Here is a 57,671-nt window from a genome sequence, read left to right on the forward strand (position 1 = left end):
ATACCTTCGCGGCGAGCAATCTGCGACAATTCTACAAACATGGGCAAAAGCTGCGATTTTTCCATAAGTTCCTGCTTTTGAAACAGCAGTTTCATGAGTTTCGGAAAATCCTTCAGTTTGTCCATCGTGAATGCATTACAAAGAGCTGCGGCCGTTCCGGCAAAAATAATCAAAAAAGCGGCTGGATTAATCAGCGCGCTGGCGCTGGCGCCTTTTAAAACCATGCCGACGCCTACGGCTAGAATTCCGCCAACCATACCTATTACTGTCGATATTTCCAAAGTTTCTTCCTCCAGTCCCACTATCAGCCGCGCTGACTCGCGTTTTTCCAAGTACATAAACTATTCCCTGTAAAGAGCCATAATCCTGTTATTCGACAAAAATCTTTTAATAAAATTAACAATAAAAAGATTCCAGTTTGATTGTAAGGTTTTATGACAAAAAAAGTCAAGCGTTAAAGGCAATAAGAATCTAGGCTATAGGTCTCAACCTTTGCCCATAATAAAAACAGCCTTCCTTAAGAAATTCAGAAAGGCTGTTTTACCTATTACAAATTTTTAGACTTTAGGAATATTGCGTCCTGAAAAAATTTCAAGCATTTCCTTTTTAATACGCTGCTTAATTTTTTTCTTTTCCCCTGGCAACAAATCTTTTTTTCCGGTGCCAAAGAGATAGTTATCCATATCGAATTCTTTTAAAATCATCTTAGTATGGAAAATGTTATCTTGATATACATTTGTATCAATCATTTGATACTGAGATTTTAAATCGCGGGAAATATAGTTTTGAATCGAATTGATCTTATGATCAATATAAAACTTCTTGCCATTCACATCACGAGTAAAGCCTCTGACGCGATAATCGACAATACAAATATCAGAACAAAAGCTGTTAATCAAATAATTTAAAGCCTTCAGCGGCGAAATCTGGCCGCAAGTCGATACATCAATATCCGCGCGAAATGTACTAATCCCTTGGTCGGGATGACTTTCAGGATAGGTATGGACCGTAATATGGCTCTTATCCAAGTGCGCCACGACACTATCACCGCTAAATTCTTCCCCATCGGGCCCTTTTTCTTCCGTCTTATCTTCGGCAATCAGCATCGTTACGCTAGCTCCCTGGGGATCATAATCTTGCTTAGCAATATTTAGAATTGTAGCACCAATAATATTGGCTACTTCGGTAAGAATACTCGTTAAACGTTCCGCCCGATACTCCTGATCAATATAGGCGATATAGGCCTGCTGATGCTCCGGTGTTTTAGCGTAGCAAATATCATACATGTTGAAGCTAAGCGTCTTTGTCAAATTATTAAACCCATACAATTTTAACTTCTTAATCCCCTTGATTTCCATTGTGCTTTTACTCTCCTTATATGGTTTACGAATGACAAAACACAGACCTATGAACTAAAAATTCAAATCTCATGAATCATTCTAATGATAAACCATAAGAAATGCAAGCAGAACTGAAAGTTAAATGCTGGCAGATATCAGCTTACTATTGTAAGACAGAGTCAATGACGCGCCAGGCATTTTTCCAAGCAATTTTTTCAATCTCCCTTTCCTTGAACCCAGCTTTTTCTAAGGCGTGCCACAATTTTCCCATTTGGCCGCTGTGAACAATTTCCACAGAACAGTCAATCCCATCAAAGTCAGTTCCTAAAGCAATCACATCAATACCGCCAACTTGTTTCATATGCTTGATATGATGCACCATATCAGTCACAAGGCTTGTCGCTGAATTCCCTAAAAAATGGTTGGAAAAATTTAGTCCCATGACACCGCCATTTTCCGCTAAACGACGAATCATCGGATCAGTAAGATTCCTGCTATGATTCGTCAAGGCCCTGCAGTTCGAATGAGACGCGACAAAAGGGCCGCTTAACGTTTCAGCAACATCATAAAAACCCTGATCTGACAAATGCGACACATCCACAAGCATGCCAAGTCGCTCCATTTCACCAACGACATCACGACCAAATTCCGTTAGACCAAGTCTCTGGCCCTCGTGATAAAGATGGGACCAGCCAATTTCGTTGGGATAATTCCAAGTCAAAGTCAAAAGACGAATTCCCTGCGAATAAAAATAATAAAGATTTTCCATGGATCCCGCTAACGCGGCGCCTTCTTCAATCGTCAAAAAAGCGCCGATCTTCCCTGCCTGCCGACATTCCCTGAGTTCTGTCCCGTTCCTTACGAGCCTAAGTTCGTCTGGTATAGCCGCCACTTCGTTTTGAAACCGCTCCAGCATAGATTGACAACGGGCAAAACAGTCAGGATGCTCTTGCTTATCCATAAACAAAGCAAAAAATTGACCATAGGTCCCAGCTTCCCGCAGTTTTCTTACATCAACGGCATAAGAATTCTCCCGCAACGAAGCTTCTTTATCAGCCATAAGCTTCCATAATGTATCACAATGCAAATCAATCATTTCTCACCGCTCCCTTATAGGAATTTCTTCGTGCTATTTTCCTAAAATCCCCCTGTCCTTCCAAAGTCTTGGTGTCAAGTAGAAAGATTTTCTGAACTTTGAAAAAATCTAAGAAAATATAAGGATTTTTTTCTAATAAAAAGAGGATTTTGACTATTTTTTCTGAACTTTATATTTTGTAGGAGAATTTTTGCAAGCCAAATGTCGCTACTTCTCCGAGCTTTCTTTTTACTTGCTTTTATATTGCTTGAAGCAATATAAAATAAATAAAAAATGACCACTAGGAAGGGAGTATGATTTATGCCAAAGATCATTACCTGCTACAAATGGGTGCTTGATGAACAGGATATCAAGGTCAACCCGACTACACTGGCCCTGGACACGAGCCGGGCTAAAAAGAAAATCAGCGATTATGACAAAAATGCCATTGAGGTAGCTACCCAGCTTTTCGAAGCCCACGGCGGCAGCTCGACTATCATTTCCTATGGCGGAACAGATTTAAAACAATCGCTGAAAGACGCCTTATCGCGCGGACCGGAAAAAGCCATCTGGGTAAGCGATGCCAATGCAGAGCAAGCTGACGGCTATGTAACAGCAAACGTCTTAGCGGAAGCAGTAAAACAAGCTGGCGAGTATGACATGATTCTGTGCGCCGACGGTTCCGCTGATGTCTGCAACCAGCAGCTACCCGCTCGTCTTGCTGCACTACTTGATGTTCCGGCTATTACTTCCGTTGTAAAATTTGAAGTAGAAGGCACTAAAGTCACAGCAACGCGCCGTGTTGGCGATTCGACGGAAACAATCATCGTGGAAGGCCCAGCCGTTTACAGCGTTTTGCCGGAAATTGCTCAGCCGCGCTTCCCCACCGTTAAACAACTCATGGGAGCCTCGAAAAAACCTCAGACAGAAATTAAAGTTGCCGATTTAGGATTGCCTGAAGCAAAACTGACCGCAAAAAGCAAAGTCAGAAGTATCACAGGGTATGTCATGTCTCGTAAGAATATGCTCTTTAAAGACGGCTCGCCGGAAGAACTGGCTTCTCAAGTCGTTGCGAACTTAACTAAAGAAGGCGTACTATAAGACGCTAGAATTGAAAGGGGTTGTATGATAACATGGCAGGAATTTGGGTATATAGTGAAGATGCCGTTTTGGCAAAAGAAATGGTAACCCTAGCCAAAGAACTGGCTAAAACGAACAATCAGCCGATTGGGGCTGTCACCTTATGTGAAGATACGGCAAAAGAACTGACTGCACTGGGCGTGCAGAAAGCGATTGTCTTAAAAGGCAATTCTACTTGGGCGGAAGCTTATGAACAAGCCCTAGCCGACACGCTTGCCGCAGAAGGCGCATCGATTGTGCTCATCGGCGGAACTGTGTCTGGAAAATATACAGCTGCAAAAGCAGCGGCCCGTCTTGACGCCGGTCTCGCTACGGACGCAACGAAAGTGTCCTTAGAAGGCGATGAAGTCGTCATTGAAAGAATTATTTACGGTGGTTTGGCCGTTTCTACGGAAGCGCTTTCCTATCCGGCTTTCGTAACCATCCCGCCACGTTCCTACGACATTAGTGCTGAAGCAGCTAGCAGCGGTGAAGTGATCGTTAAAGAAGTAACAGTCGATCCTAAAGTTACTGTAGGTGCAACAGCTAAAATAGAACGCCAAGGAGTTGACATCTCCAAAGCGGAAAAAGCCGTCGGCGTAGGCCGCGGTGTAGGCAACCAGGAAGACCTTGCTATGATTCAAGCGCTGGCTGACGCCATTGGCGCTGAAGTCGGCTGCACGCGGCCGATTGCCGAAGATGCCAAGTGGTTCCCTATCGACCGCTATATCGGCATTTCCGGTAAAATCTTTAAAGGCAGTCTCTATATCGGCGTAGGCACATCCGGTCAGATTCAGCATGTGTCAGGCATTCGCGACTCAAAAGTAGTTGTTGCAATTAACACTGACGAAAATGCGCCAATTTTTGCAGCAGCCGACTATGGTATTGTCGGAAATTATGCTGAAATCGTCCCGGCTCTGACTGCAGCCATCAAACAAGCAAAATAAGATTCGATAGGGGGCGAAGTTTGTGAGCGAAGAAGAAAAAGTTGACGCGATTATTGTCGGCGGCGGCGTAGCAGGGTTAGCCTGCGCCTATAAACTAGCTACCGAAGGCAAAGAAGTCGTTGTCATCGAACGGGGGTCCTCCTGTGGCGATAAGAATTTGACAGGTGGACGAATTTATACCTATTCGCTGCTCAACTTGCTTGGTGAAGAACTTATGGCCGAAGCACCACTGGAACGGCCCATTGTAAAAGAACAAATTGCCATGACCCATGCCAAAGGCGCCATGACAATTGATTATACCGACTACAGTTTTACCGAAGGCGTACCACAGTCTTATTCCATTTTACACGCTGTTTTTGATCCTTGGCTGGCGGAAAAAGCCGAAGAAGCCGGGGCAATGATCGCGCCAGGCATCTTAGTAGAAGAACTGATCGAACGGGACGGAAAAATTGTCGGCGTAAAAATGGGCGATGAAGAAATGTTCAGCGACATTGTCATTGCCGCTGACGGTGTAAACAGCTTTCTCGCCCAACAGGCTGGACTGCGTTCGGATTTAAACGATCACGAAGTGGCTGTAGGCGTAAAAGAAGTCATTGAATTGCCGGAAGAAACCATTACGGATCGCTTTGGTTTACAAGCTGGCGAGGGCGCTGCCCGACTATTTCTTGGCGTATCTGAGGGCATGGGCGGCGGCGGCTTCTTATACACCAATAAATCAAGTATATCACTAGGTCTTGTGGTCAGTCCTAAGGACTTAAGCAAACATAATAAACGGCTCCACGAAGTCATGCAGGATTTCAAAATGCATCCCGCCGTTTACCCGCTGATCGCTGGCGGTACAACGACAGAATACGGCGCCCATCTTGTCGGCGAAGCTGGTTATCACGGTCTCCCGAAACAGTTGTATCGTGAAGGCCTTGTCCTAATCGGCGACGCGGCTGGCCTATGTATTAACATGGGAAGTACGATTCGCGGCATGGATCTGGCAATTGCCAGCGGCGTCGCTGCGGCAGAAGCCATTTTAGGCGCGAAATCGCCCAGTGAAATCGGCCCCGCCTACACGGCAAAGCTGAATGAAGCCGTATTGCCAACGATGAAAGTCTATGCAGGGTATCCTGTCATGATGGAATTACCTCGTCTCTTTACGGAATATCCGCTTATGGCGAATGAAATGATGCACTTCTTATTCGCCGTCGATGGCAGCATCCCGGCAAAAATGCCAAAAGCAATGCTGGATATTGTGAAGAAAAACGTCGGTATCGGCGCAATCCTGTCCGACGGCTGGAAGGGGTTTAAAGCCTTATGACTGTAAAAAAACAGGCTGTAGAAGAATTACTTGGCTACAACAAGTTTAATGTGGACGAAGAAAATGCTCACATTGTCATCGACAAAGAAATTTGCGCCAAATGCAAAACCAAACCCTGCCTGGTAGCTTGTCCGGCTGTGCTGTATCGTCAGCAAGACGAAAAGAGCGATGTTACCTTTGATTATGCAGGTTGTTTGGAATGCGGCACTTGCCGCGTTGTCTGCTACAATCAAGGCAACAAGGGCATTGTCAAATGGGTTTACCCCAACGGAACCTTTGGCATTAGCTATCGTCACGGTTAAGACTATTTAAATAAGATCGCCACGGCCGAATCGGTATCGGCCGTGGTAACAAAAAGAAGCTATCTGTCATTAAGACCTACGTCAAAATGGCAGATAGCTTTTATTTATTTTCTCTGCTGCTTAAATCTGTTGGGCATCAGAAGGAACTGTCAAGAACTTCAGTTCGGGATTCCGTTCAATAACCCAATTTAAGGACCATTCATTGTTCACAAGGGCTACAGGCCGCTCTTTAATATCAAAAACAAGCATGCCGCTTTCCATGCTTTTTACTTTTTTCATATCGACAAGATCACCTGACTGACTATAAAGCCAGCGGGCCACGCCAAAGGGTAGACGATTCATGAGAATATCCACGCCATATTCATTCTTTAGCCGATATTCAAGCACTTCAAACTGAAGCGTACCAACAACACCGACAATAAAAGATTCGACGGCGCTATCATGTTGGCGGAAGACCTGTACGGCCCCCTCTTGGGTCAGTTCGGTCATCCCTTTTATAAACTGTTTACGACGCATCGTGTCTTTCGGTTGTACTCTGGCAAACTGTTCTGGCGGAAATACGGGGAAATCTTTAAACTCAATTCGTTTTCCCTCATCACAAATCGTATCGCCGATCCCAAAAACGCCAGGATCAAAGAGGCCCACAATATCACCAGGATAGGCTTCGTCAATTAAAGTCCGCTCCTGCGCTAAAAACTGTTGTGGCTGTGAAAGCTTGATCGCTTTGCCGCTACGACCATGGTACACGCTCATCCCTTTCGTAAATTTGCCGGAACAAATCCGCATAAAGGCAAGGCGATCGCGATGGGCCGGATTCATGTTCGCCTGAATTTTAAAAATAAAAGCAGAAAAAGCGGGATCTACTGGATCTACTGGACCTTCCTCTGTAAGACGAGGCGCTGGCGCTGGCGCTAAATCCAAAAAGGCCTCCAAAAAAGGTCTCACGCCAAAATTACTCATAGCACTCCCGAAAAACATAGGTGTCAGCTCGCCATTGCGTACTTTTTCAAAATCAAAAGCATCGCCAGCCATATCTAGTAGTTCAATATCATCAATGAGCGACTGATGAACTTCCTGACCTAACAGCTCCTGAAAAGCAGGATCATCAACACTTCCCTGCTTGGAAGGCAATACGGCCGAACCGTGACTGCCATCCTTCTCAAACAACTCAACCTGGGCCAGCTTACGGTTATAGACGCCAAGATAACTTCCGTCCACACCGATAGGCCAGTTCATGGGATACGCGCGAATTCCTAGCACCTGTTCTAGTTCTTCCATAAGGTCAAAGGGGTTTTTCCCAAAGCGGTCCAATTTATTGACAAAAGTAAAGACGGGAATGCCCCGCTGCTTACAAACATAAAACAGTTTTTTCGTTTGTTCTTCCACGCCTTTGGCCACATCAATAAGCATGACAGCGCTGTCAGCAGCCATCAGCGTGCGATACGTATCTTCACTAAAATCCTGATGGCCCGGTGTATCCAAAATATTAATACGGTAGCCTTGATAGTCAAATTGCAATACACTCGATGTAACCGAGATCCCTCTTTGTTTCTCTATTTCCATCCAGTCTGATACGGCATGCTTCTGCGCTTTACGGGCCTTTACAGAACCAGCTAAGCGAATTGCACCGCCATAGAGTAACAGCTTTTCCGTCAAAGTTGTTTTCCCGGCATCTGGATGGGAAATGATGGCGAAGGTTCGCCGTTTATTCGTTTCTTCTACTAGGGACGACATGTACAGCCTCCTACATATTTACAGACTCAAATTACTCCCCATTAAGGGCAACTCTCTTTGTACTATAGAGATCTTCCCGTGCTTTGTCAAGCGCCTTATAGTACATTCTTCAGTACTTCAATGACTTGATGGGGCACTGTCAAATTCGTTTGTAATTCCATCGCGCCTGCCTGATTTTTCACTCCGGAGATCACTAAATAATCAAGCAGTCGATAGCCCATCACTTCGATATCAGCTAAAGGAGAATGTAAAATAGCCTGATGGAAATCCACCGTTATATCATTCCCGCGAAAGGTAATATTCATATCAGGGTTGACCGCGCTTACACCAGCTAGCTTTGCGACCATAGCCATACTCATGAAAGATGCCATGAAGGAAAGGATCGGCCGATCGGGCATGCTCTTGGAAAGTACTTCTATTTTGAGGATTGAATGGTCTTTATCATGTTCCAATTGATGAATTTTGCAAACTAACTCTACTGTGCCAGACTCTTCACTGACAACGTGGAGTTTCATTTTATTATCGCCAAGCGAAGTCATCTGGAATTCTTTTATTTTAGGCGAGTCAGCGATAGCCTTACGTAAAATCTCATTGCTCCATTCATCGGCTACGACGATTTTCCCCGTTTCCAAGCCGTCCAAAGTCTGACGATCCCAAACTTCTCTGAGTTTCCCCATCATCTTTGCAATATCGGAGAATTTAGTGCTCATATCCCAAGCCTTAGCCGGCTGAGCAACTTCTACCATCATCACAGGCATATCCATCGTAATTCCTCCTTTTCTGCTTAGCAATTCTGCCGCAGATAGGTTGTAAAAAACTCTATATTTTCTTTTGCCACTAAATGGCGGTCCGTATCAACCGTAATCATATGATAGGACTCTTCTAAAATCACTTTGCGAATTGATGTAGATCCAACATGCTGCTCGACATACTCAGCATTCTTTAGACTAGCCGTATCATCTTCACGAGCATGAAGCAGTAATATCGGTGCAGTAACAGCTTGTAGATGGCTTTTCACGTGGTTAATAAGTCGAAAATTTTGGTCCATTGCCAAACCAGGTACTCGGTCATAAACCATTTCTGAAGCATTTTTTAGTACAATACTCCGCAGTCGATCATTTTTTATGCCATAAGGCGGCCGCTCTGTAAAAGAATAAAAATATTTTAAAGGCGTACAATAGACTAAAGGAATTAGAAAGGAATACCAAGGTATCGTCCAGCCATCATAAAAAAGCGTAGTCGACATCAACGAAACTGCTGGAATTTCGGGAAATTCCGCCGCAAGCTCCAAAGCTAGCACAGCTCCCATACAAAGGCCGGCAACGCCGACCTGTTCGTGTGTTTCTTTCAAATGCAAATAGGCTTCTCTCGCACCTCGATACCACTCTTGCCAGGGAGTCTGTTTTAACACTTCAATCGTTTCATTATGACCAGGCAAACAAGGCGCATAAACAGAAAATCCCTTCTTGTGGAGTTTTTCTGCTAAAAATTTCATTTCAAAGGGATTGCCTGTAAGCCCGTGAAGCAGCAATACCGCTTGATCGCCGCCAGTTAATTCAATTTCATATTTGCTCATGTTACTTCTTCCACCCTATTGATAAATTCCGTTTTTCCCTGTCCTTAAATATCAAGAAAACCGTTAGCTCCGAAGGTCGCTAACGGTATCCTGTGCCTCAGCCAAAAAGAGCACAAATTATAAATGCAAACGGTGCAAAATGGCTTCAAAGAGTTTAATAAAGAGATCAATTTCCTCAAAGGTAATCGTAAGCGACGGCGCCAGCGTGAATACATTCTTATAATGACCGCCCACGTCAAGAACGAGACCATACTGCTTGCCGTCTACTTCAATATCGCCTTTCATTGCTTCGTCGACAATGCGATCCGCCAAAGCCTTGTCAGGCGTAAAGCCGTCAGATGTAGTCATTTCAATGCGCAATGCCAGTCCCAGACCGTCGACATCGCCAATAACACTATGACGCTCTTTCATTTTCTTCAGTTCTTTTAAGAGATAAGCGCCTTTTTCGGCCACTTGTTTTTCCATATTCTGGTCCTTGCAGAATTGAAGCGTAGCTAAACCTGCCGCCGTTCCCAGTGGATTGCTGGCAAAAGTAGAGTGCGTCGATCCAGGCGGAAAAAGCTGTGGTGAAATCAGTTCTTCTTTGGCCCACATACCGGAAATCGGATTTAAGCCATTAGTAAGTGCTTTCCCGAAAACAATGACATCAGGATCTACATTAAAGTGCTCTGTCGACCAGAGTTTTCCTGTACGATAGAAGCCCATTTGAATTTCGTCACAAACAAGAAGAATGTTATGTTTCTTCAAGATTTTCTGTAGTTTATTAAAATAATCGCGCGGCGGAATAATATAGCCGCCTGTAGCTTGTACTGGTTCAATATAGAATGCAGCATATTCCGCTTCATTGACTTTCGGATCTAAAACACCATAGTATTCTGTTTCAAATAGTTTTTCAACCTGCTGAATACATTCATACCCGCAACTCCCAGCCTGTTTGCCGTAGAAACAACGATAGCAGTAAGGATAGGGGATGAAGTTCGCTCTGTTACCAAAATGGCCATAGCGACGACGATAGCGGTAGCTGCTCGTAATCTCCGATACAGCCAGAGTCCGGCCATGATAACCGCCCATAAACGCAAACATCAAGGACTTGCCATGCTTATAATTGCGTACCAGCTTTAAGCTATCTTCTACAGCCTGAGCGCCGCCTACGTTGAAATGAACGCGGCCCTTGGAGCCGAAACGATCTTGCGTCGCTTTCGATAATTCATAAGAAAGCATAATCTTTTCTTTATGGAGATACTGGCAGGCTAACTGCGGCAATTTTTCCAACTGCGCCTGATGCTTTGCACCAATTTCTTCATTCTTATAGCCAAAGTTTACTGCCGAATACCACATTTGCATATCCAGATAGGGTTTGTCCTGTCTGTCAAACAGCCAGGAGCCTTCACAGTGATCGAAAATTTTGGCCGGATCAATATAGTGAACCGTATCGCCAAAGGAACAATACTCCGCTTCTACTGCGAGCAGTTCTTCATCCGTCATTTCTTCCCATTTCATACATATAGCCTCACTTTATATAAATTAAGCCTGGTTAGGCAATACCTGCCTGGCTCTTTTGCCGCACGCGTAAATCCTGCTGAATTTCCTGAAAAGATCGGTAAACGCAATAATCCAGGCCTTCTTCCTCACAAAAATCAACAAGCTTGGCCTTAGCATAGACAAAATCAGCTTGCTTAGCTAAACAAAAATCGCTGCGTCCATCGCCGATCAAATACACGGGCAATCCCCCGGAAATTACTTCGGCTGTCTGGCATTTACACGTCCCTGAGGGGCAGTGCGGACTGTTATGAGGATAGGACGTCATAAAAGCCCCCTCATGCTCTTTTAAAGTATTAGCATAAACAGCAAGACCTTGTAGCCCGTTCTGCTCTAAAATCCGCTGAATAAACACTTCAAAACCATCGCTAATAATAGCCATAGGAATTTTTTCTCTTTGGGCAAACTGAACAAACGCTCTAAAGGATGGGTCAATGGATATGGTAGAAACAAACTCTAAGAGTTCTGTAAGCGGTCGTTTCACTAAGGCCATCTGACGGCGCAAACATTCCTGCGAACCAAAGATGCCAGCTTCCCACTGCTTTTCGATAAACTCCCATTCCGGTTCGGCAAATTGCTCCAATACCGCATCTGTTACATCTCTATCGGCTATCGTACCATCAAAATCGATAGCTAAAAAATAATCCATAAGACAAAAACTCCATTCTTTCTCATCTATTGCGATCACCAAAGAGATAGTTCTTGCTTGGCTTACACGTTTATAACTATACCACAAAATGACCCAGCACGAAAGGAAATCATAGTCTTTTTACCTAAAAAAGCCCTTTTTTTGTCACAGTCTGGCGATTTTTTTCTTTTCCCATAGCAGCAACCACTGGGTTAAAATTTGGTAAGCAATCGCCGTATCAGTTATTTCTCGCAGAGCAGCTCGAAACGCTGGATTTTGTAAATCCGGCGAAAGCTTTAGTGCCTGTAGGGAAAGCTGCAACGCCTCACAGACTGCTACTGGTCCAATCGATAAAGCCGGACAATTCGCCCTGTCATTATCAAGAACCAGCAAAAGACGATTCTTGGCTGAATAAATCAGCGAACAATCTGCTTGTCCCACTTGGGCTGACTGCGCAAGAAAACCGGCAAATACAGTTTCCATAAATAGCTTCATTTCTCTAAGGCAAAGCGCAGCGTTGGCGGTCTCTACTGGCGGCAACTGCCAACGCCAGCCTAGACACAATATTTTTTCGCATAAGTGCAGCGGCGGCGCGAGAGCAATGACGCCAACTTCCCGTCCGGCTAAAGTCAAGCGACGGTAAGACTTTACCGTCGTAAGCTTCTCCCAAAAACCATACACTAAATCCGCACTGTTTTGATCATATTGATAAGAGCTATCGATAGGATCCGCTAAGGGCCGTACAAACCGGACCTGGCCATGGACAATGCCTGCCGTAATATAAGCGCGCTCAGCGAGCGGCGCCAGTAGCAGCCGATCCACCAAAGCACTAGCGAAAGGATAACTGCCTGTTGCTCCTTCCGCTCTTTGTTGAAACGAAGCAGGCAGCACTTGCCAGAAATGACTTAGTTCATCAATATAGATAGCGCCAGCATGACCTCTAGCTAACAGGCAATGCCGCGCCATGAAAGCAATTGGCTCTTTCGTGCCATTTGCAATCAGTTCTACTTTACGCTCCTGCGGACCGCGAAATCCATCGTATAACCGCCGACTCATTCTGGCAGTCTTTTCCTGGGCCTCACGCTCCGCAGGTTCGCAGCCATAAATTCTCTGACAAGCCGCCCGCCACCGCTGCGGCTTCACCCGAACAGTAAAAGCTGCACTTTGCAGGTCTTTTTCGCTACCAGCCAAGAGCAAGCTACGCTCTTTTAAAACAGGCAGCGCAAGCGGCAGAGGCAACGGCGCTTGCCGTGGCAAAAATAAAGCAGTGAGATGCTGTTTTAAAGCCGCCTCCCATGGTGAAACACCGAGACCTGCAATAACAAGCCCAGGCCGCGTCACAGCTCTTCCTACTCGTCCCAGCCGCTGCTGAAACGCCGCCTGCCCAAGTGTTAGATTAGGCAGCAAACATACGTCAAGCCCACCAATATCAACGCCCAGTTCCAGCGCATTTGTGGCAATAAGCAAAAGAGGCCGATCTACGTGGTGACGGAAAGTCTGTTCTAACTCTCGTCGCTCCTCAGGCAACAGATCCGCGTCATAGAGTAAGATGGGCTGCGCCAAGTGCGGTTTTAGCAAAAATCGCAGCCTACGGCTCATGGCCTTACTTTGACAAAAGTACAGTGCCCGGCTATGCCGCAAGGGTTTCGCTGTTAATAACGACGTCAATTCCGGCCGTCCTGGCTGTCGATCATAAAACAACACGAGTCGTTTTAACGCGGCTTCACGTTGCTTTAAAAAGGATTTTGCCGCCGCCAGTGAAATAAACTCAACAGTTTCGGCGGCGCTCCCATCTATATGAATGATCGCAGACTTCGGTACTGACAACAGACGAGAAGCAAAATCAAGGGGCTGCGGCAGCGTCGCTGAAGCCAGAAAAAACCGTACTGGCGAAAGCGAAAAGACTTCCTTGAGCACAGCAATCCGTTTCATCAGATAGGCTGTTTGCGCCCCAAAAATCCCCTGATACTGGTGGGCTTCATCAAGTACCATCACGGCAAGCTGGCGAAAAAAAGCCCCTTCCCTGAGCAAGGAAAAATGGACTTTATCAATCGTAGCCAAACGCAGCCTAGCTCGGCCAAAGGCCGAAGTGCCTTGATGTCGCTGCATCTGGGTATCGTCTTGACTTCCCTTCCAAATGGTCCAGCAAATGGGATGACCAGCAACGACAAGTCTTCCAGCCATAGCTTGCCCCGCGTGATTATAGGAACAGTCCGTTGAAAGTGCTGCCAGTCTTTCAGCCTGTCCCCACAACAGCGCCTGCGTCGGCAGGCAAATAAGCGCAGTTGCCTGAAGTGAGCGACTCAAAGCCTCCAGAACAAACGATAAAAAACACAGACTCTTGCCAGATCCAGTCCCGCTTGTCAAAATCAGATGAGCCGTCGTCTGGCAGGCAGCTACTAAAATCTGTGCCTGATGCTCATAAATTCCGCTTTTGGCCTTCGGTTCGTAGCGAAGAATGAAGTCGTTCATAGCTTGTGGCAAAGAAAGTTCCGCCAGGGGACGACTATGCGGCAGCAAGGTCCGACAAGCGGCAGCTTGCGGCAACCAAACTCCAGGAAACCGCTGCACTAGATCCGCTAATATCCGCCAAGTCGCCCAAATTTCGCTTTCGCTGTTTTCGTGCCGCTTTATCCAGGAAAACATGCTTGTCGCCTCTTTTTCTCTTTCTTAGTGTTTCGCGAAAAACAAGGCCCTTCCTGTCATAAAGTAAAAAAAAGCCCCCGACACAAGGCCGAAGGCAGATGGGGCAATTTATTTGGGATCGATGATGGCTGCGTCCCCTTCTTCGCCAGTTCGAATCCGAACGGCATTTTCTAAAGGATAGACGAAAATTTTCCCATCACCGACTTCACCGGTGTGACAAATCCGTTTCGCTGTTTCCACAACAAGCTCCACAGGCACTTCGCAAACAACTGTTTCCAGCTTTATTTTAGGAAGCAGACTAATATTATATTCTTTGCCGCGATAGACTTCTTTATGGCCTTTCGTCAGACCGCACCCAAATACTTGAGTAACAGTCATTCCGGCAACACCGATTTCATTTAGAGCATCTTTTAATTCTTCCAATTTAGCAGGACGAGTAATAATTTCCACTTTCGTAATCTTTCTCATAGGCAACCTCCTCGAATGATATAAACTGTCGGTCTTCTCTTATGAGTTTACGCTAAAGTTGTTTTGGTAACAACCTTTTCTGACGGGGACTCGCTTACCGCGAAGGAAATCTGTGAACCGATAGCAATATCCTGATGAGCATAGCCGCGTTCGCCATGTTCTGAAAGATCGAGACCTTGGCTTTCTTCATCTTCACTAGAACGAAGGGTAAAGACTACCCCTACGGCTTTTAAGATAATGAAAGTCATTATAGCCGCAAAAGCCCAGCTTGTAGCTACGCCGATACATTGTGTTGTAAACTGCGCAGCATTGCCATAGAACAGACCATCCGCACCAGCGGGATTGACTGAGGTTGTAGCAAAAAGGCCTGTAGCCAAGGCACCCCAGGTACCGCCTACGCCATGAACGCCAAAGGCGTCAAGCGAATCATCATAGCCTAATTTAGCTTTCGCTACACTAACCGAGAAGAAGCATATAACACCTGCCACTAAACCAATTACGATAGAGGCAAGAGGAGTTACAAAACCGGAAGCTGGTGTAATCGCTACAAGGCCAGCCACACAACCGCTTGCGGCGCCAAGAACAGTCGGTTTACCATGAACCAGCCATTCAGTAAATACCCAAGATAAAGCAGCAGCGCCAGCCGCTGTATTCGTAACAAGGAAAGCAAGACCAGCCAAACCGTTAGCGCTTAACGCACTGCCAGCATTAAACCCAAACCAGCCAAACCAGAGAAGAGCTGCACCAAGTACCGTCATGGGTAGATGATGGGGCAACATAATTTCATGGCCGTAGCCGCGCCGTTTACCAAGCACGAGAGCAATGACTAACCCAGATACGCCAGACAAAATATGAACGACTGTACCACCAGCAAAATCAAGAACACCTAAGTCCTTGAGCCAGCCGCCTGTGCCCCACACCCAGTGAGCTACAGGGTCATAAACAAAAGTGGCCCAGATCAAAGTAAAAGCTACGAACGCCGGGAATTTCATCCGTTCTGCAAATGAACCCGTAATAAGCGCCGGAGTAATGATCGCAAACATCGCTTGGAACATTACAAAAACATACTGAGGAATCGTTGCTGCATAGTCGCTGTTGGGATCCATGCCAACACCATTTAAACCAAACCATTCCAAACTGCCGAATAAATGATTAATATCAGGTCCAAAGGCAATACTATAACCCCAAAGTACCCACTGTACCGAGATAAGCGCTACAATAAAGAAGCTCTGCATAATTGTGCTGAGTGCATTCTTAGTTCGCACCATACCACCGTAGAAAAAGGCAAGACCTGGCGTCATAAGCATAACAAGCGCCGCGCTTACAAGCACAAAGGCTGTGTCGCCGCTATCAATTTTTGCCGCATCAGCCGCGTCAGCTGCCGCTGCCGTTGCTGTTCCATCATCGGCAAAAGCCACAGGTAAGATGACCATTGTAAAGAGTAAACATAAAAGTATAATAGCCCAACTTCTTTTCATCCCAAATCCCTTCCTTTGCCTAAAATTCCCTCAAAAAACTACAAAACGCCCAGGAAAATAAAATTCCTGAACGTCATTGTTCAAAAGAAACACAAAAAGCCTCCGCACGTATTGACTACGCTGCGAAGGCTTCATTGCCTGTAGGTTATGAGGTTATTTATAATAATAACAGCGAGCTTCTCGTCTGTCAAGAGGCTCCTTAAAACAATTTACAACTTTACAATTTTTATTGTTTATTGCCTCAGTCAACTACAACAGTTACCTTATTCATTCTGTCGCCCTGTTCAATGAGATCGACAACATCCATATCGCTAATGACTTTACCGAAAACCGTATGCATGCCATCAAGATGGGGTTGCGGTTCATAGACGATAAAGAATTGGCTGCCACCTGTATTCGGACCACGATGAGCCATCGATAACGAGCCGCGTTCATGTTTGTGAGGATTTCCTTTGGTTTCACAAGGAATCGTATAGCCAGGACCGCCAGTGCCGTCGCCGCGCGGGCAGCCGCCTTGTGCTACAAAGCCGGGAATCACACGGTGGAAAGTCAATCCGTCATAAAAACCTTCCGTGATTAATTTTTCAAAATTAGCTACAGTGCCAGGTGCTTCCTGTTCGAAAAGTTCAATTTCAATAATACCTTTATCCATTTCAATTACAGCTTTTTTCATAGTGGAATTACCCCTCTTTTCTACTAGTACTTCTCTTATTATGCCATAATATTGCCATTTCTACTAGAGCTGCCTCTAAGCTTTACCTTGGCTTAAGAATTCACTCTTTCAGTCGATTCTCGACCTTGCTCATACTGGTTCAGCAATTCATCGAGATATTGGCTCATATCCAGCACCTCAGGGTGACGCAAGCCCTTTAGGCTGACTAGCTTATATAGGCCTGACCGCACTTCCTCTATACTTGCCACTACTTGCTCACCCCTCATCTTTAGTCATATTTTACATTATATGTTATTTATTACACAAATTTCAACTTATATTTTAAAAACAAATTTATGACTTTCTTGGTATACAAAAGGATATCATCATTAAATAGCGAAAATTTACAATAGATTAAATCTTTCGCCATTACCAATCAGTGTTTGAGCGATTTTAAAGGAGGATTTATATGACCACAGTTAAAATTCCTTATGCCAAAAAACATCTAGAGCTTTCAATTCCCGCTGATCGACTGCAGGGTATTCTTCAATCCAAAGCAGAAAGTTTTACTGCTGAAGCTGACGAAGCGACACTTGTAAAAACAGCTTTAGCCAATCCGATCGGTTCGCCGCGTCTCGCTGAACTGGCCAAAGGAAAAAAACACATTGTGATTATCACGAGCGATCACACCCGCCCCGTTCCCAGCCGCATTATTTCGCCGCTCTTAGTAGAAGAAATCCGCAGTACCAATCCTGACGGAAAAATCACATTCCTTGTTGCTACAGGCTTTCACAGAGCCACAACAGAAGCAGAACTAAATGCCAAGTTTGGCGAAGCCTTCCGTAAAACCATTGATATTGTAATTCATGACAGCCAAGATGACAGCGCCATGGTGAAAATTGGTGAACTTCCTTCCGGCGGCTCTACGATTGTCAATAAGCTCGCTATGGAAGCAGATTTACTCGTCGGCGAAGGCTTTATTGAACCGCATTTTTTTGCCGGTTTTTCTGGCGGCCGCAAGAGTGTTCTACCAGGAATCGCCAGCCAAGTCACCGTTCTTTACAATCACTGCTCACAGTTCATTGACAGTGAAAAAGCCCGGACTGGTAATTTAGCGGAAAACCCAATCCATAAAGATATGCTAGCCGCTGCCGAACAGGCTAAGCTGGCCTTTATCCTCAATGTGGTCATTGATGCTGAGAAAAAAATCATTAAGGCTTTTGCCGGCCATTCGGTCAAAGCCCATGAAGAAGGCTGCCAATTTGTCGGCGAGTTGGCTTCTGTCAAAGCTTGTCCTGCTGATATTGTCGTCACCTCCAACGGCGGCTATCCCCTTGATCAAAACCTCTATCAATCAGTAAAAGGCATGTCCGCGGCTGAAGCTACAGTGAAACCAGGCGGCGTTATTATCATCTGCAGCGCCTGCAACGACGGTCATGGCGGCGAAGCTTTTTACGATTGGTTTGCCAAAGCTCCCGGCGGTGCTTCGGAAGTCATGGAAAAAATCATGCAGATACCTGCTGAAAAAACGATTGCCGATCAGTGGGAGGCACAAATTTTAGCTCGTATCCAGCTAAAAGCCCATGTTATCGTAGTCACAGATTTGTGCGATCACCAAATGTTTAAAGATATGCAAGTTGCTGTGACTAGCACCCTCGAAGAAGCCATGGCCGAAGCAGAAAAGATTGTCGGCGCAAAAGCTTCCATAACCGTAATTCCTGATGGCGTCTCCGTCATTGTCCGTCCTTAAAAACGCAGTTTCTCTTACATAGAGAAAAACGATGCCAAGTGCCTCCGTGGCGCTTGCATCGTTTTTTTTTGCCATTTTTCGCTGATAGACTCAGCTATTTTAAAAATTCCCCATATCAGTGATTCGCAGAAATATTTCAATGAAGTTTCTTGATTTCTTTGAGCTTGTTATAAAGTGTAGCTAGAGAAATTCCCATTTTGTCAGCAATTTGCCGCTTTGCCGCCAAACTCGTCCCATGAGTCGCTAGCAATCGTTGCAACGTACGCCGCTCAAAGTCTTTCACGAGTACAGCCAACGATTCGGTATAATTAAACTCGTCTAAATTTCCTGGCGCCAATCGCTTCGGCAGATGACTTAACGTTAGAGTCGTTTCATCGCACATATTGACAGCATATTCGGCCATATTTTTTAGTTCCCGTACATTGCCTGGCCAATCATAGTTGAGCAAGGCGCTGTACACGCTAGTATCAATCAGAACAGAGCGGCCTGCTTTTTTCATAGCAGCAGAAAAAAAGTATTTTGCTAATAAAGCAATATCTTCTTGCCGTTCTTTCAAGGACGGTACCGTAAAGTTCATAACATTTAACCGATAATACACATCAGAGCGAAACTTATTTTCGGAAGTTAACTGATACAGATCTTGATGTGTCGCAGCAATAATCCGTAAATCCAGAGAGATTTCAGCCATTTCACCAATACGTCGAATCGTTCGTTCCTGAAGTACCCTTAGCAGCTTCGCCTGAGTTTCTAAAGGAAGTTCCGCAATCTCATCAAGAAATAAGGTCCCGCCACTAGCCATTTCGAACAGGCCAATGCGCCCGCCCTTTTTTGCTCCCGTAAAAGAGCCCTCCTCATAGCCGAAGAGCTCGCTTTCTACTAAATTCGGCGCAATGGCGGCACAATTGATCGCCACAAAAGGACCGGACCGTCTAGCACTCGCATGATGAATCGCCTGCGCAAACAACTCTTTACCAGTACCGCTAGCGCCATAAATCAAGATATCGGCATCACACTGCGCCGCCTTTTGGGCAATGTGAATCGTTTCCTGTAACGCTTTACTCTGACCTAAAATATCGTCAAAAGTATACTTTACCTGATATAGTCGGTCCACTAAGTTTTTTAGCTGACGACTCCGCTTCGTTACTCGCTCCACTTCAGCAGTAAGACGCCGCACTTCCGTAATATCTTTAACAACTGACACCCCGCCGCAGATAGCGCCGTTTACACGAATCGGGGCCATATCAGCTACGTATTCGATGTCGCCTTCGCGACGATAGGCGCCATAAACAGCCTTACCTGTAGCAATCACTTTCGGTAACATCGCTCCTGGTCGAACATCCGATAAAATCCTGCCTAAAATCTGTTCCTTTTTTACACCAGTAATTCGCGTATATTCATCATTAATGTATTGGACAATCTGTTTATGATCAATAACTAAAATGCCGTTATTTAACGAATCAAGAATTTGACCGTACCACGTTTCCATAACGTCTCTCTGCCGCGGCTGCCCCATCGAAAAACCTCCTGCAACAGTGTCGCTTTAACTAGCTTCTGTCTTTGACGTATTATTTCCGCAAATTGAGCCCTTTTTCCTGTCACATTGCATGAAAATTTGCAAAAAAACAACAGCTCTCATAAAATGAGCTGTTGTTTTTTATCAGTCGCTATCTTTTTGCTGAGTCGCTGTAATGTTGCTACGCTTCGGGAATCTCTAGATTCATCAGCGCTGAGCTAAGCGATTTTCCGTGAGCGTCAAGTGCTAAGGACCTTGTTACACCACCGCCAAGAGCATCATAGAGCACAAAATTCAAGGCGCCAATATTGGGCAAAGTATAACGGACTACGTTTCCTTTTACAATCTGAGAAAAATGCTTTTGAACCGCTTCTGCTGTAACATACTTTTCTAAACGAGAATAATCTTTTGAATCGTAGGCAATGAGCGATATGTTAGAAATATTGCCTTTATCGCCTGTTCTGGAATGAGCAATTTCTCTTAATTTCATCTTATATCACCTCATAATGCAAAGTAGCTTTCACAAGGTCCCGCGGCAATAATACCGATAAAACAGCAACAACCTCTTTGGCGCTTTTTGTGGCACCGCCACCGCCCGCTGGACCATTCGTGTACAAGCTTTCGACCTCATTGCCAATACGCGTCGCTTCCTTCAGCGTCTTTGTCCGTGCGGCAACGCGAAGGCGTACTTCATAGGGAGAATAAGAACCAGTGGAAAGAGCCTCGCCATGAAGCGAATTCATGCCAATAAGATCGAATTTAATTTCATCATAAGAAACGCCAGTCAGTATCAACCGTTCTTTAACAATTTCCAAGGCCAGTTGAGCCCGCTCAGCTGCCCCCGGTCCGGCATAGCTGATTTGCCCTTCCCCAATATAGCTATCGCGATACCCTACCGATACCTTGAAGGAATCCGTACGAGATCGTCCCGTCGCACCACTGACAGAAACTGCATCAGGTCGCTGCTCTTTAAACGAAACCGCGGAAAAATCAGCCACTACATCAGGCGTCAAGTAGGTTTTCGGGTCATGAATTTCATAAATAAGCTGTTCCTGGCAGGTCGCTGGTGTGACTCTGCCGCCTGCTTCTGCGACTTTCGTAATAATAAAGGAACCATCTTCTGCCGCTTCCGCAATCGGGAAACCAAGACGAGCTAAATCAGCTACATCTTTGTAACCGGGATCAGCAAAATAACCGCCAGTTACTTGCCCAGCACATTCCATAAGGTGACCAAGAACGGTGCCCTTACCTAAGAGATCCCAATTGTCTAAAGACCAATTAAATTCATAGACAAGCGGTGCTAAAAACAGCGCCGGGTCGGCTACACGGCCAGTAATAATTACATCAGCCCCTTCACGAAGTGCGGCCACCATAGGAGCGCAGCCAAGATAGGCATTGGCAGAAACAATTTTATCTTTGATCGTTGCCAATGGCTGACCTGTTTCTAAAATTTCATAATCATGAGCCAATACATGCTCAAGGACATCATCGCCTAGCACTGCCGCAATTTTCAAATCCTTAAGACCAAGCTCCTGTGCAATTTCCTTGATTTTTTTAGCGCCTGCCGCCGGATTTGCCGCCCCCATATTTGTGATAATTTTGATACCTTTTTCTTTACAAATCGCCAAAACGGCATGCATCCGATCAGCCAAAAGCGCGTCATAGCCGGCATTCGGATCGGCTAATTTTGCCTTTTGGGCCAAAGCGATTGTTCTTTCTGCTAAGCATTCAAAAATTAAATATTGAATGTTTCCCTTTTGGGCCACTTCAACAGCTGGCTCAATTCTGTCACCAGCATAACCAGCGCCAGAACCAATGCGAATTTTTTTCATTGCTTATCACCTCATCCAGTTTTTACATTTATTATTAGAAGGGGAAAACGCCGATACAGGCTGCAGCAACTGTCATAACAATCGAAGCGCCCCATAAATAAGGAATTGCAAATTTTTGGTGTTCCCCGAGTTCTACACCAGTCAAGCCAACAATCAAGAAAGTAGCTGGCGTCAAGGGACTAACAGGAAAACCTGTCGTCATTTGTCCCATAAGCGACGCCTGAGCAACTTGAATCGGCGCTACGCCAAGCATTTCAGCGACCCCGGCCGCTACTGGCATTACACCGAAATAAAAGGAGTCAGGGTCAAACAACAAGCTCAGCGGCATGGCCACTAGGCCCATCGCAAACGGAATATGGGAAGCCAATGCCGGCGGAACAAAGGAAACTGTCACCTTCGCCATTTCCTTGATCATACCGGTTCCGCCCATAATTCCCGTAAAGGAACCAGCCGCCAATAAAATCCCAGCCATCATCAAGGCTGCTTTCGCATGAGCGTCAACGCGTTTTTTTTGCATATCCACATTTGGATAATTGATCATTAATGCGATTACCGTACCAATCATAAACATAACGGCTGGATCGACTTTACCGCTAATCATAGTTGCCATGACACCGAGAGTTAAAACTACATTAACCCAGAAAACGTTAGGCCGTCTAAGTTCAATTTCCTCTGCCTTAAGTTCTCGCTTCAGAACTACATCGACAGACTGACTGCCGTCAATACCGAGCCGACGAGCTTCCTTTTTTCCCAGGATATAGGCGATAGTAAATACAAAGACAAGTCCGATGATCTGAACCCAGACAAGGGGAGTAAAAATCTCTGATACAGGAATATTCAACGCCGCTGATGAACGAAGCGTCGGCCCAGTCCAGGGAAGGAAATTCACACCGGCTGCCAAAGAAACCATAAGACATAAAATCCGTTTATCCATCTTAAGTCGTTCATAAATTGGGAGCATCGCCGGAATCGTAATGAGGAAACAAACTGCCCCTGATCCGTCTAAGTGAATCAATAGCGCTAGTAGCGCTGTTCCTACAGTAATGCGCGCCGGATTACTGCCTACGGCCTTTAACACCGCATTAATAATCGGATCAAACAAGCCTGCATCGCTCATCACGCCAAAAAATAAGATAGCGAAAACGAACATTGTTGCTACAGGCGCAATCCCCTGAATTCCTTTAATCATAAATTTACCTGTCGCTAGACCAAAACCGCCGATTAGTGAAGCGGCAATCGGCACAGCGATGAGTGCCACAAGGGGAGACATACGCTTTGTAATAATAACGCCAAGCAGAGTGACTATGGTAACCAAACCCAGAAGTGCCAGCATATTCTTTCCTCCAATACAATAATTGTTTGTTAAATATATCACAAATAATAATTGCAAGTTACATGCCAATTTGCAATATAGCCAATAAACTGAAAAATCAAGGTTTTTGCCATTGATAATTATTTATAATTCCAGAATATTAGAGGTCAACTATTAACAAACGCGCTGCTTCGCGCAATAACAGCATTTTTTCTTTCTATTATTTTAGAAATACCTTATAAAACTTTAGAACTTTGCATCATCTCGCTTTCATGAATCGACAAAAAATATGTTTTTAGCGTATAATTTAAGAGAATAAGAATTTTTCGCTAATACCAACAGCATAATCAGATCGAATTGGCTTCAGATAAGGAGAAAGTACGATGAATCAAAAATTCTCATGGTGTCTCTTATTCGTACTGCTGTTTTTCTTCGCACTCCCTATAGGTGCGTTACATTCAGAAAAGACGGCAAAGAAAGTTCTGATTCTCTACTCCTATGGCGCTGATCTTCCCGTGCAAACTTTCTTTACCCAGGGACTGCGGGAAACGTTGAAAGAAACAGGCGGCAATACAGAATATATTTACGAATATCTCGATATGGCGCGCTACGCCTCCGAGGAAAATTATGAAACGCTGCTAGCCGAATTTCTTCAACAAAAATACAGTCAAAATCAGCCAGATCTTATTGTCACCCATTTCGTCCCAGCCTGCAATTTTATGATTCATTACGGCCCCAAAATATTTCCTAAAGTCCCGACTATCCTCAGCTTTTACGAAGGCGAAGGGGAACAACATGGCGCTTTGCCGCCGAACTACTATGATGTCATCGGCACTTACGGGATTGATACAGCCGTAAATCTTATTTTGAAGACACGGCCGCAAACAAAAAACATTTACGTCATTGCTGGCGACTCGCCGCGAGAACGTCAAGCCATAGCGGTAGTAAAGCGAGAAGTAGAAGAGTTTACGAACCAAGTTACTTTTACCTATTTAAATAAGCAGCCTTTTGCTCAGATGACGGAAACAGTCGCTACGGCTGAGCCAAATTCAGCCGTATTGTTTCTCTTTCTCTTCAAAGATGCGGCAGGACAAGCCTTTATTCCTGGTACAGCCTTACAAAAACTCCATGCGGTGTCGCCTGTGCCAATCTACGGGTCTGTATCCATTTATTTGGGCCAAGGCACCGTTGGCGGCTACATGGAAAGTCAAGAAGTGTTAGGAGCCCGTTCCGGCAAAATTGCCGCCCAGCTTCTCAGCAAAACAGCTCCTGTTCCCGAAACGCTGCAACGAGGCTCTGCCGCTGAATATCTCTTTGACGCGCGCGAACTAAAACGTTGGCAAATTTCTGAAGACACACTACCAGTTGGCAGCAAGATCTTATTTAAAACGCCATCATTTTGGGAAACTTACCGCTGGTACGTCCTAGCGGCCTTGTTGCTATTACTAGTTGAATCTATCCTTATCATTGCCTTGCTATTAAATCGCCATTATCGTAAAAAGGCGGAAGCCAGAGCCCATGATGAAGCAGAAAAACAAGCAAAACTACAAGAACAAATGGAAAAACAACTAAAACTGGCAGAAGAAGTACAACGTTCCCTACTGCCGCAAGATTGTATTAACAGAAAATTTCTTCTGAAAACTCTATTTCGTCCACTTTCCATTGTCAGCGGTGATTTCTACGGCTATCGCTTGAGTGACGACGAGCAGCACCTGCATGGCTTTTTACTTGACGTGACGGGCCACGGCGTCTCTGCCAGTCTTCATACCGCCGCAATTAACAATATGATCAGCTTTTATTTAAATCAAACAAATCCTTGGACGTTGGAAAATCTCACTAAATTGAACGAGCAACTCCTCAACTATTTTCAAGACAGCAGCCTTGCGGCGCTTCTCGTCTTTACGGCTGACTTTAACCAGCACACCCTTACTTGTCTTTCCTGCGGCATCAATACCTTCCTTGTTTCTACCCAAAATAAAACGGGCCTTATTTCGCTTCCCGGCATGTATCTGGGAATCAGTCAAAAAGCCCAGTTTAATACACTTCACCTTCCCTTGCAATATGGCGACACTTTCTATTTTATGACTGACGGGATTTATGACAATTTACCAAGCAACATGAGTGAACAAGCTGGTAATTTTGAAAAATCCTTTACGAATTTAGCACAAATGCCGCTTGGTCAATTAAATCCTGATGACCGAACCGCTTTATGTCTTAAGATTCTTGACGGTAAAAAGCGGCCGCTCTATTTCGATTATTCAAATAAGGCCGAGCGGCGGAACGTTCTTTATCGCATGAATCAATTCCTTTGCGAATGTACCGGTACTGAGTCATCACAGCTCTCTATTCTGTTAGGCGAATCTCTGACAAATGCAGTAAAACAGGGGAGCCGCGTTCGCGTAAAAATCAATGTAATCGGCGCCCGTCTAATATTACGCGTCAGCGACAACGGCCCCGGCTTTGCCGGTAATGCGGCAATCAAGGAACTACAAAAGCTCCCCGCCGAAAATATCTTTATTCACTTGCTTGAAGCTGAACAAGGCCGAGGCTTGGCCATTATGCTGCTTTGGAGTGAAAAATTCCTGTATAATCGACAAGGAAATGAATTGCTACTTGTATATGCCTTACCGCAAAAAAACAATTAAAAAGTAAAGGGCCTGCCCTCGTAATGAGAGCAGGCCCTTACTGATTCGATTTGCCTTGCAATCAACTCATAGTCCCTGTGAATTGCTGTTGGCGTGTTTTTTCGCAAACAAACCTTTGATTTTATTCCAGTAAAAAGAAACTGGGTGATCTTCTACATAGAGGAAGATAATCGGAATAATAATCAAAGTAAACACCGTCGAGGAAAGGAGCCCGCCAATGACAACCCAGGCCATGCTGACTCTTGTTTCCGAGCCTGCTGTCATCGCTAAAGCAGTTGGCAGCATCCCCACAATCATCGTAAGAGTCGTCATAAAAATCGGTTTGAGTCTGGCTTTACCTGATGCAACAATCGCTTCACGAGCTGACATGCCTTCGCCCATGAGGGTCAGAGTATAGTCAAGGAGTAGTGTCCCATTTTTAGCGACAACACCGTCCATAACGAGAATTCCGATCAGCGAATACAAGTTAATCGTATTGCCAGTCACTGCTAAAAAGATTAGGGAACCGATCATCCCCAAGGGTAGTGAAAACATACGAATCACTGGTGTTGCCACTGATTCATAGAGAATCGCCAGCAGCATATATACGAGGATGAGCGATAAGATCAAAGCCTGCGCCATTTCGCTGAAGGTACTCATCATATTATCAGCTTGCCCGGTAAAGCGGTAGGAAACATTATTCCCTAAAAGCTCCGGCGTCATTTGCGCACCAATATCTTTGAGCACATCCTGCAGCGATCGATCCGTAATATTCGCCGCAATATTAACAGATTCTTGCTTATCGACCCGTCGCAGCATGACTGGCCCGACACCATCTTCTACTCGGGCAACATCGCCAAGTCGAACAAGATTATTGCCAGCTTGCAGCGGAATTGACCGCACATCTGAGGCTTTAAAGCCATCACTGCCTTTTAAGCGGACATAAATTTTCGTATCTTGTCCGTCATTCTTAGGATCGTTAGCAAAATAGCCCGCCTGGGAGCCAGCGATAGCGCCACTAAAGACATCATTAATTTCATTGGCTGTCGTATTATAAAACTTTAATTTTTCCCGATCTACATTGAGTCGTAGCTCTGGTGTTCCTTCCGTATAAGAACTGCGAACATCTTTTACTCCCTTGACTTGCCCCAAAGCTTCTTGGACCCGATAGGAAGCTTTGACAATTGCATCAAGATTGGTACCACGCAATTCAATTTGTACCGGCGAATTATTGGGACCGCCACCGCCAGTACCTGTGCCGCCCGATACGCCGGCAATAGAAGACTGAGTCTCGCTAACCTGAGCCGTAGCGCCAGGCACTTCCTGGCGTAGATATTGTCTGACTTCATCAGTTACTTGCCAAACGCTGCGGCTGCGCTCGCGCCGATCTACAAGTTGCACGCTGATGCCGCCATAATTTCCCGCTGGGGACCCGACACTAGACAAATAGTTTGTCACTTCTGGTATCGTCGCAATAAAATCTTCCACTTTGCGAATTTCTCGGTTTGTCTTATCAATATTCTGTCCTACAGGCCATTGCAGCATAACACGGAAGCTGCCTTCATCGGTCTTCGGCATATATTCCGAGCCAATAACCCCTAACGGAATCAATGCGGCGGCGCCAAAAAAGACGAGTAAAATCATGGCAATCAGTTTGCGTTTATGACCGAAGCTCCAAGTCAGAGCTTGTTCATAGCGGCGAATGGCCCCTGTTTCTAGACGATTCATGAAATCCCATACTTTCCCTTTGGGCTCATGATCGGCACTTTTAAAAAAGCGAGAGGCCAGCATTGGCGTCAGTGTAAACGAAACAAAGAGTGAGCAAAGCGTAGCAAAGACGATTGTCAAACCAAACTGGCGGAAAAACTGGCCAGTCATTCCATTCATAAAGGCAATAGGCAGAAAAACAACCACGTCGCAGAGCGTAATCGCAATGGCCGCCATGCCAATTTCATTTCGACCCTCTTCAGCGGCAATCTCGGGATCTTTGCCTAGTCGCAAATGGCGATGAATATTTTCCAGTACAACAATCGAGTCGTCAACAAGAATCCCTATACATAGCGACATCCCCATCAGCGACATCATATTGAAGGTAAATCCCGCTATATACATGACAAAGAACGTAGAAATCAATGAAGTAGGTATGGCAATTAAGACGGCTGCTGTAGAACGCCAACCCCGCAGAAAGAGGAACAGCACCAGACCAGTCGTAAAGAGGCCTTCAATCAAAGCCTCTAAGGTGTTATGCAGCGAGTCCTCAACATACTGCGAAGAGTCTGTAATCGTAATAAACTGGAAATCAGGATACTCCGCCTTTAAAGTAGCAAGCTGTTCTTTGACGGCTTTGGCTGTATCAACAATATTGGCATTACTGTTTTTGTAGACCGTCATGGAAATAACGTCCTGCCCATTCGTTCGGGCATAGCGAGTCACGCGGGCGTCCTGCTCCTTTACGGTAGCTAAGCTAGTTAAAGGAATATTAATCCCTTTATTGTTTGTTACATGAATAGATGCTAGTTCTTCCGGCGATGCGAACTGAGCCGTAAGCCGCACATTCGTTTCCTTATTATTGGTGTAGACAGAACCTGCGGGAGTCAGCACATTTTCTTGGGTAATCCTGTTTACAATCTGGCTTAAGGACATATTATAATAAGACAACTTATCCTTATCTACCTCAACAGCCACTTCTTTGTCACGACCGCCATAAAGCTGCACATCAGAAACGCCGCTGGCGCGCTGCAGCCGTTCAATAAAAATATCATTGGCCAGACTGTAGACATCACTTAACGGCTTATCGGCAATGACGGAGATCTCCATAATCGGCGAAGCATTTACATCACGCTTAATGACGGAAGGCGTCTGCACTCCTGTCGGCAGTCGCTTAGTCACTGAGTTCACATATTGAGTCGCATCAATCGCTGATGTATCCACATTGGCCCAAAACTCAAACTCTAAAGTAATCTGGGCTTTTTCCGGTCTGGCTACTGAAGTCATGTGCTTTAAATTGGATAAAGATGATAAAGCATTTTCTAGTGGCTTAATAACATCTTCCTCAACTTGCGTTGTGCCAGCACCAGGATAATTGACCGTAACTGTCACATAGGGCACATTGATAGCAGGCAAAAGCTCTACGCCGATCCGGTAAAAGCTAAACAAACCGAGAACGACGAAAAACAGTACAATCATAGAAATGCCTACAGGCTTTTTAATGGCATAACGAGTGATATTCATGGCTGATCACCTGATTTTATCGTGTCAACAAGCTGAGGATTGATAACAAGCCCCGCCCGCAAACGAGCCAAGTTCGTCAAGGCGATTTTTTCACCTTCATTAAGACCTGTAAGAATTTCGATAGCATCAGCGCCGCGAGCGCCTAACTGCACAGTTCGTTGTTCCAGCGTATTATTCGCGCCGACAACAAACACATAGGCCGAGCCGTTTTTCTCCACTATAGCGTCTTTCGGTACAGTCACAGCCTGGGGCCGCAGCACGGAATTAATAATCGTCCGCGTAAACATGCCGCTTCGCACCGAACTATCAGGATTATCTAAGGCAATCCTGAGCATAAAGGTCAGCGTCGTCGCATCACTAGCAGGACTAATATAAGTAATTTTTCCCGGATAGGTTCTACCAAGTGACTCTACGCCTACACTGACAGGCATTCCGAGCGATAACGCCGGTAAATCCTGTTCCGAGACTTGACAGTCCACATAAATATGGCTGTTATCAAAAATACTGAGAAGTTTTTGCCCTGCTTGCGCAATGTCGCCTGCTTCAATCTGGCGATAACCAATCACGCCGCCGCGTGGCGCAGTAAGGACAAGATCATTGCGTTGTTTTTCCGCCGCACTGATACTATGTTGCGCTTTGAGGGCTGCTGACTGGGAGGATTGAATCGCCGCAGCCATGCCCTGATTCATCTGATTCGCTAACGTGTCGACTGATGCTTTAGCATCAGCCACTTGCTGCAAACTTGTATCAAGGGCCTCTTTGGAAATAGCGCCTGCTGCATATAAGGCTTTATTGCGCTGATAGCTTGCTAGATTTTTTTCATAGTCCGCTCTGGCGCGATCATAATTGGCATTAAAAGTGGCCTCAGTCGTTACAGCATCAGCAGCAGCCTGATTATAGGCCGCCCGGTTCTGCGAAATAGAAATATCAGCATCACCCGTATCTTGAACAATAAGCACCTGCCCCGGCTGAACAGCTTGACCAAGACTTACATTCACTGCTGTAACGCGCCCTTGATATTTCGCAGCAATATCCACTTGAGCTTCCGGTACGGTCTGCCCAGTTAGCGAAATTCGTTTCACTAAATCACGATGCGTAACCGTACCGACATCTACCGTCGTAGCAAGGCGACCGCCGGCTTTGTCTGCACTCGCTTTATGGGTGCTCCAGTAGCGAAAAGCAAATAAAAGTCCGAAACCAATACAAATTACAAGTCCCATATACAGCAACCGCTGCTTGCGGCTTGCCCCCCGCCAAAACATCTTTGTCATTGTCGCTCCCCTTTTCCTCGCTAGTGAATATCGGCTCATTCCGTTGCCTTGCAGCCAAGATTTTCTTTTACTGTACCATGAACCTATGACAATCCGATGACAAATGCCTTAAAAGGAACGGCTCGCCGCAAAGTCAATAAAAGCTTTTGCCGCTTTTGATAAATAGCGTCCTTCATACCAAGCTACACCAGCTTCTATATAGAGAGGTTCAGATAACTTTCTCGTAACGATATTCCCATGTTTAGCCGCAATGGCGTCAAGCACAAAAGAAATACCAACGCCTTGCTCCACCAGTCCTAACACCGTCTCAATCTGTCGCGACGCAAAAACGATTCTCGGTGTAAAGTGATGTTTTGCCGCCTCTTCCATAATGACTTTACGAAAATAAGTATCTTCACGAAACAAGATAAAAGGATATTTCGCGAGTTCGCTAAAGGGAACCTGCTTGGCCTGAGATAAAGGATGATCGAGGGGCAGACAAAGCAGAATTTCGCCTGATGCGACAGGCACCGAGCTAAGCTCTGGCGGCGCATTTGATAGAATCATAATCCCAATATCCAGTTCCCCCTGCTCCAAGCGACGACGAATCGACAATGATCCCTCTTCCACAAAGTGCAATTCAAACTGCGGAAATTCCCTGGCAAATTCAGCAAATAATAACGGAAAAAAGAAGGCGCCCACAATGGGCGTTACGCCGATTTTAATCGAGCCTTTCTGCAATAAGCGATAGTCATGCATTTCCTTAATAGATTCAGCCAGCTTTCCTAAAATCTCATCGACTCGCCCCAGAAAAATCTTACCCTCTACCGTCAAATCAATCTGACGCTGCCCCCGGTCAAGAAGCTGCACGCCTAGCTCCTCTTCCAGTTTTTGAATAGCCACAGAAACAGACGGCTGGGCAATATGAAATTGCTGCGCCGCCTTCGTAATGCTTTTGACTTTTCCCACAACCTGAAAATATTCTAACTGGCGTAAATCCATAGGCGCCTCCCTAGCTAAAACATAGTTTATAACTATTCTAACATAGTTAGTTAATATTTTTCATGTATAAAAAACGTGACTATACTTAGAGTATAGAACTCATTACGGTACTATATAAAGGAGGATTTTCCCATGCTTATTTTGTCTTATCTGGCTTTAGGCCTCTTTATTGGCGCATTCGGCACGTTAGTTGGCGTTGGCGGCGGCTTTCTGCTTGTCCCGCTGTTTATCATGGTTTTTCACTGGTCGCCAGCCCATGCGGTCGGCACATCTTTGGCCATCGTCTTTTTGAATGCTTTATCAGGTTCTATTGCCTATGTAAAGCAAAAAAAGGTTTACTACGATGCAGCCATCCGCTTTAGTCTTGCCACTTTGCCTGGCGCCTTCCTTGGCAGTTATCTTGTTCAGTACTTTACCGGAGCAACTTTCCGCACCGCTTTTGGCACACTCCTGCTTATCATTGCCGTGCTCATGTTTTTCCGGCCATCCGCCAAAGGTCAGCAACCTGCTTTTGATCCAAAAACATTTCAATACAACCGAATCTTCGGTATTTTGCTAAGCCTCGTAGTCGGCTTTCTTTCGAGTATTCTTGGCATTGGCGGCGGCGTGATTCATGTACCGGCCATGGTATATCTCTTGTCTTTCCCGCCCCATATTGCTACAGCGACATCGCACTTTGTCCTATGCATTTCTAGTTTTGTCGGCGTTATTTCCCACTTCTTGCTTGGCAATATCTTGCTCATGCCAGCTGCTACCATCGGCATCGGCGCTGTCATCGGCGCTCAGGCTGGCGCCAAACTCTCGACCAAAACAAAATCGCGGGTCATCATGATTCTATTGGCAGTGGCTCTCTTCGGTCTCGGTCTAAGGCTGATTTTCACAGCCCACGCGTTTGCTTAAGAAGTTTCCCTATTTCAAACCATCAAACACAGACTGATTCTGTTCTTGCTAGCACAAGGGGCTGCCGCATACTGCGTCAGCCCCTTTAACTTATTTATTGAACTGGATTTTTGAGCAAAGTCAATACTTCGGTTACAGCTGTTCCCACCATGCTCGATAACGCCTCTACGGTAGATAAAGCGCCGTCCGTATCGGAGCGGGAAATGCTTTTATCAATCATAAACGCGCCGGAGGACGCCGAATACACTTTTAAATCCACAGCCGCATCAAGCGGATGCACCGCAAAAAGCACAACATAATTCACATGGCGTTGCGCACTATAGGCGGCAAGCGAATCAGGTGTAGCTTCTGTTACACTATGAATATTATAGTCGGTCAGATCACGCAATACCTCGCTGCCTGACTGTACTTCACTGCCAAGCATTAGCAAATTGACTTTCAAGCGAATGACTTCATTCAGCGCCTTGTTCATCAAATCGGTTCCTGGCACATAATGACCTGATGTATCGATATACAAAGCAACAGCAGCCAAAGAATTATCACTTGCTGCCGCAAAAACCCTAGATCCTAAAGCAGGTTGCAAAACAAGCAGTCCCAAACACAAAACGATCATAATTTTTAATCGCAAAAAACTCACTCCTTTTTAAAAAAGCTAAAAAAATCTTACCTTAGTATTATAGCGCGTCCTTCCCGGAGCGGCAATTACAGTAAAAAAGAAAGTATCTAGCGCAGGAATTCTCCCGTCCCAAGCGAAAACATTGGTAACATTGTCTTGCGAAAGGGGTTTTGGTTATGTCTCTGTCTTACTCAAAAAAAACGATCCAATGGCACTGTCTATTATTTCTTCTATTCTTTGGGCTGCTGACGGTTCTGTATCCGACGATCTCGCAAGCAGCTGAACTGGAAACAGATCTTGTCAAAATCCCGTTGAAATTGCCTGATGCCAATTACGATCTAGATGGGAAAATCTATAAACCAGAAGGAGATGGGCCTTTCCCCCTTATTGTTTTAACCCATGGCACGCCGCGTACCGCCACCGATCGATTACTTACTAATGTCAATACTTACTTTAGACATCAAGCAGCGTATTTTGTCAAACAAGGCTACGTCGTTTTATTTGTTGTAAGGCGCGGGTTTGGCGAATCAAGTGCGCCTTATGCCGAAGCAACGACTTTAACAGCAGGTAGGCGAAACTATACCCACGCAGGCCTCGAAGCGGCAAAAGACCTCTCGGCGGCCATTAGCTTCGGCAAAACGCTTCCTTATGTCAATCCCAGCAAGATTATCCTGGTAGGTCAATCGACTGGCGGACATTCTGTGATTGCTACTGGCTCGCTGCAAATCCCCGGCGTGATTGGTATCGTTAATTTCGCTGGCGGCCGCGGCTCTTACGCGCCTGACCAAGTCTATAATAAAGATGATTTGATCGCCTCGATGGAGTTCTTTGGCAAAACCTCGCGAATCCCCACACTCTGGCTTTACGCTACGAATGACCATTATTTTAATCCTGATTTAGCGCAAGCCATGGTGAAAGCCTATCAAAGTGCCGGCGGCAACGCTGCTTTTGTCACCCTACCGGATTTTAGCGACGACGGTCATCGGTCTTTTGTGGGAAACCAAAAGGCCTGGTCCCCGGCCGTAACGGCTTTTCTCGCAACACTTTTACAACAGAAATAGAAGTAGATACATTATAAGACAAAAGCTTCGGCGATGTAACGCCGAAGCTTTTGTCTTATTTTTCGTCTTCCTTTTCCTTCATACGGCATCCCTGACAACCTTTAGAGCAAGCGCAAGCGTCACTGCCCTTGACCTGCCGATAAGCAAGACGGCCAAGATAGAAGACCGCGCCCAAACCAATCAATCCTAAAAGAATATTTTCCATATTCCCTCCTCCTAACGCACTCCGAATAGCAGCCCGCCATGATATACGAGAAAAGCCATCACCCAGGCGACAGCCGTCGTATAGATTGAGGCAAACAGGGCCCATTTCGTTGAGTTTGTTTCGCGCCGGATGGCGGCGATTGTCGCCACACAGGGCGAATAAATTAAAATGAAGACCATCATAGTATAAGCGACTAGAGGATTCATCGCCGGATCAGCCGCTAAGGCTTTAGCCAGCTCACTACCTGTTTTCCCGCTATCACCTACGCTGTAAATTGTTGCCATAGTACTTACAATCACTTCTTTTGCTGAAAAGCCAGCAAATAAGCTAACAGCTTGTTTCCAAGTAAACCCAAGCGGCGCCACAAACGGCTCTAAGGTCTTACCGATTTGCCCAGCATAGCTTTGCGCCAGTTTTTCGCTGGCCTGCGCCTGCTTTAACTCTGCCATCTGGTCGTCTAACTCTTGGGACAGTTCCTCAAGTTCGTCTGAATTATAAGAATGGCTGTTAACTTGCTTCTCATAATTTTGCACAAGCTGAGCTTGCAGGGCATCATAGTCGGCACTATAAGAAACTTCCGCCGGATAATTCGTTAAAAACCAGATCAGAATGGATACTGCCAAAATAATCGTGCCAGCTTTGCGGACATAAAGAATCGTTCTTTCCCACATATGCAGCAAAATACTTTTCAGCGAAGGGCAGCGATAGGGTGGCATTTCCATTACAAAAGGTTCGGTATCACCCTTTAATAAAAAAGTTCGCAGTAAGCGGGCCATAAACACAGCTAAGAAAATGCCTAAAATATAAATTGAAAACAGCACGGTTCCCGCCATATTCTCGGGGAAAAAGGCGGCGCAAAGCAGTGTATAGACAGGCAGCCTGGCACTGCAGCTCATAAAGGGCGTAACCAAGATCGTCACAAGACGGTCGCGGGGGTTTTCCAAGGTCCGCGTTCCCATAATTGCCGGAACACTGCAGCCAAATCCCAGTAATAATGGAATAAAGGATTTGCCATGAAGCCCCACTTTATGCATGATCCGATCCATAATAAAAGCGGCTCGCGCCATATAACCGGAGTCTTCCAACACAGCAATCGCCGCAAAGAGGAGCAGAATAATCGGGACAAAAGACAAGACGCTGCCAACGCCGCCAATCACACCATCAATCAGCAGATCTTTCAGCCCGCTCTCCGGTAACATCTCACCAGCATATTGGGCCAACAACGAAAGACCTGCCTGAATCGTCTTCTGCGGACCCGATCCAATCGTAAAAACGAGATTAAAAACCAACCACATCATAGCTAAAAAAAGCGGTATCCCGAGCAGTCGATTCGTTAGAACCGAGTCAATCCGATCTGATAAAGTCTTTGCTGACGGCGCCTCGCATAAAACAATGCGGCGATACAATTCACCCACGTACTGATAACGTTTATCAGCTACAATGCTGGCCACATCATCATCAAATTGAGCAGCAAGATCTTTGCTTAAGACCGCAGCTCGCGCTAAAAGTCGTTCACTGCCAGGTAAGTCTTTTATCTGACGAATCACATCGCGATCCTCTTCCAGCAACTTTAGCAAAAGCCAACGTTGCGGGTACTTCAGGGCTACCACGTTTTCCGGCATTAAGGAACTTAGCGCTTGAATCGCTGCCTCGATTTCCCGTCCATAATCTAGTAAAAAGCCGCTTTGCGGCTCCTTTGCAGCCGCTACAGCCCGTTGCAGCAGATCTTCCAACCCACGTTTTTTATTTCCCACAGTAGTCACAACAGGCACGGAAAGGATTTCGCCTAGCTTCTCCAGACTAAACTGGAGTCCTCTAGCTGCCGCCACATCAACCATATTTACCGCTAACACCAGTGGTCGATTGAGTTCCAATAACTGCACAGCTAAATAGAGATTCCGCTCCAAATTGGAACCGTCTAAAACATCAATAACAACATGAGGCTGTTCTAACACAATAAAATCTCTCGTAACAACTTCTTCAATAGAATAAGCAGTCAAACTATAGGTCCCTGGCAAATCAACAATTGTCAGTTCTGTGTCCTGAAACAGCTTGCGTCCGGCCTTTTTTTCCACCGTAACGCCTGAATAATTACCGACATGCTGATTCGAGCCTGTCAAATGGTTAAAAATCGTTGTTTTGCCGCAATTCGGATTCCCGGCAAGAGCAATCGTAAGGGATGACCTAGACATTCTATTCTCCTTAACTAAGCCTTGCTGTTAGGCAAGACAACATACTTCATCTGTTACAATTTCTACTTCAATATATTCAGCTTCCTGCTTACGCAGCGACAAATTAAAAGCTTTCACTTTAATTTCCATAGGATCGCCAAGGGGAGCAAATTTCTGCACTTCAATCAAGGCGCCCGGCACAATCCCAATATCAAAAATCCGCCGTTTAATCGGCCCCTTACCAACAATGCGCACTACGCGGGCTTTTTGTCCAGCTGTAAGTTCGCTAAGCGCTTGCGCCATGCCATCGCCTCCATTCACCATACCATAAAGGTATTGATTATCATTTTCATTGTAACGAAATTAGCGCTGCCTTGTCAATACCATCAGAACGTCCAAGGGTTCGCCACAGTGTAATCTTTCTAACTATTTTTAAAGTGCAGCCATTTTTCACCTTGACAAAAAAAATGTTACCTTGTATACTTAATTTAAGTTTTACAAGATTACACTATTTAAAACAACTTCATTATGCTCCATAAAAGTAATGACGGAGACACCCCTTTATGATTCTTTTGTTTCAGAGAGCCGATGGTTGGTGCGAATCGGTAACAAGCTCTTAAAGGACATCACTCCTGAACTGCAACGCTGAATAATAGTAAGCCGCGCCGGAATCAACTCTATTATAGAGTGCAACCGTTACCTTGCTAGGGTTGTTAGACCTAATGAGAGGCAGTTCTTTTTTTATGATAAAAAGAACTGTGAAAAAGGGTGGTACCGCGAGATAGCCTCTTGCCCCTTGAATGACGATTCAAGGAGTCAAGCGGTTTTTTTATTTTCAGCGTTCGGTTCGATGTCGACGCGAAACGCCGCTGTTACTCAACAAATTTATCTATCAGGAGGATCGTGTTATGAATCTCTTAGAAAAAATAGCTACGTTTATCTGTAAAAAGTTCACCTTATGGGTCATTCTGTTTTCCTGCATCGCCTTTTGGCAGCCAACGCCATTCAAGCCGATTGTTCCGGCCATTTCTTATCTGCTTGGCTTTATTATGCTCGGCATGGGCCTTACCATGTCGCTCGATGATTTCAAGCTTGTTTTAAAACATCCCCGCGAAGTCTTCTATGGCGTATCTTTCCGGTATCTGCTCATGCCCCTCATTGGCTATGGCGTTGCCAAAGTACTGGGATTGCCACCGGCCCTAGCTGCTGGCGTTGTACTCATCGGCGCTTGCCCCAGCGGTACCGCTTCCAATGTTATGTCCTTTATCGCCAAAGGTGATACGGCGCTTTCCGTTACCGTATCCAGCGTAAATACCATTTTAGCGCCGCTGCTTACTCCCTATATTTTCTTAGTCTTAGCCGGATCGTTTATCCCCATCGATGTAACTGCACTCTTTATTGAAATCGTAAAAATTGTCCTACTACCTGTAGCGACAGGCGTAGCCTGCCGGATGGTCTTTAAAGAAAAATTGGATCAAATCGTTCACATTGTGCCTGCCTTTTCTGTCATCTGCATTATTACGATTCTGTCCTGCGTCGTTGCCGTAAACGCTGCTAAACTAGCTACAGTCGGCCTGATTATTGTAGCCGCCGTTTTTCTCCACAACAGTCTTGGTCTCCTGCTTGGCTATGGTTCCGCTCATGCTGTTAAAATGGGTGAAAAGAAAGCGCGGGCCATTACCTTTGAAATTGGCATGGAGAATTCTGGACTTGCTGTAGCCCTCGCCATGGCCCATCTTGATCCCATGGCCGCCCTCCCCGCCGCCGTATGCAGTATCTGGCAGAATATCAGTGGCAGTATTCTGGCTAGCTATTGGGGCTCCAAAACAGAAAAATCGGCGATGGTCTCTGACCTTGTGGATTCCAAAGCCTAACTTTCCCTAAGAACTCGCCCCCAAAAAACATCTTCTTGCAATCAAAAAAAGAAGACTGCCTCCCAGCTCATATGCGAGCTTATGGGAGGCAGTCTTCTTTATATCATGCAGTAAAACTTACCGAATCACATCTGTCTTCATGTAAGACCGCAAGACTTCCGGTACAATAACCGAACCATCTTCCTGCTGATAATTTTCTAAAATCGCCGCAACCGTACGGCCAATCGCTACGCCGGATCCATTCAAAGTATGAACGAATTCTGGTTTTGCTTTAGGCTGGCGTCTAAATTTGATATCAGCCCGTCTAGCTTGGAAATCTTCAAAGTTTGAACAAGAGGAAATTTCACGATATTTATTAAAGCTTGGCAGCCAGACTTCCAGATCGTAGGTCTTAGCTGACGAGAAGCCCACATCGCCAGTACACAATAGAATTACACGGTAAGGCAAACCTAAAAGCTGCAGTACTTTTTCCGCATCTAGTGTCAGTTTTTCTAATTCATCATAAGAATCTTCGGGGCGACAGAATTTTACCATTTCTACTTTATTAAACTGATGCTGACGAATGAGGCCTCGCGTATCACGGCCAGCGGCGCCAGCTTCCGCCCGGAAACAAGCGCTATAAGCGGTATACTTGAGTGGTAAGTCAGCGTCATCAAGAATCTCGCTGCGATGATAGTTGGTAATTGGCACTTCCGCTGTAGGAATTAAATAATAATCAAGACCTTCCAGCTTAAACATATCTTCAGCAAACTTGGGCAATTGGCCCGTACCCATCATACTATCTTTATTGACAATAAAGGGTGGGAAAAATTCGGTATAGCCATGGTCGCCAGTATGCAGATCAAGCATGAAATTAATCAACGCCCGTTCTAAACGAGAACCAAGACCTTTACAGAAAGTAAAGCGAGCTCCAGTAACCTTGCCGCCACGTTCAAAATCGAGAATTCCTAGTTTTTCGCCGACTTCCCAATGGGGCTTTGGCTCAAAAGAAAATTCGCGGGGCGCGCCCCATTTGCGGACTTCCGGATTATCATTCTCATCTTTCCCCACTGGAACCGATGCATGCGGCACATTGGGAATGCTTTTAATAATGTCGTCAAGTTTTGCTTCCACTTCTTTGACTTGGCTGTCAAGCGAACTAATGGCTTCACCAACACCGCGCATCTCGATGATGAGCGACTCAGCGTCTTCGCCGCTTTTCTTACGGCGACTGACTTCTGCTGATACGCTGTTGCGTTTACTTTTCAAGGCTTCTACTTCAGCCAGCAGCGCACGGCGCTGCTTTTCCAGCGCTAAAAAATCTTCTAGACTCATTGCTGCGCCGCGATTTTTTAAAGCTTGTTCCACTACTTCAGGATTTTCCCGTACAAATTTAATATCTAACACGAAGAATACCTCCTTCATAAAATAAAAAACATACAAAAAACTCTCGCCCAAAAAACAGGGACGAGAGTTTTCCCGCGTTGCCACCCTTATTGACTCTATGAGTCCACTTTCATCAACGGATAACGGTCGCAAGCCGTGCAGTTTCCCGCAAGCTCCAGGGGGGATAGATATGGACTGCTGCTGGCTCGCACCTACCGCCAGTTCTCTGAAAACTGCCTCATAATCGTAGTCCTGTCATCGCCAAATTCATCTATATTATAAGAGAAATTTTCTAGTATGTTCCTATTTTACTATATCTTACGCCTTGGCGCAAAGTTTTTTACCTATTTCCGTTCTTGCTTTTGTCCATCTAGGTATGAAACCGCACTCAAGGCCGCGACTAAACCTTCCCCTACAGCTTTAGCAATTTGCCAAGGTTTACCAGTGCAATCACCGGCGGCAAAAACGCCAGGCACATTTGTAGCCATTTGCCTGTCCACAAGAACAACTTTATCGTCTAATTCTAATTCCGGTAACAGTGATTCCACCGGATCAGATTCACGCATAATAAATAAACCGTCAATCGGTAAAGCAGCCTGGTCGGTCATGAGCTTTGAGACCTGATCTTCCCCACAAACCTTTTGCGGTTTCGCGGCAAAAACCGCAATGGCCTTATCGAGTCTCTCGTAGTTTCCTTTGTATTGCGGCAAATAAGTAACGCTTTGGCAAATTTCAGCTAAGAAGTTGCTCTCCTCTTCCGCTTCTTCGGTGTAAGATACTACCGCTACATTTTTCCCGCGATAAAACATGCCGTCGCAAGTGACGCAATAACTTACGCCGCGCCCTAATAGCTCTTTCTCTCCATCAAAGAGGTTTGCCATCATCAGGCCTGTTGCTAAAATTACACTTTTAGCCTGATAAGTTTCTTTCCCTGTGACTAACATAAAATTAGGATTTGTTGCAAAAATATTAACAACCTTCTCTTTGACGAGAACAGGCTCGCGACTTAGGGCATGCTGCGAAAAAACATCCATCATCGCCGACCCGGTAACATTGGGAAGACCTAGATAGTTATCAATCTGATGGGCCTTTTGCAACTTAGGGCTAAAGGCCAAATGCTCAAATAGTAACACACTCTTATTACGATTTTTTGCTGTTAAAACAGCTGATAATCCGGCAGGACCGCCGCCAATCACGGCAATATCAAAGACATCGGCCATAACACGACCTCCTTTTCTTAAGGGTTTCCTCTTTTTTAAGAATTAACCGCTCAAGCAAAAAAGTCCTGCAAGATAATTTTTAAAGAAGTGGACTTATAATCCCTTTTGTTCAATTCCGCTAAACAAAAAGCCTAAGTGAGCTGTCGAATTCATCAATACCAACCGCCACTTGCCTTCGCTATATTCTACCACATTAATACAGGTATTATCCTGTTTCACCTGCCAAAAATGATCGAGGCCAATATCGAGCATATCGCACAAAACGGCTTTGTTTACAGCATCATGGGCCACAACTAAAATCGTCTTGCCGTCATGCTTTGCTGCATAATCACGGAAGGCGGCCATGGCTCGGTCACGAACTGTGGTAATGCTCTCGCCCTCTGGCATCGTTACACCGACGACTTTGGTGCGCCACTCTTGCAGCATTTCAGGGTACTCAGTGCCAATTTCTACGGCCAGCTTTCCTTCCCATAGACCGTGATTAATCTCTAGCAACCGTTCGTCTTCATAAACAGGCCCGTCATGATAGGCCATACAGAAACCCGCCGTATCTTTGGCCCTTGATAAAGTGCTGACATAGCACAAATCAATGGGAATCTCTTTCAGCGCTTCAGCCACAGCCTTGCCTTGCGCCAAGCCGCGCTCACTGAGTGGCGTATCAATCTGCCCTTGATAGCGCCCTTCCTTATTCCAAGTCGTTTCGCCGTGACGCACTAAAATAATTCGTACCAAAATAATTCCTCCCTTAATCGTGGTGACAGTTAATGATCCATTACTAACAAGCCATCAGCAAGCAGCGACAGCTGCGCAGCCTTTACTCCTTCGCCAAGGCTGCAAGGTACTTTGAGTGCTGTCAGCGTCATCTCTAGTGCGGCGATTACAAGCAATACGTCCGTCGGCGCCACATAGCCTAAATGACCGATACGAAAAATTTTATTTTCCAACTGTTTTTGACCGCCCGATAAGGTAATTCCGAAAAATTCGCGCATATGGCTTTGAATCGCCTTGCCGCCAATTCCCTCTGGCGCTTTTACTGCCGTAACTACATTAGATGCTCCGGCTCCTTGCGCAAACAGCTCTAATCCTAATGCTGTGACGCCAGCGCGAACGGCCCGTGCGAGAATTTCATGACGCCGAAAAATAGCGTAAAGGCCTTCTTCCGCAATCATGGTAAGAGATTCTTGCAAGCCAAAGAGCAGGCTTACAGGCGGTGTATAAGGATTCTGCCATTTCGCTAAAGATTTTTTAAGCAAAGCCACATCCCAATAGTATTTTGGCAAAGTGCTCGTTTCATAAGCGATCATAGCTTTACTACTTAGCGCCATAAAACCAAGCCCAGGCGGCAACATAAGCGCCTTCTGGGCGCCTGTAAATACAACATCAAGTCCCCATTCATCCATTTTTAGCTCAATAGCGCCCAGGGAGCTTACAGCATCAATAATCACCAGCGCTGGATGAAAAGCCGCCGCTGCCGCTAATTGCTGCAAAGGATTCGTTATCCCTGTAGATGTTTCATTATGGGTAATAAACACGGCTTTAATTTCGCGGTTCACATCTTGTTCTAACCGTTCTTTCAAGGCTTGCGGCTCAGCAGCGCAGCCCCATTCTACGGCAAGCTTTTCCACCTTTAAGCCAAAGCGCGTAGCAATATCGGCAATGCGGTCGCCAAAAACGCCGATTGATACAACAAGCACCGTATCGCCAGGCGATAAGACGTTGACGATCGCTGCTTCCATCATACCAGTACCAGCCGCTGGATAAATCAATACAGGCTCTTGCGTTTGAAAGATCCCCTGCATCTCAGTACTGACTTTCCTAAACATCCCTTCATAAGCTGGACCCCGATGATTAATTACAGGCCTATCCATAGCTTGCAGCACTCGTTCAGGCACATTCGTCGGGCCAGGCATAAATAAAGTAGGTTTTTTTAACATTTTGATCGTCTCCTTATCGCTAAATTCACCAAAAAGCTGCTCATAAAAAAATAAAAAGCCCTCATCCCTGATAGGGACGAGAGCTTTTCCCGCGTTGCCACCCTTGTTGCTATTACGCCAACTCACTTCGCGATAACGGGCGACTCCGTCTTGCTTTATCACTAGAAGCTCCCAGGCGGAACATCGGCACTATCCAACCGGCTTGCACCAACCGCCGGCTCTCTGTATGTATACTGTCCAATGGGTCCTGCTCATTGCTAAGTCTTTATAATTTTATTATAACAATTCCGATTATAATAGATCTCCATTATAGAGTCAAGTGTCTTTTCTATAAACGCAACCTTTGCAATAAAAAGCTATTTTGCCAGACAAACGCCTTTTGTTCCGGCGTGAACGGCCACAATTCCGCCTGTTAGTTCATAGCAACAGGCGTCAGCAAGCCCTGCGGCGATAAAGCTTTCCTTTACAATCTGCTGATGCGGATACAGTTTCAGCGATTCCGGTAACCAGCGATAAGGCCCCTCTTGACCGATTCCCAGTTTCCCCAGGAAAGGCAAAACCTGTTCAAAGTAGAAATAGTAAAGCTGTTTAAAGCCGGGCATACTAGGCTTAGCGAGCTCTAACGAAACGACTCTCCCGCCAGGCTTCACGACTCGAACCATTTCGGCAATCACCTGCTTATAATCAGGCATATTGCGTAAGCCAAAACCAATCGTAACTGCTTTAAAGGTATTGTCAGGAAACGGAAGTTCCATGGCGTTACCCTGTAACAACTTAATCATCGGGGCATAATCGGTTGCGGCAATATTTTCTGCTGCTTTGTCCAGCATGTTCTGACAAAAGTCAAAGCCAACAATTTGACCTGTTCCCATGGTCTTCGCCTGTTCTAGCGCCAACATTCCGGTACCGCAGGCCACATCCAAAGTCAAATCGCCTGGGCAAAGCTGGGCTTTTTCTACAGCAAAACGGCGCCAATACTTATCCTGATTAAAACTTAACGCCGAATTTAACAAATCATACTTTGATGCAATCGTTGTAAAAACTTCATGCACATATTCTTGTTTACTGACACCGTCAAACTGCTCCAAGGCAACTCGCTCCTTTTTATTTAGACTGCATCGACAGCTTTCTTTATAATAAATAAAACTCTTTATTCTTATTTATTATACTCTCTTTGGAAAAGCTTTTTCAATCTTTCCTGGTGCAGACGACAGGGAAAATTTATCCAGTGGAGAATTTTATAGATGAACTTTCGTATAAAAGGAGTGTTGTAACATGTGCGATAAAGGCTATCAGCAAGAAACAGGCAAAGTACTTAAGCAATTAGAGAAAGGCGCTTTTCTAACGACAAGCGATGGCTCAAAGGTTAATACTATGACAATTGCCTGGGGTAATATTGGCTTTCTGTGGGGAAAACCGGTGTTTACCATTCTTGTCCGCCAGTCCCGCTATAGTAAAGAACTACTCGATCAGCACGGCGAATTTACTGTAAGCTTTCCCTATGGCGATCTCAAAGAAGCACTAGCGCTTTGCGGCAGTAAATCCGGCCGCGATCTTGATAAACTTGAAGCTGCTAAACTCACAGCTGTGCCAGGAAAAAAAGTTGCCGTCCCGGTAATCGGCGAATGTGACCGTTTTTATGAATGTAAAGTCTTATATAAACAAACCATGGACAGCACCGCACTGGATGGCGCTGAGCAGGAACGCTGGTACAAAAATGGTGATTATCATACCATGTATTACGGCGAAATTGTAGCGAGCTACGATAAATAAGTCCGATTATGAATCGGCTAAAAAAACAGGCTAGCAAGCCGCAGCAAAAGCTGCGCTTGCCGGCCTGTTTTTATTAACTTCCCGAACGGGCTTTGAGCCAAGGTTCACTCCAATGCCGTAAGAAGGTCTTAGCCGCTGCTTTTTCTAAATCAAAGCTTGCTGATTTAACAGCAGCTGTCAGTTGACCTGTTAGCTTTAGGAGTTGTTCATTTTCTTCTTTTCGTTCTTTTTCGAAGTCCGCCGCTTCGGCATGCTTTAAGTACAGCTGTAGACGGAATTCTGTATAAAACCGTCGCACCTGCGCCGCATATTGACTCAGCTTTTGCCCTAAAAATACAGCTGTCGAATCAGGAATAATCTCATCTTCGACCGCCCGGAAAAGGGATAAAAAGCGGCTGTCAATCATTTCTATCTCTTGTCGCCACCGCTCGCCCCACTGCTCAGCTAAAGCCACAGGCAACTCTTGTTCTTCGCACTGTGCCGTCAACAATGCCTGGTCTTGAGGCATCGTAACTGTATAGTATTCATGAAGCCGTATCTGAGCCTCAAACAGCGCTTCCATTAAAGAAAAATGAGTAATGCGCCAGCGTATTGTCCTAAGACCTTTTTCTAGGCGATCACAAATAAAATCAAGCAAAAATATCAGGCTGGGCCGATCTTGTTTTTCTAACGCCGCCAATCGTTCCAGCACGCCCTTTGATGCTAAAACACTTTGCAGCGACTCACCAAGCTGCGCCACATCTTGTTGCAACAAAGCGACATCACTAAGCAAATCTTGCAATGTCACACTGCACAATTCATTTAGGCAAGCCTGACGCGCTAACGCCTGTTCTTTGCCAGAAGGGGGATACACGGAAAAATCAAAAGTCTGCGTTTTCTCAAATAACTTATGTAAGACCTGCAGCAATGGGCCATGCTCTGCTGCATAGGCGTCAATACCATCATGGAGCTTATCCAACCAAGTTTGCGCTAATTGATAAAATTGTAGAACTGACGTTTTTTCCGGCAACTCTACAAGATCTTGCCGACACAATCGAATCAAGTCGGGTAAAGCGTAGTCCTTTTCTAAGGGAGAACTCTCCTCTAAGAGTTTAGAATATTGTTTCATCAACTCGCGGCGCCGAACAAATTTATTAAAAATCTCTTGCTGGGCTTCGTTGTCAAAAAAAGGAAACAAACGTTGTTCCAGAAAAAAGCGTAGCAGACGTCGTTCACTCTCGAAACCATCGGGATAAAGTCGGTTATGGCGGTCCACCTGGAACTCATCGGTCTCAAATTTGCGATTACAAGGATACAAGGCGCAATTAGGATAGTCCCCCGTGTTATAACTAAAATCGACCGAGGAAATAAATCCTTCTTCCGTTTGAAACCGTGTCTCTTCCTGCCATTTTTTGCGGCACAGCACCTGAAAATTAGCCGTAAAGAAAGGAAAGGAGCGATCTTCCCAGGCTAGTTTAAAATCGCGGTAAGAAGGAACAGACCAGTCGCCAAGCTCATGCAGCGTAATCTGACTGACAACTTCATTTCTTTTGCCTGAAAACAGTTCAACATAATCAAGATTCGGCCATAACAGTCCTGTATGCCTGTCAAAGACCCAAAATGGATTATTTTTAAAAAAGTACCAACGCTTTTGCTTCATAACCGCGAAAAGCTCTTCTTTTTTCCCTTTTGAACGTTCCTTTAATACAGTCCTTAGTTCATCAAGCTGACTGTCAATAATTGCTACAGTCAGCCCCGCTTGCTGTCGTTCTAGCTCTTTCTTCTCGCGTTGCACAAGCAGCGTCCGTTCCTGTTCATATAAAGTACGCAAATTCTCCACTACATCCTGCTGTGACGCCCCATCGAGAAACTCATTAAGCTGATAAAGCGCTTGTTCTAAGACACTTTTTCTGCCGATTAAATCGCCTGAAACCACAGGTTTCCCCTCCTTCCAGCCCGCTAGCCGCTATTTTGAAGCAGTTTCTTGTTCTTTTTTTTCTTCTTTGGCTTTATGCCAGCCTTCTCGCGCCATCTTAAGAATCCGCGGCTCCATTTTCGCCTGTCGGTCAGAAACAATCTTGCCGAAATAAGACAAAGCTTCATCCAAATGACCGGTGCGCCGATAAAGCTCCCCAATTAAATATTCCACGGTAATACCGCTCATATTGCCAATGGGCGGCCGCTCTTTCAGTAAAGCTTGTTCATAAGAAAGTCGCGCCTGTTCTAATGCTGCCAGTTCATTCTCTTTTTCCTCTAACTCGCGGTACAGCCAAGCTAAACGCAAGTATAAAGCAGCCATCCGACTGGCGGAAAACATAGCTATTTTACCGAAAAACAAAGCCAATTTAAATGTCTCTATGGCACTTTCACAGGTTCTTTCCCCACTATAGTCCACATGTACTTCCCGCGTCTTCAAAAAAGCCGCAACTTTATCTTTGGAAGCCTGAGTCAGTTCAGAAAAGTGACTGTCATATGCAGCATAACCGCAATGAGGGCAAACCCAGATGCTGTAATAGTTAGGGTTTACTTCTTTATAGTACGTACAAAAATCACCATCTTGATGTGTCATTGTTAAGCGAGAACGTGTCTTCGTTACCTGAAAGGACTTTTCGCAGATTGCACATTCCTTATCCGTCTCATAAATTGGAGCTACCATAATTCATCATCCCTACCTCTTTGAGCAAAGTGCCTCTTATTGTGACATGTATTCGACAGCGTTGAGAAAATTCCTGTCACAAAACGACTCTTGCTGTAGGCAGTAGAGCTGATAAAAGAGGCCACGCTTTGCTAAAAGTTCCGTTTGTGTTCCCTGCTCCGCAATATGATGTTGCTCAAGCAGATAAATCTGATCCATTTGCGATAGCTTAGTGAGATTATGCGTAATGGTCAGCACGGTTTTGTCGCGAAAGAGAACCGCCATTTCCTGTAAAATAGCAGTTTCGGATAAAGCGTCAAGGTTACTTGTCGCCTCATCACAAATCACGAAAGCAGCATTTTTAAGTAGCGCCCGGGCAATGGCGACGCGTTGCCGTTCCCCGCCAGACAAGAGACACCGCTTTGCCTCACTGTCTCCTAGGGCAGCGTCTTGCTTGTCTTGCCAAAGCTCTGTCAGCTTGGCTGCTGCAATCGCTTCAGCGAGTTCTTTCTCTGTCGCCGCTGGCCTCGCCAGCAAAATATTATCTCGCAGACTCGTATTAAAAATATGGGTCTTTTGACTAATAACAGCGATCTTCTGCCGCCAATGCTCTGGCGCTATTGAACTTACGTCATGTTCGCCATAAAGAATCCTGCCATTTTGCCACGGAAAAAATCCTAACAAGAGATTGGCGAGTGTCGTTTTGCCAGAACCACTGGCGCCAATCAGCGCCACCTTCTGCCCTGGCTTAATGGCTAGAGTAATATTTTCTAGTAAAGGCCTTGTCTGCCCCTCATAGAAAAAAGTAAGATTTTCTATTTTGATCGTGTCAAGTTTAGCCAAGCTTGAAGCTTTCGCTTCGTTCACTTGCCCTGGCAGCTCGCGCCTCGGCTCGCCCTGAACACCAGCACCGTCTATCGGCATTAGAGTGATCAAACGTTTGGCCGCAGCCTTACTTTCGAGAAAATGGAAGGGAAAGTGGGGTAAAACCGCTACTGCTTCAAAAGAACTTTGCAGTGTTAAAGCGATTACAGCAAGACTTACGCCAGACAAAGCTCCTGAAGTAACAAGCGGCGCAGCTACCATGACTCCCAAGAGCATTGTCAACTGGGTAACAAGATGTAGTAAGGCATCACCACTGCCTTTCGCCACAGCCGTTTTGACATGACTTTTGCTATAGGCATCACTCCATGCTCTCAACTGTCCTTCATAACGTTCTTGTTGGTCATACGCGGCAATCTCAGTGATTCCTTGCAGCGAATCAGCGAGCGCCGCTTCTAAGGCAGCTCGTTGCAAAGCTTCCTGCTGACGCTGCGCTTTGCTCAGCCAATACAGTAAAACCGGCACAAGCAGACCAGCTGCACTAAAACCAAGAAGGAGCACAAAAGACAGGGTAATATCATTCGTTCCTAGCCACGCCGCCGTACTAACTGCCACAATAAAAGCTACGCAGGGCGGCGCTAACACTTTTAGATAAAAAAACTTTAGCGTCTCCACATCAAAAACAAGACGGCTTAATAGATCGCCACTACGCAACTGTAGCCACTTCGTCTCAGGCAACGCTTCAATGGCCTGATAAGCTAAAACACGCAAGTCCCCGAGCAGTTGAAAGGTCACATCATGAGACACATAGCGCTCGGCATAACGAAACAAGGCTCGGGAGATGCCAAAAAACCGTACACCAACAATGGCAATATTAAGTGTATACAGCTCAGGATGAAGCGCCGCCTGAGAAATCAAATAAGCGGAAGTAGCAATCAATCCAATATTGCTGCCCACAGTCACGGCCCCCAGCAGCACTGTCAAACAAACTAGTTTATAATGGGAGCGCAGCAGTCGCACAAGATAGACGAGTTCGCTCATAAAGACCTCCTATAGGCATGAAACAAATGAGCATAGAGCCCACCTTGCGCCACAAGTTCATCGTGCTTGCCTTGTTCGACAATTCGCCCTGCCTGCAATACCACAATTTGGTCAGCTGTCATGACGCTTGATAGGCGATGGGCAATAAACAAGACAGTACGATCAGCCATTAAATTCTGCAATACCTGCTGCAAATCAGCAGCAGCCTGTATGTCAAGACTGGCGGTAGCTTCGTCAAGAATCAAGCAAGGCGCATCTTTCAAAAAAGCCCGAGCTATAGCCAGTCTTTGCGCCTGCCCGCCTGATAGAACGCGACCGCCTTCACCAATGACCGTCGCATAACCGTCAGGCAAGTCAGCAATGAAATCCGCAATTTGAGCCTGACGGCAAGCCGCTTCCACTTCATTACGACTTTTATTTAGACCAAAGCAAATATTTTCTTCAATCGTCCCATAGAAAATATGAGGGTTTTGCGGCACATAGGCAACATGAGCCAACCAATCAGAGCTTTTTAGTTCGGAAAGCGATTTCTCATTTACATATACAGAGCCAAAATCAGGTGTCAAAAAGCCTAAAAAGAGACGACTTAAGGTCGTTTTACCAGAACCGCTGGACCCCACAAGAGCAACAGTCTGACCCCTGGCAATCGACAGCGAAATATTATGTAAGACCGTTGTAGTACCGTACTTTACTGTAACATGATCCAGTTTTAAAGCAACGGAGCGAGAAAAGGGCAGCGGCTCTCGTCCCGAAAAAGTGTGGGGCGGCGTCAGCGCTAAAAAATCAAAAACCTGATGGGCCGCTGTTGTACCCGCCATGGCAGCGTGAAAATAAGCACCAAGCTGACGCAACGGTAAATAAAATTCCGGTGTTAACAACAACACAAAAAAGGCCTGTTCAAATTCCATGTGGCCATAGAGCAGCTTCAGACCGACAGAAACAGCGATGAGCGCCGTACTAATTGTCGCCACAAGTTCTAAGACGAACGCCGACAAAAAAGCAATTCGTAAAACTTTCAGCGTTTTATCGCGGAATTCGCTGCTTAGCCGCCGAATGACAGTAAACTGGTCTTTACTGCGGCCAAAGAGTTTTAGCGTATCAAGCCCCTGCAGTACATCAAGCAAATGAGCGTTAAGACGGCTCAATACTTCCCATTGCGCTTCATTGAGTTTGCCAGCCTGTTTACCAATGAGAATCATAAATAAAGGAATCAAAGGGGCAGTTAGCACCATAAGCACAAAGCTGGAAAAGTCCAGAGAAACCGTCAATGCCAACAGACAGACAGGAATCAAACCTGCTAAACATAAGCCTGGCAAAAACCGAGAAAAGTACTCTTCCATACCATCAATTGCTGCAGTAACCTGATGAATCACTTGTCCCGACGGCAGCGGCGCCAAGCCGACAGGGCCAAGGTGAAACATATGAGAAATCACTTTTTGCCGCAATGTCTGTTGCACACGACTGGCAAATAAATGGGCTGCCGTTTCCTGTCCGCGCATCACTGCCGCTCTAAGCAGCGCTAGAACGACTAGCGCTACAATTAACTCTTTGCTGGCGGCCAGCGGCTTGCCCGCCAAAAAACAGTTTTGCATAAGCAGCGTCAGCAAATAGGCTTGCCCCACGGCGCCGCAAGCACTAGCTAAACCAAGGGCAATGAGTCGCCAAAAGGTATTTTTTTCGCTTTTTCCTGCCTGCAGCAATGTCCGGTCAATCAAAAAAATCCCTACTCTCTTTTTGTTCTAAGCCAGTTGTACCGTCTTCAAAGAAAAGCCGGCTCTAAGAGCCGGCTCAAGTTCTTGCTGTTATCTGTCACAAACTTAAAAATTAATATTCTAAATCATGAGGATCTACCCGTTTGGCAAAACGATAATAGACCCAACTCTGATAAATGAGAATAATCGGCACAAAAACCAGAGCTACATAGGTCATGAGTGTTAAAGTCATCGGCGAAGCTGCCGCATTCGTAATCGTCAAACTCCAGCTTGGATTGAGGCTTGATACCATAATCCGCGGGAAAAGTCCGGCAAAGTAAGCAATCGTCGTAAAGGCAATCGCCAACCCGCTAAACAGAAAGGCCAACCCGCCTTTTTTACTGTAAAAGAAGAAGTAAGATGCTAAGAAGGCTACAATCGCTAAAACAAAAGCGACGAGCGATAGTGTGCTTTGAAACATATCAGTGCTTGTAAAGCTGAGACCGAAGAGGGCCAGACAGGCTAATGCCGTGCCAAGACCGATTTGCAGTGCTGCCGCTCTAGCTCGGTCAGCAAGTTCCTGACCGACCTTTAAATAGAGATAGGCCGCACCATGATAGAGAAAGACCAGCAGAAAAGCAATCCCACCTACAAGCGTATAAGGAGTCAAGAGATCAAAGAAAGTACCTACATACTGCATTTTAGCATCAATTGGCGTTCCGGCAATTAAATTACATACAGCAACGCCCCAGAGAAGTGCTGGAATAAAACTGCCAATAGCGAGAAGCCAGTCCCAAGCATTACGCCAGGCCGGACTGTCTTCTTTGCTGCGAAACTCAAAAGCGACGCCGCGAACAATCAAGCCAAAGAGCATAAGAAACAGCGCCAAGTAAAAGCCACTGAATAAAGTAGCATATACATGGGGAAAAGCTGCGAAAGTTGCACCGCCTGCCGTAATCAACCAAACCTGATTTCCTTCCCATACCGGTCCAATCGAATTAATAATCTGACGCCGTTCACTATCACTACGTCCCAAAAAGGGCGTCAGCATGCCTACGCCCCAATCAAAGCCCTCTAAGAAAAAGAGCCCGATAAAGAGTACTGCTACAAGGACAAACCACACTAGATTCAGTTCCATAATGTCGCCCCCTTGTTCGTCTTAACTGTAACAGCGGGTTTACTGTCAGGCCCAAGTTTAATAAACTTGATAAACAGGCGAAGTGCTACTGCAGCTAAGAGACCATAAATCAATGTAAAGCCAACAAGCGAAATCATAATACTACCTGCCGGAACTGCCGTAGAAACCCCTTCAGCCGTTTTCTGCAGTCCTACTACAATCCAAGGCTGCCGTCCAGCTTCCGCTACAAACCAGCCTGTAGCATTCGCAATATAGGTAAGCGGCAACGTCCAAAAGAGAATTTTCAGTGCGGTTGTCGCTTCAGCAATTTTTTGTGTATAGACGAGATAAGCGCCCCAAGCAGCCAAAAGAATCATAAGCGAACCAACGCCGACCATAGCTCTAAAGGCCCAGAAAGTAGGAACAACAGCGGGAATATAGTCGCCAGGACCATATTTTGCCGTATATTCTGCTTGCAAGTCTTTCAAGCCTTTAACTTCACCCTGCGTCGAGTTATAAACAAGGAAGGAAAGCATGCCTGGAACAGACACTTCCATATCATTTTGCTGTTTTTCTTCATTAATCGAAGAAACCAGCGAGAAAGGCGCCGATTGCTCCGTATGCCACAAGGCTTCCAAAGCGGCCAGCTTCATGGGCTGCGCCTCAGCCAAATACTGCCCTGATGCATGACCGGCCCCTGCTGTAAGCACCATACCTAACAGCGCTGCTGTAACACCGACCTTCATCGACTTGGTGAAAAATTCAACTTGATTTTTCCGCAGCAAATGCCAGGCACTAATTGCCATAACGAGGCTGCCTGCCGTAGCGATCCCGGCCAAAACGACATGAGGAAATTGATGTACTACATAGGGATTTGTTACTACAGCACCAAAATCGTTCAATTCGGCCCGGCCATTACGAACCACATAGCCAACAGGATGCTGCATAAAGGAGTTAGCTACGAGAATCCAAAAGGCTGATAAATTACTGCCAATCGCTACACACCAAGCTGTAGCGGCATGAGCCTTGGGCGAAAACCGCTCCCAGCCGAAAATCCAAACACCCACAAAGACAGATTCGAGAAAAAAGGCTGTTAGAGCTTCCAAGGCTAAAGGCGCCCCAAAAATATCACCCATAAATCTTGAATACTCTGACCAGTTCATACCAAAGTGAAATTCCTGTACAATCCCGGTGACAACACCCATTGCAAAATTAATTAAGAATAATTTCCCCCAAAACTTGGTCATCTTCTTGTACATTTCATTTCCTGTGCGAACATACATGGTTTCCATAATGGCAATTAAAATCGTCATCCCCAGTGTAACGGGCACAAACAACCAATGATAGGTCGACGTAACCGCAAACTGCCATCGTGCTAAAATGAGCTCCATACTTTACCCTCCCATCTTTTATTCCTCTCGTGCTAACATCTCGAAAGAAATCTTGCGTAAATCCTCAACTAGCGAATTCTGCACTCCTGCAAGTGCGTAGTGGACGCGACACTGCCCGCCATTCAAGCGATTGCACCTTTCGGGACCGGCTAGACAACGATGAATATTAATGGGTCCTTCCAGCGCTTCAATAACATCATAAAGCGAAATGTCCGCTGGCAACTTTGCTAAGGCGTAGCCGCCAACAACGCCGCGATAAGAACGAATAATACCTCCCTGTGTGAGAGAACGCATAATTTTGAGCAGAAAGCGGGCAGGAATATTCTCCTTTTCAGCCAAAGTCTGACCTCTCACCACCGTATCCGCCGCAAGTTTTGAAAAATGCAAAACGACCCGGAAGGCATAATCAGTTGCTTGATTCAACTGCATCTGCAATCGCCTCCATTCAATACATTACCACTTTGGTATCAATTACATTTTAGCACTTTATTTTTTCTTTTGTCAATCTTTTCTCACAAAAAGATTCCTTGTAAACAAAAGCGATTCTCTCCTATTTCAATAGGATATTTCGCTTGTAGCGAGAAGTAAGCTTTGCCAGCTTTTGCTGCAATTCTTTGGTTAGATCGCCTTCTGTCAGCCTATATTTCCAGTTACCGCCCACAGTCCCCGGCTGATTCATGCGAAATTGACTGTCTAAATTGAGCAAATCCTGTGCTGGAATGACGGCACAGACCGCTTTACTGGCATAGGCAAATTCGATCAGCTTCATTGCCGCAGTTTCTTCGTTGACACTGCCAAAGGGGCCTTGTAAACAGCTTTGTTCGTGCGCAGCTGCAAGCATTTCCTGAATCCAGCCGCGCGTCGTATTATTATCATGCGTTCCCGTATAGACGAAAGAATGACGCGGAATCGTAATCGGTGCACAACCCGCTTCGGTTTTATAAAAGAAAAAATGCAATACCTTCATACCCGGCAGTTGGAAGGTCTGTTTCAGCTCCTCCACTGCTTCGGTAATATAACCGAGATCCTCAGCCACAAGCGGTAACACATCACGCCCTTGCTGCAGCGCTTGCAGCAACTTAGCATCAGGCCCCTTGCGCCACTGCCCCGCCTCAGCCGTAAGCGCTCCCGCGGGAATTGAGTAATAGGCTTCAATGCCTCTAAAATGATCAAGCCGCACTAAGTCTACACAGTCTAGCAATACGCCAAGGCGGCGACGCCACCAGGCAAACCCTTCTGCTTCATGCTTTTCCCAACGATAGAGCGGATTGCCCCAAAGTTGTCCCGTCGCACTGAAATAATCAGGCGGCACACCAGCGACAGCTACAGGTGCTAGCGCTTCATCAAGCTCAAATAAGTCGGGACGACTCCAGACATCGGCACTGTCGTAGGCCACATATAAGGGCATATCTCCGACAATCACAACGCCTTGCTGCTTGGCATAACGGCGTAAAGCCTGCCACTGGCGAAAAAAGTGATATTGTAGAAAACGTTCAAAATGAATCTCTTCCGCAAGTTCTGCTTTCGCTTTTGCTAAAGCAACTTTCTCGCGATACTTTAGTGCCTGCGGCCAAAGACTCCAGGGAGACCCATACCGACGTGACAAGGCGGTAAATAAAACGTAATCTTCAAGCCACTCCCGATTTGTTTCGCTAAAAATAGCTGCATCGCTGGAAAAGGCATCCTTTTGTTTATCATAAATCTTTCGCAGCGCCGAAAGCTTCCAAACTTTTGCCGCTTCTAATTCTTGGGGCTGCTGGCTATAGTCCCAAGGCTCACCAGCAAGCTCGCTTAAATCAATGAGCAGCGGATTTCCCGCAAAAGCGGAGGGACACTGATAGGGCGAGTCGCCAAACCCGACGGGATTTAAAGGAAGGATCTGCCAAAGCGACTGACTGGCTCCTTGCAAAAAGTCAATAAAGTCATAGGCTTCTTTTCCCAAGGAACCGCAAAGATCTTCTGTTGGCAGCGACGTGGGATGCAATAAAACGCCAGCACGGCGCACGCCTTGTTCACCGTTTTGTTCCTTTGCTTGACTTTCGTCATAAAAAAGTACCTTAGCGCTATACGGGCGAAGCGTCAAAATCACTTGATCGGAATCACTGCGCAGAATCGGTTCTTCAAAGAGAATATCTTCAAAGTCAGCTAGCTGCGTCCACTCGATCGGTAACAGAACCGTTTCCCACTGACTACTGCGATTTAAGACAATAATGGCTTGCTGCACTCCGTCGCTGCGCCGATAGGCATAAACCTGCTCGCCTAAAGCTTTCGCTGTAAGATCTCCCTGCCAAAATACCGGGTAGTTCTGACGCAAAGCAGTCAGTTTTTTATACCAAGAAAGCAGTTCCTCATCGGCTTGGCCCCACGGATAGGTCCGTCTGTTTAACGGATCTTTATAGCCTTCAACGCCAGCCTCATCACCGTAATAAATACAAGGCACGCCGGGAAACGTCATCTGCCACAAAACAAGCAGCTTTAATCGGTTTTTGGCAAGACGGCGTTCTTCTGGCTCCAAAGCGCGACGACTCAACTTAGCAATCGGCTCCTCGCCCGTATAAGCAGAGTCACCGAGTAGGGAAAGCGCTCGTGGTACATCATGACTATCAATGAGATTCATAGCACTGTAAAAGTGTTCCTTCGGATAATTTTCATAAAGGCTCATAAGACGGCGATGCGCATCGTCAGCGCTAATATGGCCTAACAGAAAGTCTAGCGTAATCCGGCGGAAGGGGTAATTCATCGTAGAATCGAGTTCTTTCCCTAACAAATATTCACGTTTTTCACCATAGCTTTCTTTACGACTGGCATCTTCCCACACTTCCCCCAGAACAATCGCCTCTGGATCCGTTTCTTTGACGGCCTGACGCAACTCCTGTAAAAATACCGGCGGCAATTCATCAACCACATCAAGACGCCAGCCTTTAGCTCCGGCCTTCAGCCAACTGCGAATGACACTATTTTGATCACGAATAATGAAGTCTCGGTAACTTTCATTCATTTCTTCTACATTGGGCAGCGTATCAATGCCCCACCAACTTTCATAGTCAGAGGGATACTCCTTAAACCGAAACCAGGAGTAATAAGGCGACGTCGGCGACTGGTAGGCGCCAATACTATCATAACGGCCATAACGATTAAAATAGCGGCTGTCACTGCCAGTATGGCTAAATACGCCGTCTAAAATGATATGAATCCCCAGTTTTTCGGCTTCGCGGCAAAGCTGTGTAAACTCTTCCTTCGTACCAAACTGGGGATCCACTTGATGATAATCGCCTGTATCATATTTATGATTGCTAATGGATTCAAAAATAGGATTGAGATAAAGAATGGTAATCCCGAGATCATAAAGATAAGTCAATTTTTCGCGGATACCAGCTAAGTTACCGCCAAAAAAATCATAAGCCATAATTTCCGTCGTCTGAACATCTTTCGTATACATAGGCGTATCATCCCAGTGGGCATGAACGAGCGCCCCCGGCGGATAGGGTCCATCTTGTTTGCCACCGCGGCAAAAACGATCCACAAAAATCTGGTACATAATACCTTGCTTATACCAGTCCGGCACAGTCTGCTGTTCATAGACGGTCAATTGGTAGGCTGGCGGCGGCTCTGTCAACAGCTGGCCCTTGCCGCCCAAAAGTTCCCAATTATTCCCGTAGTAATAACGACAGTTATCAGCTTCCAAGATAAAATAGTACCAAATCAGCCCTGGTCGTTCTACCGTAAAAGAGACCTCATAAAAACCACTGTCACTCAAGGTAAGGGGGAGAATTGTCTCCCCCGTGCCATCTTGCCACAATCGAAGTTGTACCGATTGCCAAAGCGCCTTTTGATCCGTTTCAAGGCGCAAACATACGCGCGTCATAACAGCAACAGCGCCAAAGGGGCTGCGATACTGAAGATCCTGTGAGTCGTGAACAACGATCCAACTGTCCATCTGCTTCACCTGCCTGTTTCCTAGCAATTAGTAAACGGGTTGTACTCGCCAAATGCCGATTGCATATTCATTTATCGTCCGGTCACTGCTAAACTTACCAGAAAAAGCAATATTATTAATGCCCATCCGCGCCCACAGCGCCTTGTCACGGAAACGGTCAGAAATTTTCTGCTGCGCCTCGCGATAAGCCGCAAAATCACGCAACACAAAATATTCATCACCATGCATAATGCCGTCTTGAATTGCTCTAAATTCATCAGGCCCAACTGGTAGAAAACCGTTGGTCAATTGATCTAAAACAAGCTTAATACCGCTGTCGTTTTCATAAATTTCTAGAGGTCGGTAAGAGCCATTCGCGTAATAGGCCAACACTTCATCAGCGGTCAGACCAAAAATGACAATATTATCATCGCCAACCTCTTCGTAGATCTCAATATTCGCTCCGTCTAAAGTTCCGCAGGTCACGGCCCCATTCATCATAAATTTCATATTCCCCGTACCTGACGCTTCTTTACTTGCCGTAGAAATTTGCTCGCTTACATCGGCGGCGGCAAAAATCATTTCGCCAAGTGACACGCTATAATTGCCAATAAAGACAACCTTCAGCTTATCATT

Annotated in this window: 48 protein-coding genes and 1 other annotated feature (2 of these 49 cut by a window edge); of the genes, 10 read left to right on the plus strand and 38 right to left on the minus strand. The window is 45.7% G+C overall.

Annotated features, from left to right (window positions below):
• From motA to AC0NJP_RS05560, 3 genes are all read right to left on the minus strand, one after another.
• On the minus strand, window positions 1–281 hold the 5' end (the start) of the coding sequence (gene motA / locus AC0NJP_RS05550) for a flagellar motor stator protein MotA (RefSeq protein WP_474039238.1). It extends 505 nt beyond the left edge of the window; 281 of the gene's 786 nt are visible here — the first part of the coding sequence; the start codon lies at window positions 279–281; its stop codon lies off the left edge, out of view.
• Window positions 282–557: 276 nt separating this feature from the next.
• Window positions 558–1,358 carry an adenosylmethionine decarboxylase gene (speD, locus tag AC0NJP_RS05555; RefSeq protein ID WP_474699086.1) on the minus strand — a complete coding sequence of 267 codons (801 nt, stop codon included), beginning with the start codon at window positions 1,356–1,358 and terminating at the stop codon, window positions 558–560.
• 145 nt (window positions 1,359–1,503) lie between these two features.
• On the minus strand, window positions 1,504–2,436 hold the full coding sequence (locus AC0NJP_RS05560) for a dipeptidase (protein ID WP_474699087.1): 933 nt from the start codon (window positions 2,434–2,436) through the stop codon (window positions 1,504–1,506).
• 300 nt (window positions 2,437–2,736) lie between these two features.
• On the opposite strand from AC0NJP_RS05560, the gene AC0NJP_RS05565 reads away from it, so the two are divergent.
• From AC0NJP_RS05565 to AC0NJP_RS05580, 4 genes are read left to right on the plus strand one after another with little or no spacing between them, the layout of a single operon-like run.
• The gene (locus AC0NJP_RS05565) at window positions 2,737–3,516 is read left to right on the plus strand and encodes an electron transfer flavoprotein subunit beta/FixA family protein (RefSeq protein WP_474699088.1); all 780 of its coding nucleotides are present in this window, start codon (window positions 2,737–2,739) and stop codon (window positions 3,514–3,516) included.
• Between the two features lie 32 nt (window positions 3,517–3,548).
• The gene (locus AC0NJP_RS05570; protein WP_474039242.1) at window positions 3,549–4,481 is read left to right on the plus strand and encodes an electron transfer flavoprotein subunit alpha/FixB family protein; all 933 of its coding nucleotides are present in this window, start codon (window positions 3,549–3,551) and stop codon (window positions 4,479–4,481) included.
• Window positions 4,482–4,503: 22 nt separating this feature from the next.
• Window positions 4,504–5,787: an FAD-dependent oxidoreductase gene (locus AC0NJP_RS05575; protein ID WP_474699089.1), complete on the plus strand. Its 1,284-nt coding sequence runs from the start codon at window positions 4,504–4,506 to the stop codon at window positions 5,785–5,787.
• On the plus strand, window positions 5,784–6,089 hold the full coding sequence (locus tag AC0NJP_RS05580) for a ferredoxin family protein (protein WP_474699090.1): 306 nt from the start codon (window positions 5,784–5,786) through the stop codon (window positions 6,087–6,089). The genes AC0NJP_RS05575 and AC0NJP_RS05580 overlap by 4 nt, the downstream gene beginning before the upstream one ends.
• A gap of 120 nt (window positions 6,090–6,209) precedes the next feature.
• Here the strand turns inward: AC0NJP_RS05580 and AC0NJP_RS05585 are convergent, their stop codons facing one another.
• The 10 genes from AC0NJP_RS05585 to AC0NJP_RS05630 form a co-directional block, all read right to left on the minus strand.
• Window positions 6,210–7,823 (minus strand): peptide chain release factor 3, encoded by a 1,614-nt coding sequence (locus AC0NJP_RS05585; RefSeq protein ID WP_474039245.1) that lies wholly within the window; start codon window positions 7,821–7,823, stop codon window positions 6,210–6,212.
• Between the two features lie 95 nt (window positions 7,824–7,918).
• Window positions 7,919–8,587: a hypothetical protein gene (locus AC0NJP_RS05590; RefSeq protein WP_474699091.1), complete on the minus strand. Its 669-nt coding sequence runs from the start codon at window positions 8,585–8,587 to the stop codon at window positions 7,919–7,921.
• 20 nt (window positions 8,588–8,607) lie between these two features.
• Window positions 8,608–9,399, minus strand: coding sequence for an alpha/beta hydrolase (locus AC0NJP_RS05595; protein WP_474699092.1), 792 nt, complete (start codon window positions 9,397–9,399; stop codon window positions 8,608–8,610).
• A gap of 117 nt (window positions 9,400–9,516) precedes the next feature.
• A complete protein-coding gene (locus AC0NJP_RS05600) occupies window positions 9,517–10,899 on the minus strand; it encodes an aspartate aminotransferase family protein (protein ID WP_474699093.1) in 1,383 nt (460 codons plus the stop codon).
• 34 nt (window positions 10,900–10,933) lie between these two features.
• On the minus strand, window positions 10,934–11,587 hold the full coding sequence (locus tag AC0NJP_RS05605; protein ID WP_474039249.1) for an MtnX-like HAD-IB family phosphatase: 654 nt from the start codon (window positions 11,585–11,587) through the stop codon (window positions 10,934–10,936).
• Window positions 11,588–11,731: 144 nt separating this feature from the next.
• On the minus strand, window positions 11,732–14,212 hold the full coding sequence (locus AC0NJP_RS05610) for a DEAD/DEAH box helicase (protein WP_474699094.1): 2,481 nt from the start codon (window positions 14,210–14,212) through the stop codon (window positions 11,732–11,734).
• A gap of 108 nt (window positions 14,213–14,320) precedes the next feature.
• Entirely contained in the window at window positions 14,321–14,680 is a 360-nt protein-coding gene (locus tag AC0NJP_RS05615) for a P-II family nitrogen regulator (protein ID WP_474699095.1), read from the minus strand.
• 47 nt (window positions 14,681–14,727) lie between these two features.
• Window positions 14,728–16,158: an ammonium transporter gene (locus AC0NJP_RS05620; protein ID WP_474699096.1), complete on the minus strand. Its 1,431-nt coding sequence runs from the start codon at window positions 16,156–16,158 to the stop codon at window positions 14,728–14,730.
• A gap of 241 nt (window positions 16,159–16,399) precedes the next feature.
• A complete protein-coding gene (locus AC0NJP_RS05625; protein ID WP_474039253.1) occupies window positions 16,400–16,831 on the minus strand; it encodes a peptidylprolyl isomerase in 432 nt (143 codons plus the stop codon).
• Window positions 16,832–16,923: 92 nt separating this feature from the next.
• The gene (locus AC0NJP_RS05630; protein WP_474699097.1) at window positions 16,924–17,079 is read right to left on the minus strand and encodes an aspartyl-phosphate phosphatase Spo0E family protein; all 156 of its coding nucleotides are present in this window, start codon (window positions 17,077–17,079) and stop codon (window positions 16,924–16,926) included.
• Between the two features lie 200 nt (window positions 17,080–17,279).
• Between AC0NJP_RS05630 and larA the strand changes: the two genes are divergently transcribed.
• Complete coding sequence (gene larA / locus AC0NJP_RS05635) at window positions 17,280–18,560, plus strand: nickel-dependent lactate racemase (protein WP_474699098.1); 1,281 nt, start codon at window positions 17,280–17,282, stop codon at window positions 18,558–18,560.
• A gap of 136 nt (window positions 18,561–18,696) precedes the next feature.
• Here larA and AC0NJP_RS05640 read toward each other — a convergent pair whose 3' ends face one another.
• The 4 genes from AC0NJP_RS05640 to AC0NJP_RS05655 form a co-directional block, all read right to left on the minus strand.
• Window positions 18,697–20,073 carry a sigma-54 interaction domain-containing protein gene (locus tag AC0NJP_RS05640; protein WP_474699099.1) on the minus strand — a complete coding sequence of 459 codons (1,377 nt, stop codon included), beginning with the start codon at window positions 20,071–20,073 and terminating at the stop codon, window positions 18,697–18,699.
• A gap of 181 nt (window positions 20,074–20,254) precedes the next feature.
• On the minus strand, window positions 20,255–20,563 hold the full coding sequence (locus tag AC0NJP_RS05645) for an AtuA-related protein (protein WP_474699100.1): 309 nt from the start codon (window positions 20,561–20,563) through the stop codon (window positions 20,255–20,257).
• Window position 20,564: 1 nt separating this feature from the next.
• Window positions 20,565–21,905: an acyclic terpene utilization AtuA family protein gene (locus AC0NJP_RS05650; protein WP_474039258.1), complete on the minus strand. Its 1,341-nt coding sequence runs from the start codon at window positions 21,903–21,905 to the stop codon at window positions 20,565–20,567.
• Between the two features lie 34 nt (window positions 21,906–21,939).
• The gene (locus AC0NJP_RS05655) at window positions 21,940–23,238 is read right to left on the minus strand and encodes a CitMHS family transporter (protein ID WP_474699101.1); all 1,299 of its coding nucleotides are present in this window, start codon (window positions 23,236–23,238) and stop codon (window positions 21,940–21,942) included.
• Window positions 23,239–23,600: 362 nt separating this feature from the next.
• Between AC0NJP_RS05655 and AC0NJP_RS05660 the strand changes: the two genes are divergently transcribed.
• Window positions 23,601–25,862, plus strand: a complete 2,262-nt coding sequence (locus tag AC0NJP_RS05660) for a SpoIIE family protein phosphatase (protein WP_474699102.1) — start codon at window positions 23,601–23,603, stop codon at window positions 25,860–25,862.
• A gap of 66 nt (window positions 25,863–25,928) precedes the next feature.
• Here the strand turns inward: AC0NJP_RS05660 and AC0NJP_RS05665 are convergent, their stop codons facing one another.
• From AC0NJP_RS05665 to AC0NJP_RS05675, 3 genes are all read right to left on the minus strand, one after another.
• Complete coding sequence (locus AC0NJP_RS05665; protein ID WP_474699103.1) at window positions 25,929–29,072, minus strand: efflux RND transporter permease subunit; 3,144 nt, start codon at window positions 29,070–29,072, stop codon at window positions 25,929–25,931.
• The gene (locus tag AC0NJP_RS05670; RefSeq protein WP_474699104.1) at window positions 29,069–30,343 is read right to left on the minus strand and encodes an efflux RND transporter periplasmic adaptor subunit; all 1,275 of its coding nucleotides are present in this window, start codon (window positions 30,341–30,343) and stop codon (window positions 29,069–29,071) included. The genes AC0NJP_RS05665 and AC0NJP_RS05670 overlap by 4 nt, the downstream gene beginning before the upstream one ends.
• Window positions 30,344–30,451: 108 nt before the next feature.
• Window positions 30,452–31,324, minus strand: coding sequence for a LysR family transcriptional regulator (locus tag AC0NJP_RS05675; RefSeq protein ID WP_474039263.1), 873 nt, complete (start codon window positions 31,322–31,324; stop codon window positions 30,452–30,454).
• Window positions 31,325–31,456: 132 nt separating this feature from the next.
• Here AC0NJP_RS05675 and AC0NJP_RS05680 point away from each other — a divergent pair, with 132 nt between their 5' ends.
• A complete protein-coding gene (locus AC0NJP_RS05680) occupies window positions 31,457–32,224 on the plus strand; it encodes a sulfite exporter TauE/SafE family protein (RefSeq protein WP_474699105.1) in 768 nt (255 codons plus the stop codon).
• A 94-nt stretch (window positions 32,225–32,318) separates the two neighbouring features.
• On the opposite strand, the gene AC0NJP_RS05685 is transcribed toward AC0NJP_RS05680, so the two are convergent.
• On the minus strand, window positions 32,319–32,852 hold the full coding sequence (locus AC0NJP_RS05685; RefSeq protein WP_474699106.1) for a hypothetical protein: 534 nt from the start codon (window positions 32,850–32,852) through the stop codon (window positions 32,319–32,321).
• Window positions 32,853–33,016: 164 nt separating this feature from the next.
• Here AC0NJP_RS05685 and AC0NJP_RS05690 point away from each other — a divergent pair, with 164 nt between their 5' ends.
• Window positions 33,017–33,901, plus strand: a complete 885-nt coding sequence (locus AC0NJP_RS05690) for an alpha/beta hydrolase family protein (RefSeq protein WP_474699107.1) — start codon at window positions 33,017–33,019, stop codon at window positions 33,899–33,901.
• A 55-nt stretch (window positions 33,902–33,956) separates the two neighbouring features.
• Here AC0NJP_RS05690 and AC0NJP_RS05695 read toward each other — a convergent pair whose 3' ends face one another.
• From AC0NJP_RS05695 to AC0NJP_RS05705, 3 genes are read right to left on the minus strand one after another with little or no spacing between them, the layout of a single operon-like run.
• The gene (locus tag AC0NJP_RS05695; RefSeq protein ID WP_474039267.1) at window positions 33,957–34,106 is read right to left on the minus strand and encodes a FeoB-associated Cys-rich membrane protein; all 150 of its coding nucleotides are present in this window, start codon (window positions 34,104–34,106) and stop codon (window positions 33,957–33,959) included.
• Window positions 34,107–34,117: 11 nt separating this feature from the next.
• On the minus strand, window positions 34,118–36,298 hold the full coding sequence (gene feoB, locus AC0NJP_RS05700; RefSeq protein ID WP_474699108.1) for a ferrous iron transport protein B: 2,181 nt from the start codon (window positions 36,296–36,298) through the stop codon (window positions 34,118–34,120).
• A 27-nt stretch (window positions 36,299–36,325) separates the two neighbouring features.
• A complete protein-coding gene (locus AC0NJP_RS05705; protein WP_474039269.1) occupies window positions 36,326–36,580 on the minus strand; it encodes a FeoA family protein in 255 nt (84 codons plus the stop codon).
• A 232-nt stretch (window positions 36,581–36,812) separates the two neighbouring features.
• Window positions 36,813–37,077 (plus strand) — a binding site (T-box leader).
• A gap of 108 nt (window positions 37,078–37,185) precedes the next feature.
• On the opposite strand from AC0NJP_RS05705, the gene AC0NJP_RS05710 reads away from it, so the two are divergent.
• Window positions 37,186–38,151, plus strand: coding sequence for a bile acid:sodium symporter family protein (locus AC0NJP_RS05710; protein ID WP_474039270.1), 966 nt, complete (start codon window positions 37,186–37,188; stop codon window positions 38,149–38,151).
• A gap of 117 nt (window positions 38,152–38,268) precedes the next feature.
• Here AC0NJP_RS05710 and serS read toward each other — a convergent pair whose 3' ends face one another.
• The 5 genes from serS to AC0NJP_RS05735 all read right to left on the minus strand — a co-directional run bounded on the left by serS (window position 38,269) and on the right by AC0NJP_RS05735 (window position 43,830).
• Window positions 38,269–39,537, minus strand: a complete 1,269-nt coding sequence (serS, locus tag AC0NJP_RS05715) for a serine--tRNA ligase (RefSeq protein WP_474699109.1) — start codon at window positions 39,535–39,537, stop codon at window positions 38,269–38,271.
• Window positions 39,538–39,860: 323 nt separating this feature from the next.
• Window positions 39,861–40,736: an NAD(P)/FAD-dependent oxidoreductase gene (locus tag AC0NJP_RS05720; protein WP_474699110.1), complete on the minus strand. Its 876-nt coding sequence runs from the start codon at window positions 40,734–40,736 to the stop codon at window positions 39,861–39,863.
• 93 nt (window positions 40,737–40,829) lie between these two features.
• Window positions 40,830–41,468 (minus strand): histidine phosphatase family protein, encoded by a 639-nt coding sequence (locus AC0NJP_RS05725; RefSeq protein WP_474699111.1) that lies wholly within the window; start codon window positions 41,466–41,468, stop codon window positions 40,830–40,832.
• Window positions 41,469–41,497: 29 nt separating this feature from the next.
• Window positions 41,498–42,832, minus strand: coding sequence for a pyridoxal-phosphate-dependent aminotransferase family protein (locus AC0NJP_RS05730; protein ID WP_474699112.1), 1,335 nt, complete (start codon window positions 42,830–42,832; stop codon window positions 41,498–41,500).
• Window positions 42,833–43,026: 194 nt separating this feature from the next.
• A complete protein-coding gene (locus AC0NJP_RS05735; RefSeq protein ID WP_474699132.1) occupies window positions 43,027–43,830 on the minus strand; it encodes a demethylmenaquinone methyltransferase in 804 nt (267 codons plus the stop codon).
• 115 nt (window positions 43,831–43,945) lie between these two features.
• Here AC0NJP_RS05735 and AC0NJP_RS05740 point away from each other — a divergent pair, with 115 nt between their 5' ends.
• A complete protein-coding gene (locus tag AC0NJP_RS05740; RefSeq protein ID WP_474699113.1) occupies window positions 43,946–44,443 on the plus strand; it encodes a flavin reductase family protein in 498 nt (165 codons plus the stop codon).
• Window positions 44,444–44,516: 73 nt separating this feature from the next.
• On the opposite strand, the gene AC0NJP_RS05745 is transcribed toward AC0NJP_RS05740, so the two are convergent.
• The 9 genes from AC0NJP_RS05745 to AC0NJP_RS05785 all read right to left on the minus strand — a co-directional run.
• Complete coding sequence (locus tag AC0NJP_RS05745) at window positions 44,517–46,358, minus strand: hypothetical protein (protein ID WP_474699114.1); 1,842 nt, start codon at window positions 46,356–46,358, stop codon at window positions 44,517–44,519.
• A 30-nt stretch (window positions 46,359–46,388) separates the two neighbouring features.
• Window positions 46,389–47,078 (minus strand): DUF2225 domain-containing protein, encoded by a 690-nt coding sequence (locus tag AC0NJP_RS05750; protein WP_474039278.1) that lies wholly within the window; start codon window positions 47,076–47,078, stop codon window positions 46,389–46,391.
• A 36-nt stretch (window positions 47,079–47,114) separates the two neighbouring features.
• Window positions 47,115–48,920 carry a thiol reductant ABC exporter subunit CydC gene (gene cydC / locus AC0NJP_RS05755; protein WP_474699115.1) on the minus strand — a complete coding sequence of 602 codons (1,806 nt, stop codon included), beginning with the start codon at window positions 48,918–48,920 and terminating at the stop codon, window positions 47,115–47,117.
• Window positions 48,917–50,635, minus strand: coding sequence for a thiol reductant ABC exporter subunit CydD (gene cydD, locus AC0NJP_RS05760; protein WP_474699116.1), 1,719 nt, complete (start codon window positions 50,633–50,635; stop codon window positions 48,917–48,919). The genes cydC and cydD overlap by 4 nt, the downstream gene beginning before the upstream one ends.
• Window positions 50,636–50,744: 109 nt before the next feature.
• On the minus strand, window positions 50,745–51,749 hold the full coding sequence (cydB, locus tag AC0NJP_RS05765) for a cytochrome d ubiquinol oxidase subunit II (RefSeq protein WP_474039281.1): 1,005 nt from the start codon (window positions 51,747–51,749) through the stop codon (window positions 50,745–50,747).
• On the minus strand, window positions 51,740–53,119 hold the full coding sequence (locus tag AC0NJP_RS05770; protein WP_474699117.1) for a cytochrome ubiquinol oxidase subunit I: 1,380 nt from the start codon (window positions 53,117–53,119) through the stop codon (window positions 51,740–51,742). Before AC0NJP_RS05770 ends, cydB begins: the two co-directional genes overlap by 10 nt.
• Window positions 53,120–53,137: 18 nt before the next feature.
• On the minus strand, window positions 53,138–53,548 hold the full coding sequence (locus AC0NJP_RS05775; RefSeq protein WP_474039283.1) for an RrF2 family transcriptional regulator: 411 nt from the start codon (window positions 53,546–53,548) through the stop codon (window positions 53,138–53,140).
• Window positions 53,549–53,669: 121 nt separating this feature from the next.
• Complete coding sequence (malQ, locus tag AC0NJP_RS05780) at window positions 53,670–57,056, minus strand: 4-alpha-glucanotransferase (protein ID WP_474699118.1); 3,387 nt, start codon at window positions 57,054–57,056, stop codon at window positions 53,670–53,672.
• A gap of 27 nt (window positions 57,057–57,083) precedes the next feature.
• Window positions 57,084–57,671: the final stretch of a glycogen/starch/alpha-glucan phosphorylase gene (locus AC0NJP_RS05785; protein WP_474699133.1), read on the minus strand. The gene runs 1,818 nt beyond the window's last position; only the last 588 of its 2,406 coding nucleotides appear in the window; the start codon falls outside the window, past its right edge; it ends in the stop codon at window positions 57,084–57,086.

The sequence above is a fragment of the Pelorhabdus sp. sgz311002 genome (genome assembly GCF_056134285.1).

What these genes read in the sequence shown, in the direction of transcription:
- speD (WP_474699086.1), bottom strand. Translation starts at nt 1,358, where the DNA reads ATGGAAATCAAGGGGATTAAGAAGTTAAAATTGTATGGGTTTAATAAT.
- AC0NJP_RS05560 (WP_474699087.1), bottom strand. Translation starts at nt 2,436, where the DNA reads ATGATTGATTTGCATTGTGATACATTATGGAAGCTTATGGCTGATAAA.
- AC0NJP_RS05565 (WP_474699088.1), top strand. Translation starts at nt 2,737, where the DNA reads ATGCCAAAGATCATTACCTGCTACAAATGGGTGCTTGATGAACAGGAT.
- AC0NJP_RS05570 (WP_474039242.1), top strand. Translation starts at nt 3,549, where the DNA reads ATGGCAGGAATTTGGGTATATAGTGAAGATGCCGTTTTGGCAAAAGAA.
- AC0NJP_RS05580 (WP_474699090.1), top strand. Translation starts at nt 5,784, where the DNA reads ATGACTGTAAAAAAACAGGCTGTAGAAGAATTACTTGGCTACAACAAG.
- AC0NJP_RS05585 (WP_474039245.1), bottom strand. Translation starts at nt 7,823, where the DNA reads ATGTCGTCCCTAGTAGAAGAAACGAATAAACGGCGAACCTTCGCCATC.
- AC0NJP_RS05590 (WP_474699091.1), bottom strand. Translation starts at nt 8,587, where the DNA reads ATGGATATGCCTGTGATGATGGTAGAAGTTGCTCAGCCGGCTAAGGCT.
- AC0NJP_RS05595 (WP_474699092.1), bottom strand. Translation starts at nt 9,399, where the DNA reads ATGAGCAAATATGAAATTGAATTAACTGGCGGCGATCAAGCGGTATTG.
- AC0NJP_RS05600 (WP_474699093.1), bottom strand. Translation starts at nt 10,899, where the DNA reads ATGAAATGGGAAGAAATGACGGATGAAGAACTGCTCGCAGTAGAAGCG.
- AC0NJP_RS05605 (WP_474039249.1), bottom strand. Translation starts at nt 11,587, where the DNA reads ATGGATTATTTTTTAGCTATCGATTTTGATGGTACGATAGCCGATAGA.
- AC0NJP_RS05610 (WP_474699094.1), bottom strand. Translation starts at nt 14,212, where the DNA reads ATGTTTTCCTGGATAAAGCGGCACGAAAACAGCGAAAGCGAAATTTGG.
- AC0NJP_RS05615 (WP_474699095.1), bottom strand. Translation starts at nt 14,680, where the DNA reads ATGAGAAAGATTACGAAAGTGGAAATTATTACTCGTCCTGCTAAATTG.
- AC0NJP_RS05620 (WP_474699096.1), bottom strand. Translation starts at nt 16,158, where the DNA reads ATGAAAAGAAGTTGGGCTATTATACTTTTATGTTTACTCTTTACAATG.
- AC0NJP_RS05625 (WP_474039253.1), bottom strand. Translation starts at nt 16,831, where the DNA reads ATGAAAAAAGCTGTAATTGAAATGGATAAAGGTATTATTGAAATTGAA.
- larA (WP_474699098.1), top strand. Translation starts at nt 17,280, where the DNA reads ATGACCACAGTTAAAATTCCTTATGCCAAAAAACATCTAGAGCTTTCA.
- AC0NJP_RS05640 (WP_474699099.1), bottom strand. Translation starts at nt 20,073, where the DNA reads ATGGGGCAGCCGCGGCAGAGAGACGTTATGGAAACGTGGTACGGTCAA.
- AC0NJP_RS05645 (WP_474699100.1), bottom strand. Translation starts at nt 20,563, where the DNA reads ATGAAATTAAGAGAAATTGCTCATTCCAGAACAGGCGATAAAGGCAAT.
- AC0NJP_RS05650 (WP_474039258.1), bottom strand. Translation starts at nt 21,905, where the DNA reads ATGAAAAAAATTCGCATTGGTTCTGGCGCTGGTTATGCTGGTGACAGA.
- AC0NJP_RS05655 (WP_474699101.1), bottom strand. Translation starts at nt 23,238, where the DNA reads ATGCTGGCACTTCTGGGTTTGGTTACCATAGTCACTCTGCTTGGCGTT.
- AC0NJP_RS05660 (WP_474699102.1), top strand. Translation starts at nt 23,601, where the DNA reads ATGAATCAAAAATTCTCATGGTGTCTCTTATTCGTACTGCTGTTTTTC.
- AC0NJP_RS05665 (WP_474699103.1), bottom strand. Translation starts at nt 29,072, where the DNA reads ATGAATATCACTCGTTATGCCATTAAAAAGCCTGTAGGCATTTCTATG.
- AC0NJP_RS05670 (WP_474699104.1), bottom strand. Translation starts at nt 30,343, where the DNA reads ATGACAAAGATGTTTTGGCGGGGGGCAAGCCGCAAGCAGCGGTTGCTG.
- AC0NJP_RS05675 (WP_474039263.1), bottom strand. Translation starts at nt 31,324, where the DNA reads ATGGATTTACGCCAGTTAGAATATTTTCAGGTTGTGGGAAAAGTCAAA.
- AC0NJP_RS05680 (WP_474699105.1), top strand. Translation starts at nt 31,457, where the DNA reads ATGCTTATTTTGTCTTATCTGGCTTTAGGCCTCTTTATTGGCGCATTC.
- AC0NJP_RS05690 (WP_474699107.1), top strand. Translation starts at nt 33,017, where the DNA reads ATGTCTCTGTCTTACTCAAAAAAAACGATCCAATGGCACTGTCTATTA.
- AC0NJP_RS05695 (WP_474039267.1), bottom strand. Translation starts at nt 34,106, where the DNA reads ATGGAAAATATTCTTTTAGGATTGATTGGTTTGGGCGCGGTCTTCTAT.
- feoB (WP_474699108.1), bottom strand. Translation starts at nt 36,298, where the DNA reads ATGTCTAGGTCATCCCTTACGATTGCTCTTGCCGGGAATCCGAATTGC.
- AC0NJP_RS05705 (WP_474039269.1), bottom strand. Translation starts at nt 36,580, where the DNA reads ATGGCGCAAGCGCTTAGCGAACTTACAGCTGGACAAAAAGCCCGCGTA.
- AC0NJP_RS05710 (WP_474039270.1), top strand. Translation starts at nt 37,186, where the DNA reads ATGAATCTCTTAGAAAAAATAGCTACGTTTATCTGTAAAAAGTTCACC.
- AC0NJP_RS05720 (WP_474699110.1), bottom strand. Translation starts at nt 40,736, where the DNA reads ATGGCCGATGTCTTTGATATTGCCGTGATTGGCGGCGGTCCTGCCGGA.
- AC0NJP_RS05740 (WP_474699113.1), top strand. Translation starts at nt 43,946, where the DNA reads ATGTGCGATAAAGGCTATCAGCAAGAAACAGGCAAAGTACTTAAGCAA.
- AC0NJP_RS05750 (WP_474039278.1), bottom strand. Translation starts at nt 47,078, where the DNA reads ATGGTAGCTCCAATTTATGAGACGGATAAGGAATGTGCAATCTGCGAA.
- cydC (WP_474699115.1), bottom strand. Translation starts at nt 48,920, where the DNA reads ATGAGCGAACTCGTCTATCTTGTGCGACTGCTGCGCTCCCATTATAAA.
- cydB (WP_474039281.1), bottom strand. Translation starts at nt 51,749, where the DNA reads ATGGAACTGAATCTAGTGTGGTTTGTCCTTGTAGCAGTACTCTTTATC.
- AC0NJP_RS05770 (WP_474699117.1), bottom strand. Translation starts at nt 53,119, where the DNA reads ATGGAGCTCATTTTAGCACGATGGCAGTTTGCGGTTACGTCGACCTAT.
- AC0NJP_RS05775 (WP_474039283.1), bottom strand. Translation starts at nt 53,548, where the DNA reads ATGCAGTTGAATCAAGCAACTGATTATGCCTTCCGGGTCGTTTTGCAT.
- malQ (WP_474699118.1), bottom strand. Translation starts at nt 57,056, where the DNA reads ATGGACAGTTGGATCGTTGTTCACGACTCACAGGATCTTCAGTATCGC.